Source organism: Vibrio sp. zbq_1 (assembly GCF_043102935.1).
Lineage (GTDB): Bacteria > Pseudomonadota > Gammaproteobacteria > Enterobacterales > Vibrionaceae > Vibrio > Vibrio parahaemolyticus.
On record NZ_JBICJH010000026.1, the window covers coordinates 230,687 to 273,945 of the forward strand.

Sequence of the window (43,259 nt, forward strand, 5' to 3'; positions counted from 1 at the left end):
CTCAGCAGGTAAGTCAGACAGTACTAGGGACGCCTCTTTAACTTCATGATGCGCCCAATCTTCGCCGTTCACCTTAACTGAACGAAGCTCTAACCCTTCACCATCCAGTTCTAGAGTCGTTGATTCACCCTTTTGAACTACTTTTGATAGTGCAGTAACGATGGTGTCGTTGTCGTAAAGATCAAACGTAAGATCAATCTCAGTAATTGTGTGGGATGGCGCTTGATAATCTTTACGATATTTCGCCTGGGGAGCTTGAGACATGTCCATAAATCCTTGTATGTCGAACTACAAAAATACCAGTTTACAGGTCTCAAACCCTTTAACTGGTATCACGATATAAGCTATTTGTATGGGTTGTGGTATCAGAATACAAGTCTTTCTATAAAAAAACGGAGCTTTTTGATGGTTAGCTCCGCTTTCTGATTAACATTTACTCAACATTAGAAGTTTACCGTATGAATACTCATTTATAGAATCAACAATATGAATGACTCATTGTGTGACTCGGTTGAGTACGGCATACATATCACCACTACTATCTTGGATGGTGAGTTCATTTTCTTTAAGTTTGTACGTTGTGCCCTGCTCGCCGTTTTCATACAAAAGAACTAAATACTCGTCTTCAGTGTAAAACACGCCTTGTTTAACGGACTCTTCACCTGCTTCGTTTGAGACACGGAACAAGAACACGAAGTCAGGCTGCAAAATCAGATCCATGTGGTTAATGTTATTTGCCATCAATCCATCGCCAGAGACATGAGAGCTTGACCAAATACCGGCTAGAGCGCTCGATAACCCTTTAGTAAAAGTGACACCGTTTAAATCCAAGGTATTGTGATTGTTTCGGTAAGCGTAAATTTGGGGCTCATCGGTATTCAATCCAAGAACAATTGTGTCTTCATTGGCGTTATACATACCTTCCCAATGATCGACAGAATAATCTTTTTTCTGAATATCAATGGAGAATGTGTAATCAGAGCCTAAAGAAAGTTTGATCGCTCGGAAGTTTTCAGCCGATTCGTCAGGCCTCGGATTCATTAAATACCAATCCCCAATCAGAAACGGCGTATCAAAGTGACTAAGATCGTCTTCCTTTGTGTTTTCTCCAGCGAACACGCTTAAGCAGCAAAAGCTAAGCAAAATAAAGAACCATTTCATATCGGCATCCTTATCGTTTTCTTTTAGCTTAGGCATTGGTGCTCTATTTCGCGAAATATTTGATCTATATCACGTAAATTATTGCAGTAAAATAAGCGCACAACCGACTTTGTGCCGTCAACTTTGTAGGTTAAAAGGCATAAAAAAAGAGCGAACCCTTAGGACTCGCCCTTTTTGTACTGAATTGCCAGTGCTTATGACTGTTTTGGTGCTTTAAGCATATCAACCATAATCGCAACAGATTCATCTAAATAAACATCAGGTGCTTCGTAGTCTTTAGGCACATCATCCAAAGATTTGAATGTTTTCTTACCCAAAGCCGTTTGACGTTCATTAATACGTTTCAAACGTAATGCTTCTGCTTTATCTGACTCGTCTTTGCGGACTTTCTCGTTTAGAGACAACATGTTGTCGTCTTTTTCTTTACGATACTTCTCAATGTCTTCGTTAATGAAACGGAATTCCATCTCATCAGCGATTCGCTTATTGTGAAGTTCTGTCAAGTTTGCAATCAACTTGTCGTTATCTGGAAATGTCTGATAAGTCGCCTTATCGATGCTATCCCAAGGCAGAGCATTGTCTTCAACACTTTCACCGGTTTCACTCGGATCAATTGGTGTTGGGTACGCAATGTCTGGCGCTACACCACGGTTCTGAGTACTGCCGCCATCGATGCGGTAGAACTTTTGAATCGTATATTGAACATAGCCAAGCTCTTTATCGAAAAGATCGTAGATATGATTCAATGAACGGTGCTGCTGAACCGTACCTTTACCAAACGAGTTTTCGCCAAGAATGACGGCGCGGTTGTAGTCTTGCATTGCAGCTGCGAAAATTTCAGATGCCGATGCACTGTAGCGGTTGATTAATACCGTCAAAGGACCATCGTAACTTACCAGTCCGTCGGTATCAGCATTAACTTTGATGCGGCCATAGCTGTCGCGCACTTGTACGACTGGGCCTTCTTTAATGAAGAGGCCAGTAAGTGCTGTTGCTTCAGTAAGAGCACCACCACCGTTGTTACGTAAATCAACGATGATACCGTCAACGTTTTTCGCTTTGAGGTCAGTAAGTAACTTGTCTGTGTCTTGTGAAAGACCGACGTAGAAACTTGGTACTTCAAGAACGCCAATCTTCTTGCCGTCTTTCTCAATGATCTCTGACTTAACCGCTCGGTCTTCTAAACGAACTTTGTCGCGCACAATTGTGACTATGTAACTCTTTGCGTCATTACCTTCTGGTAAGATTTGTAGATTAACCTTTGTTCCTTTAGGGCCTTTGATTAATTGAACTACATCATCCAGACGCCAGCCAATCACATCGACAATTTCTTCACCGTCTTGACCAACACCAATGATGCGGTCCCCTTCACCAAGTTGCTTACTCTTAGACGCAGGGCCACCAACTACCAATGAACGAATAACAGTGTAGTCATCTGTCATTTGCAAAACAGCACCAATCCCTTCAAGAGACAGGTTCATTTCTGATTGGAATTGCTCGGCGTTGCGAGGAGAAAGGTAACTAGTATGAGGATCGACCTGTCTTGCGAAGGCGTTCATATAAAGCTGGAACGCGTCTTCATTGTTGGTCTGTGTGATACGCTTCATCGCGTTGTTATAACGCTTCTCTAAAACTTCTTTAATTTCAGGCCATTCTTTGCCCGTCAGTTTTAGATTCAAAGCGTCATATTTCACGCGTTTGCGCCACAACTCATTAAGCTCAGCTTCATTCTTTGGCCATGCGGCTTCTGAACGATCTAGTTCAATCTCGTCTGCGTTATCAAACTTGATCTCTTTGTCGAGCAAAGTCATCGCGTAGGCGAAACGTTCAAAACGTTTTTGCATAGAAAGATTGTAAACATCAAAAGCAATCTTGTTGTTACCAGCTTTAAGCTGATCATCAAGTTCAATTGACCAATCTTTGAAGGAATCGATATCCGCTTGAGTGAAAATATTTCTATTGTAATCAAGCATTTCTACATAGCGTTCAAAGATCGCTTTAGAGAAATCATCGTTTAGATTGAAATGCTTATAATGAGAGCGGGTAAATCGAGAGGTGACTCGTTTGCTGGCTGTTTCGTGCTGAACTTCAGGAGCGAGAACCGGCAAGTCATCTTTATGTAGTTTGGCTTCGAGAGCCTGAGCTGATGCTGCTAGCCATAAGCTAGCAGCAATCAGGGTCACTTTTGAACGGCAATTCATGCGTAGGAGTATCTCCCTTATGCGCGCAAGTGCTCCGCTTTTACAACCATTTGTAGGCCGTTAGCAAGTTGAACACGTACATCATCCTTATTGATTTCAACAATGGTCGCTGCCATGTTTCCTTTGCCCATGTTCACGTTTACTGCATTGCCTACTGTGATTTCATCAGCATTTAGAGCGCGCGTTTCTACAGGCTTAGTTGGTTTTTGTACTTTTGGTTTGTTAGTACGGCGAGGCTGTTGAGGCTTTTTATTAGCCGCTGGTTTTGCTTTCGCCTTACCCTCTTCACGAGCTTTCTGTGCTTGTTCTTTACGACGAGCTTGAACTTTCGCTTTGCTTTCTGCAAGTGTCGCTTTAGCGTGTTCTACGTGTTCTTCTTCTAGTTCACCACAAGGGTTGCCATCTAGGTCAACACGTACCGCACCTGGTTTTACACCGTGTAGGTAACGCCATGATGAAGTGTACTGTCTTAACGCTGCACGAAGCTGAGTTTTGCTTACTTTTTCGTCTTCATTTAGACGTTCCGCAAGATCTTGAAAAATACCAATTTTCAGAGGTTTTGCTTCACCTTCTAAAGTAAAGCACTTAGGGAAACATTCAGCAATATATGCGATAACTTCTTTGCTGTTTTTTAACTTTTCAGTCATGAGGGTTCCTGATTTGAGCGGATTTCCGCGAAGCATTAAGAAAAATATTCTCGTATTATAGTGACATGCCAAGGAAAAACCACACTCGTGGGCTAATTTATGCGTCGTTCGCGTGTGAATTAAGCAGCTTTTCTACTTCTGACATAAAATGAGTGAGACCTTCCTCGTCTGTTTCATTGAATCGACCGATACTTGGGCTATCGATATCCAATACGCCAGCAACTTTTCCATTGATTGAAAACGGAATCACAATTTCAGAATTACTCGCAGCATCACATGCAATATGACCTTCAAATTCGTGAACGTCGTATACTCTTTGAGTAGTATTTGTTTTTGCAGCTGTTCCACAAACGCCTCGTCCCATTGGGATACGAACGCAAGCTGGTTTACCTTGGAATGGGCCTAATACAAGCTCATCCCCTTTTGTTAGGTAGAAGCCTGCCCAGTTGAGGTCTTCAAGCTCCATAAATAGTAAAGAGCTCAGGTTCGCCAAGTTAGCGATAAAGTCTGGCTCAGATTCAATTAGGGCTACTGCTTGTTTGGTGAGTCGTTGGTATTGTTCTATGTTCATATTAACTTCCTACTTATTATTAAAGCTTCCATTCTCTTCGTATGGCGCTAAAATGCTGACCTACTTTAAAATAGGACTTATTCTCAATTACAATGATTCCGAAAAATGACACTATTAGCCGTTCTTGGTTGATAACACAAGTTAAAAAGCACAAGTCCAAGCTGATTTTAGCGAACTTGATTGCTATTGTGGCGACCTTGATTAGTGTTCCAATCCCTCTTCTTATGCCATTAATGGTTGATGAAGTGCTATTGGACAAACCTGCCTCTGGTCTTTCTGCCATGAACGCTGTGCTTCCTGAAGCGTGGCATACCCCAACTGGATATATCTTTTTCACGCTTTTTTTAGTTGTGCTCATGCGCGCAGCCAGCCAAGCGTTGAACATTGTTCAAAGTCGTCAATTCACACTGGTATCGAAAACCATTACGTTTGAGATGCGCAGTAAAATGATCGACAAGTTGGGTCGAATCAGTATTCGTCAGTACGAAACCAAAGGCAGTGGAGGAATTAACGCCCACCTTATTACTGATATAGAAACCATCGATCAATTTGTTGGTTCGACACTCGCAAAGTTTGTTATCAGCTTTTTGACCGTAATAGGCACCGCTATCGTTCTGCTTTGGCTAGATTGGCGTCTGGGCTTATTTATTCTACTCGTAAACCCTATTGTCATTTATTTCTCTCGCAAACTTGGCAGTATGGTCAAGCATCTCAAGCGTAAAGAAAACCACTCGTTCGAAATTTTCCAAAACCGACTGGTAGAAACGTTGGATGGTATTTACCAGCTGCGCGCTGCCAATAAAGAGCGCGAATTTCTTCAGCAGCTAAAAGAGAGCGCCAATCAAGTCCGCGTCGATGCTGACAAATACGCCTGGCAATCAGAAGCGGCTGGTCGAGTTTCTTTCTTGCTCTTCTTAATCGGTTTTGAATTATTCCGTGCGGTTGCCATGTTAATGGTGATGTTTAGTGACCTAACAATTGGCCAAATTTTCGCTGTATTTGGTTATCTATGGTTTATGTTGTCCCCTGTTCAAGAGCTTCTTGGAATACAATTCTCTTGGTATAGCGCAAAAGCTGCATTGAAACGTATTAACGACCTTCTAGAGTTGGAAGAAGAAGATAGACCTGTCTCGAAGGTGAATCCTTTCAACGAAACACGCGAAGTCGATGTAAAAATCGAGCATGTGGATTTCTCATATAATAATGAGAACAAAGTGTTGGATGACCTGTCGTTACATATTCCAGCGGGCAAAAAAGTTGCGTTAGTGGGCGCGAGCGGCGGTGGAAAATCAACACTGATTCAACTGCTAATTGGTGTTTACCGACAGAACGCAGGTAGCATTCGTTTTAATGATGAGTTAACAGAAGATATTGGCTTTGAAGTGATCCGCGACAAAATTGCCGTGGTATTACAGCAACCTATACTATTTAACGACACCTTGAGGCATAATCTGACGCTCGGTGGTCACTTTGATGAAATGTCTTTGTGGAGAGCGCTCGAAGTTGCTCAATTACAAGATGTGATTTCTCAACTTAACCACGGTTTGGATACGCAAATTGGACGCAACGGGATTCGTTTATCCGGCGGACAACGCCAACGCCTAGCGATTGCACGTATGGTGTTAAGCAATCCTCAATTTGTTATTTTAGATGAAGCCACGTCTGCGCTCGATACTGCAACAGAAGCTGCACTACATAAAGCGCTAACAGAATTCCTACGTGGTCGAACAACCTTAATCGTCGCGCACCGTCTATCGGCAGTAAAACAAGCAGATTTGATCTATGTGCTTGAAGATGGGAAAGTGACACAAACAGGAACCCATGGTGAGCTCGTTGAGCAAGAAGGCTTATATCAAACCTTGTACGGGGGCATTCAGTCCCAAGCTTAAACCCTTCTTATTAGAGAGGTCTTTATGACCTCTCTGTCTAAGCATGCCATGCAACCTAATAGTGTGCGTTTATGCCAAGGTTGCGAACTCCCTGTCGATATTGTCGATTTACCTAACGGTAAAAATGCACATTGCCCACGCTGTGGTACGCAATTATATCGCGGAGGCAGCCCTAGCCTTTCTGGTAATTTAGCGGTTGCGATAACCTGTATCCTGCTATTTATTCCGTCGCACTTCTTTAACTTCATTAGCATCAGGCTTTTTGGTGTGATGATTCCGGCAACCTTACCCTCTGGGATGATAACCTTGATGGAAGAAGGCTTTGTTCTTCTTTCATTGTTAATTCTATTTTGTAGCTCACTTGCCCCATTGACCGTATGTGTCTCGGTCGTGACTGCACATATCTCATTGCATCAAAGATGGTTTAAGGGGCTGCGCGTCTCACTGTGGTTGATTCAACATTTGAAACATTGGGTAATGCTGGATGTGTTTTTGGTCAGCATTGCGATCTCTTGTTTTAAGCTTCAAGACTATTCAGATATTTTTGTTGGCCCCGGATTGATTGGCTTGGTCTTGCTGCAAATATTTACTGTTCTTCTGGTATCACGCATCAGCGTTCGTCGTTATTGGGAAGCTTGGAAACCAGAAAACACGTACTCTTTCGAACACAAAGATGTGCATTGTCACGAGTGTCATCTCTCTCAACCTGAAGGTGAGCGTTGCCAACGTTGTCATCATGAGCTCTATCATCGTAAGCCAAACTCGATTCAAAAAACGTGGGCTTACCTAGTCGCGGCTACTATCGCGATTTTTCCTGCTAACCTTATTCCTATTTCGATTTTGATAACCAACGGTCAACGCCTTGAAGATACGATTTTCTCTGGTGTTGCGTCTTTGGTCAGAAGCGGAATGTATGGTATCGCCATTATTATTTTTGTTGCCAGTATCGTTGTGCCAGTCGTTAAGATCCTCGGCCTTGCCTATATTATGCTGTGCATCAAATTCAAGCGTTCGGTGTTTCGAAGACAACGAATGATGGTTTACTTTGCAGTAAAGTGGATCGGTAAATGGTCTGTCATGGACTTGTTTGTTATTTCTATCATGATGACCTTGGTCGATCGCGGTCAAATACTCGACTTTACGCCAGGTTACGGCGCGGTCGCGTTTGGTTTAGTCGTTGTGCTGACAATGTTAGCCGCAGAGAGTATTGACCCAAGGCTAATCTGGGATGAAGCCCCAAAACAATCAGAAAAAGAGTCAATTAATGAGTGATCAGAACAATTCTCAAACATCGTATGTGCCTGATGTTAAGAGGAGCAAAGGCATATCTCCACTTTGGCTACTGCCAATTTTGACGATGGTGCTCGCCGGCTGGCTTGTGGTGAAGTCCATCCATGATGCGGGGCAACGAGTACAGATTTACTTCTCCGACGCTGCTGGTTTGGTGGCGGGACGTACAACTATCCGTTACCAAGGTTTGGAAGTCGGTATGGTGCGTGACATTAATTTGTCCGAAGATCTCGGCAGCATTTACGTGGATGCAGACATCTACCCTGAAGCAACGAAGTTACTAAACGATAAAACGCGTTTTTGGCTTGTTAAACCAACCGCGAGTTTAACTGGTGTGTCGGGCTTGGATGCGCTTGTTTCTGGTAACTACATCTCTATCCAACCGGGGGACGGTCAAGAATTTGAGACCACATTCCACGCTCTCGATTCGGCGCCAACGGACCTACGTGTTTCACAGGGTTTGAACATCAAGCTTAAAAGCCGAGACTTAGGCGGCGTGTCGATTGGCTCTCAGATTGTCTATAAGAAAATTCCTATCGGTGCGGTCTACAGCTACCAACTGGATGAAGATGCAAAATCCATTACTATTCAAGCTAATATCCAAGAGCAATATCGACACATCATCAATGACCGCAGCCGCTTTTGGAACGTCAGCGGCATTGGCGCAAGTATAGGTTTTGAAGGCGTTGACGTACGCTTAGAAAGCATGAGTGCCCTACTTGGTGGCGCTATCGCCGTTGACTCTCCGGACGATGGCGAACCAGTGGAAGAAAATACCGAGTTCCGCTTATACAAAGACTTAAAAACAGCAGGTCGAGGCATTGCGATCAAAATTGCTCTACCTGACGACAACAAAGTCAGCAGCGAAGGCGCACCAATCATGTACCGTGGCATTGAAATTGGTCAGGTCACCGACTTAAGCCTTTCTGAAGGACGAGAAGTCATTTTGGCGTCAGCAGCAATTCAGCCTGCTTTCAGTGACATGCTTACCACTGGCACTCGCTTTGTTTTGGAAGAAGCGAAAGTGTCGTTGTCTGGTGTCGAAAACATTGCAAACCTAGTTAGAGGAAACTTCCTCACTATCGTTCCTGGTGACGGCGAACGCTCTCGCCGCTTCACTGCAATTCGCAAAAACGTATTTAATCAACAGCAAGAAAAGTCTATCGCGATTCGCCTAATTTCTGACAACTCATTTGGGTTAGATAGCGGTGCGAACGTGCTCTATAAAGGCATTGTGGTCGGTTCCATCATCAACGTTGGTTTGGTTGATGAGAAAAAACAAGCGAAGCACGAAGTCTTTATGGATGTGCTGATTGATCACGAATACAAGCATCTTATTAAGTCAAATAACCGTTTTTACGTGACTGGTAGCGCTTCTGCAGAGCTTACTGAGTCTGGGTTGAGCGTCACTGTTCCGCCAGCAAAACAACTACTGACCGGTTCTATCAGTTTCGTCAGTGAAGGTTCTGAGTCGATTCAGAAAGAATACCAACTGTTCCAGAACGAATCGTTAGCAGAACTCGCGCAATACAACAAAACTGGCTCGAAAACATTAATGCTGTTTGCTTCAGAGCTACCCCCAATTTCGAAAGGCAGCCCTCTACTCTATAGAAATCTGCCGGTCGGTAACGTCTCGGACTTTCATCTTGTCGATGGTGGCGTATTGATTAAAGCAACGATTGAAAATCGCTTTGCTTATCTGGTCACCCCACAAACCGTTTTTTGGAACCGTTCAGGTATCGAAATTGATGCCTCACTTTCTGGCGTTAGCGTTAAAGCACATCCACTAAAATCTCTAATTGAAGGTGGAATTGCCTTTGATTCCGTGCCTGGCGTGGAAAACAAAGTTGGAGAACGTTGGAAACTTTACGCTGATCAGCAAAAAGCGCGCAAATTTGGTCGAGTCATTTCGCTAGAAACCGACGGCACGCAAGAAGTGCTTAAAGGTATGCCGATTGAATACCAAGGCGTGAAGGTAGGTGAAGTAACGCTTGTCGTACCGAATTTCCGTCGCAATCTGGTTGAAGTCACCGCCCGAATTTTGCCGGAATACGTGGAAAATATCGCGGTAGAAGGCACGCATTTTTGGCTAACTGAACCTGAAATTGGCCTTGGCGGCGTGAAGAACTTAGGTGCGCTGGTTTCAAAATCTATCAGCGTTGAACCGGGTAATGGTAAGGTGAAGTTCGATTTCCAATTAGAAAAAGGGTTTGACCGTGTAGAAGGCGTCATGTTTACCCTGCAAAGTGAGCAACGCGGTTCGGTTCAAGTCGGCACTCCTGTTCTCTACCGTCAAATGGAAGTTGGTCAAGTTACCGATGTTCGCTTGGGCGAGTTCGCTGATCGCGTGGTTTCCACCATCAAAATCAAGCCTGAATACGCGTATTTAGTGCGTCAAAACAGCGTGTTCTGGAATGTGTCGGGTGTGGATGTGTCTATCGGTATTACTGGTGCGAACATCAAAGCAGGTACGATTGATAGCCTGGTGCGTGGTGGCATTGCGTTTTCAACGCCAGAGCAATCACAAATTCCACCAGCTGCAAAACGTGGTCACTCTTTCTATCTTTACCCACGTGCCGATGAAAGTTGGGTTCAATGGAGAACGCCAATTCCTAAGCCCTAAGGCGGGATATTGATTCGATGTAAAGAGCAGTAATCGCTGCTCTTTTTTATGGTCGTTAACCTTGTCACTATTCGTTTCTGCGTCGCTTTCGTATATTATTTGCGGCAAATTCTGCAAACGAGATTCCACATTGCATCCTAATGTTTACATCCCAGACGCGTTTCTGGAAAAAATCCAAACTATCCTTCCTGCGAACCTCAACATGGAAGATTTCATCTCTGCATGTCAAAGGCCTCTTCGCAAAAGTATCCGTGTAAACACGCTCAAAATGAGTGTGGAAGACTTTGTTAAGCGCGCGGAAGACAAAGGATGGACATTGTCACCCGTCCCTTGGTGTGAGACTGGTTTTTGGATTGAAGCCGACGAGTCGGTTGTACCATTAGGCAACACAGCAGAACACATGTCTGGCTTATTCTACATTCAAGAAGCCAGCTCGATGATGCCAGTATCTGCCCTATTCATGAATGACGAATCTTACGATGCGGTACTAGACACCGCTGCTGCACCAGGTTCAAAAACCACGCAGATCGCCGCATTAATGAAAAATGAAGGTGTACTTGTCGCGAACGAGTACGCGGCAAGCCGCGTAAAAGTTCTGCATGCCAACATCGAACGCTGTGGTGTACGCAATGCCGCTTTGAGCAACTTTGATGGCCGCGTTTTTGGTGGTTGGTTACCTGAACAATTTGATGCGGTATTGCTTGATGCCCCTTGTTCTGGCGAAGGCACAGTTCGTAAAGATGAAGATGCCATGAAGAATTGGACACAAGCGTCCGTTCTAGAAATCGCAGATACGCAAAAAGATCTCATTGAAAGCGCATTCCACGCACTTAAGCCAGGTGGCGTGCTAGTTTACTCAACGTGTACGTTAAGTACCGAGGAAAACCAGCAAGTTTGCCATCACTTAAATGAAACCTTTGGTGACGCGGTTGAGTTTGAGAGTCTGGATGGATTATTTGAAAATGCCAACGCCGCATTAACAGAAGAAGGCTTCTTACACATCTTCCCTCAGGTTTATGACTGTGAAGGCTTCTTTGTTGCGCGTATTCGCAAACACCATTCTGTAGAGGCGCCACAAGTGAAAAAGCGCATGGGCAAATTCCCGTTCGTAAAAGCGTCGAAGAAAGAATCAGAAGAGATTTCAAAGCAACTACACAACGCATTAGATATTGAGTTGCCTTCCGAAAGTACGGTTTGGCTCCGAGATAAAGACGTTTGGCTATTCCCAGATGCGCTTGAGCCAATGATTGGCGAATTACGTTTTTCTCGCATGGGCATTAAAATCGCTGAAGCACATAAAAATGGCTACCGTTGGCAACACCAAGTCGCTACCGCACTAGCGACGGGTGCTGAAAGCAACGCTATTGAGCTAACGATTGAAGAAGCACGTGAATGGTACATGGGCCGTGATGTTCGTCCTCAAATCATTCCAGAAGGATTGAAAACGGGTAAAGGCGAAGTGCTAGTTAAGTACCAAGGTGCGATTATCGGTTTAGGTAAGTGGGTCAGTAACCGCATTAAAAATGGCCTTCCTCGTGAGTTAGTACGAGATAAGAACTTATTTTAAAGAAATGACGAACCATAAATAAATGAAAAGCCATCGTATTTGCGATGGCTTTTTAGTTCGTAAGTATGAAAGCTCGTAGGGCTGCTAGCGATTCAAGCTCGCTGTACTAAACTGAAGATATCAAAGTAACGCTTTGATACGGCATTTCTCTCTAAGTTAACCACCCAATAATTGGTTGACGAAAGTTTAGCGCAGGCTCTGTAGAGCCGTTTCCCCTAGGCCCAAAAAATGGAAGAGTTTGGGCCGTTTTTTTGGCTGCTTTCTAGCGTTTAAGCAGATAAGTCAAGCGAGACGGATACCGTCTTTCTCAATCACAATCTTACCTTGCTTGTACAAACCGCCGATGGTCTTTTTGTACGTGCCTTTACTTGTACGGAAAGCATCAAAAATCGCTTCTGGCGAAGACTTATCGTTCAGAGGAAGGAAACCGCCCTTCTTCTCCAAGAGATCAATAATCTTGCTTGAAAGATCATCCATCTTCGCCACGCCGACTTTTTGTAGAGATAAGTCAATTTTGCCATCTTCACGGACTTGCTTGATGTAACCTTTTAGTTTTTTACCGATAAACAGCTTACCAAACACATCAGAAGGGAAAATCATGCCCCAGTGTTTGCCGTTTACAATCGCTTTGTAACCAAGTTGGCTGCGTTCTGCGATAATCAGATCAACTTCTTCGTTTACTTCGTAGTTTGCTGGCGTTTTATCAAGCCACTTGTTGAACTTCGTCGTACCAACAATACGTCCCGACGCTTTATCGGTGTAAACATAAACCAGAATGTTTTGACCCGCAGTAAAGCGAGCTCGTTGCTCACTAAATGGGATAAGAAGGTCTTTCTCTTTAATGCCCCAGTTTACGAATGCACCCGTTTGATTGATGCCTTCGATTTTCATCAAGCCCCACTCGCCTACTTGAGCGATTGGCTTGTCAATGGTCGCAGCAAGTTGGCTTTCTGAGTCAAAGTACAAAAATACTTCGATGTGATCGCCAAGTTCAGTGCCTTCAGGTACATGTTTGTTAGGCAGCAGAACAGAGCCGTAATCGTCACCATCCAGAAATACGCCAAAATCAGCCTTTTTAATGACTTCTAAGCTGTTAATTTGACCAATTTTAATCATTGATATTGTCTCTCTTAAAATTTACACGGAATTATACCTAAACTAACAAGAAAATCAGAGAGAAAAGCAAACCTCTCTGTTATGCTGTCTGCTCGGCTATTTGCCCCAGTCACTCTCTTAGCAATCTCGACCTTACACGCTCAACTACATTACGTAAGGCAAGAGTGCTTTAGCAAAGTCAGGAGCTTTCTTTGGTCACCGTCGATAAACAAGACTCAGTAACATTAAAAATTAGCCACGCGCTCGCAGAAAGCAAAAGTGTCGACCTAGATATTTACTTCTTTGTGCCTGGTGAGCTTGGTTTAAACGCCGACATCATCAGTGAATCCGAATTTTATTACACTTCTATCACTCAGCAACGTGCTTATTACAGTACAGAAATTCTATTGCCGCTTGTTCACAGCCGATTAGCGAAGCGCGGACGTCTTTCTAATCAGCAATACCGCGTAAGTTTGAGTTTATTCGCCTACCAGTACGTTATCGCATTAGATAAAGCAGTGGCGAGTTTGAATAAGCACGAGAGCAACTCCGTTACAGAAGATGAAGTGGACGAAGTCATTGAGTTGACGCTTGAGATCTTAAAACGCTTGAGACGCTCTATCCCTTATGAAGAAAACTTAAAGCGGTACTACGTTAATATTGATAACTATTTGTCGTGGTATACCGAGCAGAAGTTTTTGTCTCTCGTCGCTCATCTTCCTCGAGAAGGCGATTACAGCACCATTAAACAGCGTTTGATTACTCTGTGTGAGAAAGAACAAGCGCATCGCAAGCTAAACAAATACAACTCTCCTCGCGTGGTTGAAGACGTGACGCGTCTTTCAAACAAAATGCGTTTGTTAAGACGTCTGATTGAACACCCTATTGTTTTGCGTGAGCAAACTATCTCCATGGGTAACAACATCAAGCGAGCGATTAAAGGGATTGCGACGGGCTTAGTTATGGTCGTAGTGACATCGACCGTTATTCTAGCCCGAGACTACCTTGGCGAGATTTCTGCATCTTTCATTATAGCGATGTCTTTTATCTATGCTTTACGCGAGATTTTTAAAGATGATCTGCGTGATGCGATGTGGCGTTGGATTCGTAAAGGCAAACCTAAGTGGCGTAAAAAGTACATCGACCCGACGACGAAGAAAGTCGTCGGTAAAAAATTAGAATGGCTTGATTATAAAACGCTATCGAGCTTGCCAGACAAGATTCAACAGATTCGTAAAAAACGCGTCGTTCAAAGAGAAGAACAAATTCTTCACTACCATGAAAAAACAGAAATGGCGACGTCGCTCTTTTTAAGTGGTTATGAACAGACTCGAGAAACGTTGAACATCAGTTTGCGCCCGATCATCCGCCTAATGGATAAGAGCTCAAACCGCGTTTATCGTCTAAATGAAGGGCAAGTGACCAAAGAGTCTGTAGAGAAACGTCATTTACTCAATGTGATCGTCAAAGAAGACAACCACACTGATGCGCCCGTTTACTACCGTTGGAAAGTCGTGCTAAACCGCTCGAAAATAGTCTCTATCGAGAAAATCGAGCTCAATTAAAAAACGGATTCAAACTATTAAGCAGCCTTCTTTGTATGTTGAGCTGCTTTTTTTATGGATAGAGTAAGCGCAAACTCTGCCATCGGCTCCTGCCCATGTAGGCTCGGACACAGTGCAATGATCTTCACATCACGATTAACACGTTCACCAGTGGCAATGGTATGGTCTAGCATCTCATCAATGACATGGCCGTCATTACAAACGAAATGAACATCCGCTTCTGGACGTTTTAAAAACTCCGCTTTCACTCCTTTAAATGCTAAAGAAATCGCCTCACCTTTTTCCTGAGCTTTGCTCATCGCAAGAAAACCACCAGCCACATCAGCACCAACGGCTAATGCACCAAAATACATACTGTTTAGGTGATTCTTTGTTCGTCGTCGAAGTGGAATGCGTACTTCAACGTGCTTACTATCAATGGCGATAATTTTTGGGTGACACAGCCAAATCAGAGGCACTTTCGAAAAGCCAAAGAGATTGAGATACAAATTTGCGCGACGTACTGCTGATAACATTTTGGTCTCCTTACCAAACTACTCTGACCAGTTAATCAACGAACGAAATAGATGTCAAAGAAATGTTAACAAAAGCTAGATCTAGACAGTTATTGAGCATACTTTCAGTGACAGCGTCACCTCGCTCGAATAGAGAAGCATGAGGTTCGTCGCACTAAACTCGCTTGACCGAAGGTGAGATAGAAGAAAAGGTTATAAATTCAAATGTATATATATTGATTTAATGATCAAGTTTTGTCATTTATACATAAGTCATTTAAATGAATACCAACACCTTTGTATACAATTCGGTATTTCCTGGGGAAGATTCCCGTGAAACGGTTTATTCCTGCCTGTAATTCCGTTATCTTTACCCCTTCGCAATAGAGAATAAAGCTATAACATGCCTATAAAAACAGATGAATTGAGAACCCAACCTTTGGGTCCAATGCCTACCCCAGCGGAGCTAGGTAGTGTACATCCGATCACGGATGACGTTGCAGATCGCATCGCTCAATCTCGTCGTCAGATTGAAAACATTTTAACAGGTGAAGACGATCGCCTTCTTGCTATCGTTGGTCCATGTTCTGTTCACGATACTGAAGCCGCAATTGATTACGCGAAACGCCTGAGTGAAATCCAAGATAAGTACAAAGACGAGCTATTTATCGTTATGCGTACTTACTTTGAAAAGCCTCGTACAGTAGTTGGTTGGAAAGGTCTTATCACCGACCCTAACCTAGACGGTTCTTACGCGCTTGAAGCTGGCCTTCACAAAGCTCGTAAACTGCTACTGGATATCAACAAGCTTGGTCTTGCGACTGCTACTGAGTTTCTTGATATGATCACTGGCCAATACATTGCGGATTTGATCACTTGGGGCGCAATTGGCGCACGTACGACAGAATCTCAAATTCACCGTGAAATGGCATCAGCGCTATCTTGCCCTGTTGGCTTTAAAAATGGCACAAACGGTAATGTGAAAATCGCGATTGACGCGATTCGTGCCTCTCAAGCTTCACACTACTTCTACTCGCCAGATAAGAATGGTCGTATGACGGTGTACCGCACAAGTGGCAACCCATTCGGTCATATTATTTTGCGTGGCGGCGAAAAAGGTCCAAACTTTGACGAAGTGTCTGTGAAGCAAGCGTGTGATTCACTTGCTGAGTTTGGTTTACCTGAGCGTCTTATTGTAGACTTCAGCCATGCAAACTGTCAGAAGCAGCACCGAAAACAGCTTGATGTTGCAAGCGACATTTGTACTCAAATTAAGTCAGGCAGCACTCGCATTGCGGGTATCATGGCGGAAAGCTTCATTATGGAAGGCAACCAGCCAATGACTGACATTAACAACCTAACTTACGGTCAATCAATTACTGACCCTTGTTTAGGTTGGGACGATACAGTAACTATGCTAGATATGCTGGCAGAAGCTGTAAAATCCACTAAGTAATTCATCCATATAACAAGATAATCAAGGAATCTTCATGCCATCGTTTGATATTGTTTCAGAAATCGATACCGTTGAACTACGTAACGCCGTTGATAACGCTAACCGTGAACTGTCTACTCGTTTCGATTTCCGCAACGTAAATGCGAGCTTTGAGCTAGTAGAAGAAAACGTAAAAGTGTCTGCGGAAGGTGACTTCCAGCTTAAGCAAATGCGCGACATCCTACGTGGCCACTTGGCAAAACGTAATGTTGATGCAAATGCAATGGACGCTCAAAACCCAGAAGTAACGGGTAAAAACTGGCATCAAAATATCCTGTTCCGCCAAGGTATCGATACACCGACAGCGAAAAAACTGGTTAAGCTAATCAAAGATGCGAAGCTAAAAGTACAAGCGTCTATCCAGGGCGACAAAGTACGTGTAACTGGTAAGAAACGTGATGACCTGCAAGCAACTATCGCTGCAATCCGTGAAGCAGAGCTAGGCCAACCGTTCCAGTTTAACAACTTCCGTGATTAATATGTTTTGCTAATTGGTATTCGATACCAGTTAGAAGAAGCAAAATAAAAGCGCCGACGTATTTTTCGTCGGCGCTTTTTTATTGTCAGTATTTTGTAGAGCGTTGTTTTTGCTAAAGCGCCACAAACTAAATCACAAGATCTTGCCCTTGCAGCAACATGAATTCGCTTGTGCCTTGAGGAATGAACACGCACACACGTAAGTTGTCTTTTTTCGCTTTGGCTAACTTATCAGACAGTTCTGCCGCATTTGAAAAGGCCTCACGTTCGGCATCTCTTCTTACCAACTCCATTGCATCGGACTCACACTTAGTCGAGTACAGCGCGAGTTCAGCTTGCTGCATGTAGCGAACAGCTTTGATTGGCAGCATTTCGACGTCTTTTCCGAGATGAATCCAAGTACAGCTGCCCTTCTCATCCAATGGGTTTGCCATCGTTGCCTGATAGATGGTTTCAAGCTCGCGGTTATTACGCGCGTTTTCAACATCAGGGTTAGAGAAAAATTGCTCCCAGAACTTACGGCGTAAATCGACACTTGGTAACGCTTCTTTGATCGAATTACGTTTCGAGTTGGCAAACTCGGCCATCAAGCCCATGTTCTGAGGAAGAATCGCTTCAAGCTTTTCACGAATATTGCGAATCAGTACCGGAGACGCTCCACCACTTGAAATTGCAATCTGGATTCTGCCACGGTTGATCATTGAAGGTGTGATGAAGTCACAGTACGGTTTGTCGTCTACGACGTTGACCAAAATGCCAAGTTCTTTGGCATTTTTATACACCTGGTGATTCAGCTCTGGGTTATCAGTGGTGGCCCATACTTGAACAAAACGTTTTGTGACAAGGTCACTTGAATAAAAGCGTTGCACCCAATGGATTTGGTGCTCATCGGCAAGCCTTGATAAGAACTCAACCAAAGTTGGAGAAACAATGGTGACATTCGCCCCAGCCTTTAGTAGCGCTTCCACTTTACGGCTCGCCACTTCTCCACCACCAACAACAAGTACTGGTTTATTCACTAAATCTAAGAACAGAGGAAAATATCGCATTTCAATCCATGATTACTCTTATTTGCTATTGCTACTCATGCTACCAAAAATGGGGCAAACACATCACCCTGTTTCGACATCACAAATAATTTTTGTTCAAATTTTTGCGTAACTCAGTCGAGCTAGGCTAATGATAGATTTAATAACAACTTTTTATTCTCTCATTTTATTCACTCTTCTATTGATTGTTCTGATGCACCAAATTGACCGAGTTTTGCACTATTTACAAACAATTAACATTTCGTCATTCTAATTCTCAAGGAGCTTTGGAAGTTCTCTCAAAACTCTATTTAAATTATATATTTGAGAATTAACAGATCCTTTCCTACGCTTATAACTGGTTGATTTATCGATTGCCGTTTCTTCGAAAATCAACCACGTAGGACAATAAATACTAATAAATTGGACAAGTTATTTCAGGTCACTCCTGATTAAACATGGATCATACAGGAAGGATACAAATGGCAAACAAACTAACAATTCTTGCTTCCGTCGTAGCGGCTTCTACTGCCATGATGGCGACATCAGCACAAGCAGCAGACACGACTCTGGACAAAGTCACAAAACAAGGTTTTCTTACTTGTGGCGTAAGTACCGGTCTACCTGGTTTCTCAAACCCTAACTCAAAAGGTGAATGGGAAGGTATCGACGTAGAATATTGCCAAGCACTGGCTGCAGCCGTTCTTGGGGATAAAACGAAAGTTAAATATGTACCCCTAACCGCGAAAGAACGTTTCACTGCACTTCAATCGGGTGAAATCGATGTGCTTTCTCGTAACACTACCTGGACACTACACCGAGATACTGCGCTTGGTCTAAACTTTGTAGGCGTGAACTACTATGACGGTCAAGGTTTCATGGTCAAGAAAGATCTTGGCATTTCTAGCGCTAAAGAGCTTGATGGTGCGTCAGTTTGCGTACAGTCAGGTACAACAACCGAACTCAACTTAGCGGATTACTTCCGCAACAGTGGCATGTCGTACAAACCTGTGGTGTTTGATACGGCGGCGCAAACCTCAAAAGGTTTCGATGCCGGACGCTGTGACGTGCTAACGACTGACCAATCTGGTCTGTACGCACTTCGTTTGAATCTGAAAGATCCTTCTTCTGCGGTGGTTCTTCCTGAAATCATTTCTAAAGAGCCACTTGGCCCTGTGGTTCGTCAAGGCGACGATCAGTGGTTCAACATTGCTAAGTGGACGTTAGCAGCAATGGTGAATGCGGAAGAATATGGCATTACCTCTAAGAATGCGGATGAGATGTTGAAATCTCAAGATCCAAACATCAAACGTATTTTGGGTGTTGATGGTCCGAAAGGTAAAGGCCTAGGTATTCGTGATGATTGGGGTTACCAAGTCGTCAAACAAGTGGGTAACTACGGCGAAAGCTTTGAGCGCACAGTCGGTAAAGGTTCGCCTTTAGAGATCGCTCGTGGTGTTAACGCACTTTGGAATGCCGGCGGCTTCATGTACGCGCCACCAATCCGTTAGAAACGAGTTAATCAGGGCGGTTCATGCCGCCCTTTTTCTTGAATATATCAATCTGGATGAGTAAGGATCGCTCATTGGCTGGAATAAGCCTTGGTCAGTATGATATGGGTTTGGGCGAGTAACTCGCGCTACAAATCTATTGCAAGCTAACACTAGGTTAAGCCTTTAGGGACAACCACTTATTTATACAGAGTGATATCTATAACTAAGGTTTGAGGTTATCGCTGTATGAAACCGACTAAAGATACATCGCCAAGTACGATGTCCAAACCGAGCGGAAGCAAGAGCTTGATTTATAATCCTGCCTTTCGTTCTGCTATTTTCCAGATCATTGCTATAGCTGCACTGGTATTTTTCTTTTATACCATCATAAACAATGCGTTAAATAACCTCGATGCTCGGGGCATCGCAACAGGCTTTGGTTTCCTGAATCAAGAAGCTGGTTTTGGTATCGGGTTAACTCTCATTGAGTATAACGAAACGTATTCTTACGGCAGAACGTTTATCGTGGGTCTTTTGAATACAGCATTAGTCTCTGTGCTGGGTATTATTCTCGCCACCGCGATTGGTTTTACGATGGGTGTAGCGCGTCTCTCAACAAACTGGTTGGTTAGCCGTTTAGCCGCGGTTTACATTGAGACGTTTCGAAATATCCCCCTTCTTCTGCAAATCTTTTTCTGGTATTTCGCAGTACTGCAAGCATTACCATCGGCAAGACAGAGTTTGAGCCTTGGCGAAGCTATTTTCTTAAACGTGCGTGGGCTTTATTTTCCTGCGCCTGTGTTTAATGAAGGCAGTGGGGTTGTAATTGCTGCGTTTGTTATCGGGCTTATCGCTACGATCTCTATCTCTATTTGGGCTAGAAACAAACAACGCCTAACAGGCCAACAAACCCCGATGGGACGAATTGGTTTAGGGCTTCTTGTTGGCTTGCCTCTATTGGTTTACTTCGTTTCTGGTATGCCAATCTCTTTGGAATACCCAGAGCTGAAAGGTTTCAACTTCAAAGGTGGGATCAGCATTATTCCTGAGCTAGCAGCTTTGCTATTGGCGTTAAGTGTTTACACCGCCGCCTTTATTGCGGAAATCGTACGCTCCGGTATCAACGCGGTGAGTCATGGTCAAACAGAGGCCGCGATGTCACTTGGTTTACCTCGTGCTAAAACGCTCAAGCTGGTTGTTATCCCCCAAGCTTTGAGAATCATCATTCCTCCACTCACAAGCCAATACTTGAACTTAACGAAGAACTCTTCGTTGGCAATGGCTATTGGTTATCCGGATCTGGTTTCTGTGTTTGCTGGTACAACCTTGAACCAGACAGGACAAGCCATTGAGATCATCGCGATGACAATGGGCGTTTATCTAACGCTGAGCTTGCTCACGTCTGCGTTAATGAACTTGTACAACCGCAAAGTTGCGCTGGTGGAGAGATAATATGAGTACACATCAATTTCAGCCCGATCTCCCGCCACCATCAAATACCGTTGGCGTGGTTGGGTGGTTACGCAAGAATTTGTTTAATGGCCCAGTCAACTCCATTGTCACGCTTATTCTTGCTTATATCGTTTTTAATGCGCTTTGGCACATTGTCGATTGGGCATTCATTAATGCTGACTGGATAGGCTCAACGCGTGATGACTGTAGCCGAGAAGGTGCATGCTGGGTGTTCATCAGTGTTCGCTGGGAGCAGTTCATGTACGGCTTCTACCCAGAAGCAGAACTTTGGCGCCCTCGCCTGTTTTACATCACGCTCGCGATTTTCACTGTGCTTCTTGCCTATGAAAAAACACCAAAACGTTTATGGATTTGGCTGTTCTTTGTCAACATCTATCCGTTTATCGTTGCTGCGCTTCTCTACGGTGGGGTGTTTGGCTTGGAAGTGGTTGAAACGCACAAATGGGGCGGATTGTTGGTCACATTGATCATCGCGCTTGTTGGTATAGTGGTTTCATTACCGATCGGTGTCGCACTGGCTCTAGGTCGACGCTCTGATATGCCCATCATACGCAGCATCTGTACGATTTACATTGAAGTATGGCGTGGCGTTCCACTGATTACCGTACTATTCATGGCGTCCGTTATGTTACCGCTGTTCTTAGCTGAAGGTTCCGAAACGGATAAACTTATTCGTGCCTTAATTGGTGTGGTCATGTTCAGCGCGGCTTACATGGCAGAAGTGGTACGTGGTGGTTTGCAAGCCATTCCAAAAGGACAATATGAAGCTGCCGATGCGTTAGGTTTGAGTTACTGGAAGAAAACAGGCCTGATCATTTTGCCACAGGCACTCAAGATCACCATTCCTTCCATCGTAAACACATTCATTGGCCTATTTAAAGACACCAGTCTGGTACTGATCATCGGTATGTTCGATGTGCTCGGTATTGGACAAGCAGCAAACACCGACCCCGAATGGCTCGGCTTTGCTACCGAAAGTTATGTATTTGTCGCGTTAGTGTTCTGGGTATTTTGTTTTGGTATGTCACGTTACTCAATATGGCTCGAAAACAAACTTCATACCGGTCACAAACGATAACTCATCAAGATCAAGGACGTATTATGACGCAACAACAAGACTATATGATCCAGTTGAAGGACATGAACAAATGGTATGGTGAGTTTCACGTACTAAAAAACATCAACTTAAATGTAAAGAAAGGCGAAAAAATCGTTATCTGTGGCCCTTCAGGTTCAGGGAAATCGACCATGATTCGCTGTATCAATCGCCTTGAAGAGCATCAAGCAGGCAGCATTTTTGTTTCTGGGACAGAGCTTACGGAAGACTTGAAAAACATCGAAGCCGTGCGACGTGAAGTTGGAATGTGCTTCCAACACTTTAACCTCTTTCCACACTTAACGGTCTTGGAAAACTGCACACTTGCGCCTATTTGGGTGAAAAAGATGCCGAAAGAGGAAGCGGAAGCGGTTGCGATGAAATATCTCAAACGCGTTAAAATCCCAGACCAAGCCGATAAATACCCAGGTCAGTTATCTGGTGGTCAGCAACAGCGTGTAGCGATTGCCCGCTCATTGTGTATGAGCCCTAAAGTCATGCTGTTTGATGAGCCAACCTCTGCGCTCGACCCTGAAATGGTGCGTGAAGTGTTGGACGTTATGGTCGAATTGGCGGAAGAAGGCATGACCATGCTGTGTGTAACCCATGAAATGGGCTTTGCTAAAGAAGTCGCCGATCGCGTGATATTTATGGACGCAGGAGAAATCATAGAAGAGAACAACCCGGTCGACTTCTTTGAGAATCCTCAATCGGATCGCACGCAAAACTTCTTAGCGCAAATCCTGCATCATTAATCATCAACGCAGATAACGCTTTAAAAGCACTGATTTCGAATGAAGCCAGTGCTTTTTGTCATTTACATCACCAATCGTTGTGAGCACCAACGCAAAAACTCTTGGTGGTAATATTGTGTTACAAGTTGCCACATACATAACATCTTATTTCCATTATCATTTTATCTAGGATATGCATGGAAAGGGCTTGATTTTTTGAACTTTCAGCCCCATAAATGTACCAATAGTAAACTCCCTTATTGAGGATAATTATGAACAGTCCAATGTTTACTCGTTCAACAAGTGTTCCTAATACACTAGAAACTAACAAAGTACTGAAAAACACTTACTTCCTACTGTCGATGACACTGATGACCAGTGCTATCGCAGCAATCGCGACTATGGCAATGCAAATTTCACCAATCATGGCGATTGTAATGCAGCTTGCAGCGATTGGTATTTTGTTCTTTGTTATGCCAAAGGCAATCAACTCATCATCTGGTATCGTTTGGACATTCGTTTTCACGACTCTAATGGGTGGTGCTTTAGGTCCAATGCTTAACTACTACGCATCAATTCCAAACGGTCCTACTATCATTGCTCAAGCTCTAGGTTTGACTGGTATGGTGTTCCTTGGCCTATCGGCTTACACCATTTCAAGCAAGAAAGATTTCTCTTTCATGCGCAACTTCCTGATGGCAGGTTTGATCATTGTGATCGTTGCAGCGCTGATTAACATCTTCGTTGGTTCAACAATGGCTCACCTAGTAATCAGCAGTGTTTCTGCACTCGTGTTCTCTGGTTTCATCCTATTCGATACAAGTCGTATCGTTCGTGGCGAAGAAACAAACTACATCAGTGCAACAATTTCGATGTACCTAAACATCCTTAACTTGTTCACTAGCCTACTAAGCATTCTAGGCATCATGAACGACGATTAATCGGTTCTCGTTAAGTAAAATCAAAAAGCCCGAAGGTAATTCCTTCGGGCTTTTTCTTTGTGTGCAATTCAGTGTATTACGCCTGCTCTACAGACAACTCGATAACTTCGTCTGCTTCTGGATTTTCTCTAAAGCGTCTCACTTTGATCGTTTCCTCTCCTAACATGATTTGCTTGGCGATTCGGTGCATACCATCAAAGACTCGGTAGTCACTAGTTAAGATCACGGGATACGATATATCGGCATTGTTGATGCGTTGGCAATGTTTCGCTATTTCACGGCAGGTCGGCTGCGGCCCTTCATCACTAAACCAGGTCACCTCATTCGGACCTTTAATGTCATCAATGGAAATTTCTTCTACGGGTAAGGATTCTGCAAGCTTCCAAATACGCTCAATAGACCAAGTGGATTTTACGTTGTCATTAATCTCAATGTAACGTTGTGTCGACATGACTGACTCCTTGTCATGAGTGTTGTTTCTAACCTGAGCACAGGTCGGTTATCAAACCCAGAGAATATCGACCCAAAGGAATAAACACAACGTCGTAACCGATTCATCCTTAAACAAAATTTCATTAATTAGACAGCTGACTATCAAAAAACGATAATAAAAATGAATAAGCCTGAATATAAATGCAAATATCTTGGTATTACCCCCGTTAAATTTTTAACAAGCTGAATAATTTATTATTTTTCTGCATAGTAGTGAGTTTTGGACACATCATCAGTATTCATTAAAGCCCTGCTACTTTGTATGCTTTTGCTTCGCTCAGTACGACTTCAGGATTCTTTTGTTGAGAACTTCCTAACGTGTGCGCTAATCTATAAACATCCATGTTCACTTAACGGATAAGACGTTATGTTCGTTTACAACGGCAAAGAAATTGAAACTGATGCTCAAGGCTATCTACTGGATCATACTCAGTGGGAAGAAGGCATGATTGAGCTTTTAGCAAAAGAAGAAGACATCGAACTTACTGATGCTCATTTAGAAGTTGTGCATTTTGTGCGCGACTTTTATGAAGAGTTTAATACCTCTCCAGCAGTGCGAATGCTTGTCAAAGCAATGGAAAAGGCGCACGGCCCAGAAAAAGGCAACAGCAAATATTTGTTCAAGCTGTTCAAAAAAGGCCCAGCAAAACAAGCAACAAAGCTAGCAGGTTTACCTAAACCAGCTAAGTGCCTGTAATATTATAGAATTTTAAATCCGCGGAATGGTTTGTACGATACGCTCTCTCGCGTAACGCTTTCTACTGTCGCCGTCCGCGGACCTTCTTGTAACCATTCACAAAACTGGTCAATTTTCTCTTTAGGCCCACAAGCCATCACTTCTACATCGCCATTGTTCAAGTTCTTCGCGTAGCCCGTTAAACCAAACTTTAAACCTTGGTGCGAAGTATGGTAACGAAAGCCAACCCCTTGAACGTGACCTTTAACTATAAATCTCTCACACTTTACGTTCATCTTTGTACCGCATCTGATTATTGAGTGATATATTCGTTTTGTCTTATTCACCCCACTAAGGATAGTGGGTTTTCGTATGGTTATAATAATTATGAAAGAAATTCCTTTCCGCTGGATTGATAAGTATCTCATTCACTTAAAGATTCAAGAAAAGTTCTACTTGCTCTTCATTCTCCCTCTTCTTGCTCTAGTCATTCTTACTCTCGTCCTCAATAGCGCGGCTAATGCTCTGATCTCAGGTATGTATCAGGAAGAGTTGATGCTCATGAAAGGGCTGATAGAGGCTGGCAATCTTTCTCAAGCTCAAGTAGCAAATCTTATTGCGGGTTCAGAGACAGTCTCTATTGGCACAGGACCGCAATCTGTATCGGTATTGAATGGCGCATTCAGTTTGGTTGCGAATCATGAGCTTTCTCTGTGGACTGCCCTATCAATGACCCAAGTGAGCATCATCTGCGTGAGCTTGTTTGTTCTCGCGCTGGGTGTTTACTACATCATGACGTTCATCGGTGGCGCAATGTTCACCATGAACAAGGCGCTAAACACGCTTGCTGATGGCGACCTAACCGCGCGGATGAATTTCTTCCCTGTTCGTGATGAGTTCAGTGAAATCGCCATCACGATTGATAAAGTCGCGGAGCGTGAACAAAAAATGGTTCAATCTATCCAAGAGTCTGTCGCTCTTATGCAGCAAATCAGCTCGGACTTGAATCAATCGATTCACCACAGTTCTGAAATTTCTGCGACACAACAAGAACACCTCAACTCTCTTGCAAGTGCAACGGAGCAGATGGCGTCAACGATTCGTGAAGTTGCGACACTGGCTCACGACTCAAGCACACAGACGGATGATGCACGTAGTGTGGCTCAATCAGGCCAAGTGAAAGTCGAAAATACGCTTCATTCGATTTCAAATCTGTCGAATGAGATTCAATCTGCTTCTCAAGCGGTTGAAGAGCTAGATGCAAATGCAGCGCAAATTGATGAAGTGGTAACAACAATCAACGGCATCTCTGAGCAAACTAACCTACTCGCCTTGAACGCTGCAATTGAAGCGGCTCGTGCAGGTGAACAAGGTCGAGGCTTTGCGGTTGTTGCGGATGAAGTCCGTGCTCTTGCAGGCCGTACTCAACAAGCAACCGTTGAGATTCAAGCGATGATTGAATCATTACAGCGTAACAGTCAATCCCTTACCAAACTTATGGAAGTTACGGTAAACAATGCCAACGAAGGTCAAAACCTGATGGCAGAAGTAAACCAAGAGATTGGCTCGCTTGCCGATAAAAACCAAACCATCTCAGACAGCAGTATTCAAATTGCGACTGCGGCTGAGGAACAAGGTGTCGTTGCAGATAACATCGCCGCAAGTGTCGAAGAAATCCGAGTTCAAGCAGATAATGTGTGCAATATGATCAGCACGACCTCGCAAAACGTCGAACAGTTGCGTAAGCAAAGCGATACGATGGAATCTCTCCTCACAGGTTTGAGAGCATAACCAAATATCAGTTAATCAGGGTCACGCAAGTGGCCCTTTTTTATGCCTGCTAACAGCTGTGCCAACGATAATGACTAACGATACCGACCGTTTAGCAAATGACTGGATTGTTGAGGGATATTGCTTTTGCCCTCAACATCCCGGACAATACGCCCCTTTCAAAATTCAACAAGAGCAAATGAAATGACAGCTGCTATCTATTTGGTTAAAGGTCGTGAGAAATCGGTTAAGCGCAAGCACCCTTGGATCTTCTCTCGAGGCATCGGTAAAGTTGAGGGCGAACCCGCTCTTGGCGAAACAGTTGATGTGTTCACTCACGACGGTAAATGGCTAGCAAAAGCGGCATATTCTCCAGAATCTCAAATCCGCGCTCGTATTTGGAGTTTTGAAAAAGAAGAAATCAACAAAGCGTTTTTCGTGAAGCGTTTTCAAAATGCTCAACTTCTTCGTGAAGACGTGATTGAACGTGATGGTTTAACGGGTTACCGACTCATCGCCGCTGAATCTGACGGCTTGCCGGGCGTGACGATTGACCGCTACCAAAACTTCTTCGTATGTCAATTGCTCAGCGCAGGCGCAGAATACAACAAGCAAGCGATTGTAGATGCATTGGTTGAATGCTTCCCTGATTGCAATGTCTACGAACGCTCTGACGTAGCAGTACGTAAGAAAGAAGGTTTGAAAGAGACCACTGGCGTATTGCACGGTGAAGAGCCTCCAAAATCTGTCGTCATCGAAGAAAACGGCGTGAAAATCAGTGTCGACATTGTAGGTGGACATAAAACAGGCTTCTACCTAGACCAGCGTGACAGTCGTCAACAAGCGATGAAGTACGTTAAAGATAAAGAAGTACTGAACTGCTTCTCTTACACGGGTGGCTTTGGTCTTTACGCACTGAAAGGCGGCGCAAAACGCGTAATTAATGCGGATGTATCTCAGCCAGCATTGGACACAGCAAAATACAATGCAGAACTGAACGAGTTTGATATCTCGAAAAAGCGCGCTGTTTTCTTAAACGCAGATGTATTTAAACTGCTTCGTGAATACCGTGACCAAGGTACTCAGTTTGATGTGGTTATCATGGATCCACCTAAGTTTGCAGAAAGCAAAGCGCAACTAAATGGCGCATGTCGTGGTTACAAAGACATCAATATGTTGGCGATGCAAATTTTAAAACCTGGTGGCACGCTACTGACCTACTCTTGCTCTGGCTTAATGGACCAAGTTTTGTTCCAAAAAATCATTGCTGACGCAGCGGTAGACGCAAACCGCCAAGTGAAATTTGTTGAGCGCTTTGAACAAGCCGCAGATCACCCAACCGATACGGCATACCCAGAAGGTTTCTACCTAAAAGGCTTTGCTTGTAAAGTGCTTTAGGCTAAGAATAAGTAAGACAAAGCAGAAGAAAAGGGCCTATTGGCCCTTTTCATTATGGCTCTAAGTTAACCTTAGTTAGCGCGGATAACACATCTCTCTCAAAGTCCGCATTCCCCACGATTAAGTCACTAAACTCTGTCGCCCCGTTTTCTATTACGATAGTTTGAATTGAGTTTCCATCGTTATGGGTTATTTCTAGAGACAAGTCATCACCATCAATGTTCAAGTCAATACTATTAAGAAGTTCTTCTATTGTATTGTGCCCTGCATCTTCGACGACTTCACTCAGATCTAAGGTGTCCAAATCTCTCTCAAAGCCTCTAATTAGATCTGTTCCTGTATCCAAGGAGTCGTTGACCCATTTAAAGATATCTGCCTCGTTATCATTGCCGATCAAGATGTCATGACTTACGTCTACTTCAGCTTCAATAATATTTGCAGAGCCATTACTTGCAGCATTTACTCCTCCGTTTTCATCAATAACGAATTGCAGGGTATTCTCACTTTGATCGCCATCGTTATCCGTCAATACATAATCGAAGTCTAACGTTTCAACTGTATCACCCACCGCACCATAAAATGCATACGCACCATCGTTTAGGTCGATTTCCAGAGTATGTTTGCTGTCGATATAGATAGTAAGCTGCATCGTTGTGTCGTCAAATGCATGCGAAATACCATCGTTATTGTCAGTTACTATTAGGTCTGTACCATCAAACGAATAAGTGACACCGTCATGTTCTATTTCGCTAATATAACCACCATCTGCACCAATACCTGTATCTGGAGAAGTGGTATACATCAAGTTCCCCCCAACAGGTTGAATCACTGACTGCAACATAACCGGAGGTAATTGAGTTACGTCAGGAACCACAACACCATCAAGATCTTGATTCAAGAAGCCATCATATGCTACGCGATCTAATTGCTCCGGCATAAGATTAACGCCCATACCATACGCAAGGGCTGTTATCTGATTATCAGGATCGGTTAGGTGATCGATCCAACTCTGCTCACGAGCGTCGTTTATAAATGATGACGCAGGGTTTGGCTGGCCATCTGACAAGAAGTAACTAACATTCGACGCACTGGTTAACTTACCTACATCATCCCATGACTGTTTTGCTTCATTTAGCGCGTTATTATAGTTAGTCGCGCCACCTGCAGTTAGCGTCTCAATATACGCTTTGGCCTCGTCGACCGTCAGCCACGTCGCAGCACCTATAGCGTAAGTGGATGCTGTACTGCTATAAGTAATAATTTGAACTCGCGTTTGACCGATAGACTCATATTGATTCAATAACTGAGTTGCCGAATCTTTCATTATCTGCAAGCGATTATCCGTTCGCATAGAACCCGAGACATCCATTATGAGCTGAACGTTGGCACTTTCTTTAGTTTCTGCAACTACATCGTGAATAATGGATGCAGAATCTGGTGAGTCATCTTCCACAATAACGTTGACCGTTGTGGAGTTAGTAAGACCACGAGCATTCGAGACAAGCACAGGCACCTCAATATTTAAGGCGTCTTCTCCAGATGCGTTGGAGTGATCAATTGGGCCAAGAAGCTCCGTAGATACCATTCCAGTATCATTGACTGATATTTTGATAACCTCTTTACCGTTTGCTGAACCGATAAGCATTTGGTCGTTATTTGATAACGCCCACGTTACAGAGATCCCGTTACTAGTAAGAGCTGTAGATGGTTCACTGAGCGTAACAGAATCAACGGTTTGACCCAGCGTCAATTGTTCTACATCAGAACTCGAGTCAGTTGTGTCATCAAAGCCGTTTAGAGCAGAGTCATCAGCAATGGCGTTGCTTAATCCTTCCTCAGAAACGTTTAGTGTTACACCTTCTACGATTGGTGGGGCGTAAGGGTTGACAGAAAAGTACCCCGTTTTACTGTCTCCATCATTATCAGTAATCGTGTAGTTAAAATCGATATCCCCATCGCCATAAGGTGAGGTCAAAGGCAAGTATTGGAAGAACTCCCATTTTCCAGTGCTAGGTGTAAGTTGAACTTCGAATGCAAGCTCTCCATCAGCCTCTGCAATCAGTCTATTAGAGTTTTGTGGGTCGACATATATCAACACGTCTTGACCATCTAGAGTCTCTAAACCAGCCTCGCCTCCATTTAAGACTATAGAACCAGGGCCATCAGCTCCATATACAGCACCGAGGTTCCCATCCGCACTAGCAATTGGCACGCCGGAGTACGCACCTGTAAAGGTTATTGATTTAACGGTAAAGTCACTGTTGTCTTCAGTATCCGGGCCATTGCCATTACTGGCCGCTTCGAGGATGATTTTATCAAAGCCCCCCTGTTGAACATTGAAATTCGCCGCGTAATCACCACTGCTTGCGTCAGAGCTGAACGATTGCTGAGCAATTAATACACCATCTCTATAAAAAGATGCGATTCCTTTCTCAAGTTCACCACCAAACATTTTCTCAAATTCTATTTCTGCTCCATAAGCAACTTTATTGCCTAAGTCTATGATTAACTGCTCTGATACACCCTCATTACCCGCGAATCGATAATCGACTTCGTTTTCTAATTGGAAGCCGTTGTTACCAGAACTTTTAACGCCAATCCCTTCTGATGATTGATTGATTTCAGCTGTTCCCAGCATCGCAGATTCGTCAGACACAAAACCGTTTGCAGTCACAACAACGTCCCCAAATGTTCGACTGGTTGCATCTGCCTCACTTCCTGCAAAATCTATACGCCCTGTCAGAACGATTGGTGCATCAGTAAGCGACACATCAACGGGTTGAACAACCACAGGCACGTATGGGCAATCGTCTTCAACGACCACATTTAAGCTTTGAGATGTCGTTGTTTGTCCATCACTTACAGAAATCTGTAAATCAAAGTTGATGATGTCTTCCACATCATTAACAGGATGATCAAGTGGCTCAAACAGAGTAATAGTATAGTCCCAAGAGCCTTGACCTGAGGCTGAAGGCTCGCTCAGCACAACAGTAGCAACAACGCTCAGGTGAGCGGTTTTCGCAGTCAGCGTTTGAGTACTGTTGTCCCACGTCCACGATATAGGCTCCCCTCCTGATGTTAGGTTGTTAGGGCCGGCCAATACCACTGAAACATTCGCCGTGTCTGGATCGGCAACTGTGAATGTTCCTGAGAAACTTGCGGAGTTAGTGGTGTCTGAAGGTGATCCGGTATTATCAGGGATACCATTAGCTAAACCTTCTTCCGAAACAACTGCATTCACAACATTTGAAATAGAAGGAGGAGCGTCGTTATCAGTAATACTTGTGTTCACAAACGCATTGTCTAGATTCAGAGCTTCAAAGATTGGGTTGCTGTCGCTATCGACGATGCCCGACACGCTGACGCGGAACACTTCATCGCCTTCGGCGTACACATCGTCCACCGTATCAATGGTAAACGTAGCGGTCACACCGTCGGCACCGATAATCGCTTGAGCGGTTTCAGTGATGTCATCACCCGACGCGGTGGTGTAGCTGTAAGCTAACGTGACGACGCTACCGACTGGCGCCGGATCGCTCAGTGTCACTGTGTAGTCTGTGGTGGTGTCACCTTCCACGACATTCGCTGGACCAGTCATGGTCACCGTAACCGTATCTTCTGGACCAGGATCGGTTTCATCACTGATGGTGGTATCGACAAACGCATTGTCTAAATTCAGTGCTTCAAAGATTGGGTTGCTGTCGCTATCGACAATGCCCGACACGCTGACACGGAACACTTCATCGCCTTCCGCGTACACATCGTCCACCGTATCGATGGTAAACGTAGCCGTCACACCATCGGCGCCAATAATGGCTTGAGTGGTTTCAGTGATGTCATCACCTGACGCGGTGGTGTAGCTATAAGCGAGCGTGACGATGCTACCCACAGGTGCCGGATCGCTCAGTGTCACGGTGTACTCTGTGGTGGTGTCACCTTCCACGACATTCGCTGGACCGGTCATAGTTACCGTAACCATATCTTCTGGACCAGGATCGGTTTCATCGCTGATGGTGGTGTCAACAAAGGCATTTGAAACATCTAATGCCTCAAAAATCGGATTGCTATCGCTATCTACAATACCCGACACGCTGACGCGGAACACTTCATCGCCTTCGGCATACACATCGTCCACGGTGTCGATGGTAAATGTGGCGGTCACACCATCGGCCCCAATAATCGCTTGGGTGGTTTCAGTGATGTCATCACCGGACGCAGTGGTGTAGCTGTAAGCTAAGGTCACGACGCTACCCACAGGTGCTGGATCGCTCAGTGTCACGGTGTACTCTGTGGTGGTGTCACCTTCTACGACATTCGCTGGACCGGTCATGGTGACGGTGACCGTATCTTCCGGACCCGGATCGGTTTCATCACTGATGGTGGTGTCGACGAACGCATTGTCTAAATTCAGTGCTTCAAAGATTGGATTACTGTCGCTGTCGACAATACCCGATACGCGAACACGGAACACTTCATCGCCTTCGGCGTAAACATCGTCCACCGTATCGATAGTAAACGTGGCGGTCACACCGTCGGCACCAATAATCGCTTGGGTGGTTTCGGTGATGTCATCACCTGACGCAGTGGTGTAGCTATAAGCAAGCGTGACGATACTGCCCACAGGAGCCGGATCGCTCAGTGTCACGGTGTACTCTGTGGTGGTATCACCTTCTACGACATTCGCTGGACCGGTCATGGTCACCGTAACCGTATCTTCCGGACCCGGATCGGTTTCATCACTGATGGTGGTGTCGACGAACGCATTGTCTAAATTCAGTGCTTCAAATATAGGATTGCTGTCGCTGTCGACAATGCCTGATACGCTGACGCGGAAGACTTCATCGCCTTCGGCGTAAACGTCATCCACCGTATCGATGGTAAACGTCGCTGTTACGCCATCGGCACCAATAATCGCTTGAGTGGTTTCAGTGATGTCATCACCGGATGCAGTGGTGTAGCTGTAAGCTAAGGTCACGATGCTACCCACAGGTGCCGGATCGCTCAGTGTCACGGTGTACTCTGTGGTGGTGTCGCCTTCTACGACATTCGCTGGACCTGTCATGGTCACGGTAACCGTATCTTCTGGACCTGGGTCGGTTTCATCGCTGATGGTGGTGTCGACGAACGCATTATCTAGGTTCAGTGCTTCGAAGATAGGATTGCTGTCGCTATCGACGATACCCGATACGCTGACGCGGAACACTTCATCGCCTTCGGTATAAACATCGTCCACGGTATCGATGGTAAACGTAGCCGTCACACCATCGGCACCAATCACTGCTTGAGTGGTTTCAGTGATGTCGTCACCGGATGCAGTGGTGTAGCTATAAGCAAGCGTGACGATACTGCCCACTGGCGCCGGATCGCTCAGCGTCACGGTGTAGTCCGTGGTGGTGTCACCTTCCACGACATTCGCTGGACCTGTCATGGTGACGGTGACCGTATCTTCCGGGCCAGGATCCGTCTCATCACTGATGGTGGTGTCAACAAAGGCATTTGAAACATCTAGTGCCTCAAAAATCGGATTGCTGTCGCTGTCCACAATACCCGATACGCTGACACGGAACACTTCATCGCCTTCAGCGTAAACGTCATCCACGGTATCAATGGTAAATGTGGCCGTCACACCATCGGCACCGATAATCGCTTGACTGGTTTCAGTGATGTCATCACCGGATGCCGTGGTGTAGCTGTAAGCTAAGGTCACGATGCTACCGACTGGCGCCGGATCGCTTAGTGTCACGGTGTAGTCCGTGGTGGTATCACCTTCTACGACATTCGCTGGACCGGTCATGGTCACGGTAACCGTATCTTCTGGACCTGGATCAGTTTCATCGCTGATGGTGGTGTCGACAAAGGCATTATCGAGGTTCAGTGCTTCGAAGACAGGATTGCTGTCGCTGTCCACAATACCCGATACGCTGACACGGAACACTTCATCGCCTTCAGCATACACATCGTCCACGGTATCGATGGTAAACGTGGCGGTTACGCCATCCGCCCCAATAATCGCTTGGGTGGTTTCGGTGATGTCGTCACCGGATGCAGTGGTGTAGCTGTAAGCTAAGGTCACGATGCTACCGACTGTCGCCGGATCGCTCAGTGTTACGGTGTATTCGGAAGTAGTTTCACCTTCCGAAACGCTATTCGGGCCGGTCATATTAACGGTTACAGTATCTTCTGGCCCTTGCTCTGCCTCATCTGTAATCGTTGCAACACCGGTAACTGGAGTAGGCTGATCTGGCGTTGAACCGGACAAACTGAATGTTTCCGATCCTTCCGCTAAATTATCATCAATGGTATCCAAGCTAACCGTAAAAGACTCTTCCCCGATCGGAAGAGAAACAGTGAACGATCCATCATCATTCACCTGAATTTCTTGGGTGGTTCCGTCGGATAATGTAATTAAAACCGTTGTATTTACATAATCTGCACCAACATCGCTCGCCGCCCCGCCTACAGCAGAACCATCATTAAGGGTAAACTCTATGGTAGTTTCTTCTTCCGTTGGTTGGTTAAGGGTAACGTCGAAAGAGACTTGCTGCCCTTCATCTACTGCAGGGCTAGAAATATCTTGCACCGTAATTGTTACTGGAATCGGAGTTCCTGTCGGAGCTGGTGCCTGCGTTGGAGGGAGAATGTCCAATAAAGTTAGAATCTGAGTGGTTGAAAACCCCGCTCCTTCAGTGCCAACTGTCTCAAAGTTGGTACTGGCGAGCAATTCTGCCCCTGTTCGCGCAACATTCCCTGTTGTCTGAGGACTAGACCCATTTGCTTCGCCCGCTGCGGTTTCAAACTCTTGACCTAGTTGGGTCGGGTCTTGTCCCGCTGCAATAGCTTCTATCAACGCTGTAATATCACCAGTTACATTGATGGAACTGCCTTGCGGTGTCACTTGCTCAATGACCAGTTCTGAAGTGTCTGAAACTTCGTTAATGATTAGTTCCCCTGGTTTAGGCAACTGTCCTTGTTCGAGGGTTCTAATTTCCCCATCGAGACCGATAACTACAATATTACTCATCAATGAGCCAAAAGTTACTCGTTCCATATCTACCTCGCCCCACTTTGAACTAAGTCAAAAGTTTGTCACCCCAATATTTACGTCTATAGTTTAGTCAAAATCTTCATATTTTCGTTGTATGTGCAAGGGGCGATGTGCTGATTAACTCAAGGGGCGGGGTTACAGGTGCAGCAGGGAATTGCACAGGTCGTGGAATGCTATGATATTAAGAAATCAAGCTTTTCTCTTGCTTAAACACAAACGGTTGCCAAGCAACATTTTGCACATGTGCTAAGGTTTAATCAGGCGAACTTCTGGATATTCTAAACAAAAGCCTAGGTTTAACAGTAGGTTGATAATTTACTTACTCAAACACTGTTATTTGTGATGTTTTATCTCAAATGTGAGATGAAACAGCAAAAAGCAACACGATTTTTTAGGAGAAACACCGTGAAATGGAACCGACTAAGTATTGCTTGCTGCTGTAGCTTAATAGTGTCTATACCCGTTTTCGGTCAAACTTTAGAGCAAGCCGTGGCATTAACGTTAAAAAATAACCCAGATATCAAAAGCGCATTTAATGAATTTGAGAGCCGAAGGTACATCAATGAGGCGTCAACAGGCGCCTATTTGCCTTCTCTCGATCTTGATGCGGGCATTGGTTACGAAGGCCTCGACCCATCTGATGAAGTCGGACGAGGCAACACTGACTATACGAGAAAAGAAGCGTCTATCACCCTAACCCAATTAATTTGGGATGGCAGCGCGACATTAAACGATATTGACCGTACCGCTGCGGATGCAGAATCGGTGCGATTCCAACTGTTAGCTGATGCTTCAGACAAGGCATTAGAAGTCACTAAAGTCTACTTAGATGCGGTAAAGGCTTATGAAGTCTTAAAGCTGTCTGAGAACAATCTTGCCGTTCACAAAGACATCTATACGGACATCAAAAAACGCGTCACTTCCGGCATCGGCTCTACTGCGGACTTAACACAGGTTGAAGCACGTTTAGCGAAAGCGCATGGTAATCTGGCAGCTGCACAAAACAACCTTTACGACTCCCACACAATGTTTACCCGCTTGGTGGGGCAAACGCCACAAGGGTTAATTTTTCCAAGAGCTGATCAGAACTTTATCCCCTACACCGTCGATGAAGCGGTTGGCTTGGCATTTGAATTACACCCAGTGATTCAAATCGCATTGGCGGATGTGGATTCTGCCAAGTTCCAATACAAACAATCGAAAGGCGTTAACTACCCGACGATCTCGATTGAAGCTTCTCAAACTTGGAAAGACGATGCGGATGGCTTAAAAGGTCGAAGCGATGAAACTCTCGCCATGTTGCGTTTACGCTATAACTTGTTCAACGGCGGTAGCGATGCGGCAAATTCAGAAAACTTCGCATACCAACTCAACAAAGCGAAAGACTTGCGTGAAGGCGCGTACCGTAATGTTGAGGAAGGACTTCGCTTATCTTGGAGTGCTCTGGACTTAACGTTGCAACAAAAAGAATTTTTAGCAGACCACGTTGATTCGGCAGCTGAGACGGTCATCGCGTATGAAAAGCAATATCGAATCGGTAAACGAACCTTACTAGACGTTCTAAACACTGAAAACGAGTTGTTTGAAGCGCGTAAAGATTACCTTGATTCAAAATATGCAGAGCAATATGCCAAATATCGTGTGATGAACGCAACTGGCCAATTGTTGAGTGCGTTAAGAGTCGAAATGCCGAAAGAATGGCTAGAAAAAGTGGAGTATTAATTATGAAAAACATAACTATTATTGCACTGTCATTAGTTGTTGCTGCATGTAGCTCTTCGAGTGATCGAGGCGACGAATACGATTACATCGACACTCCTATTGCAGATCAATGGGCCGACCACCAAGATGACGACAGCGACGGCGTCATTAACCAGCGCGATTTATGCCCGGGCACACCATTAGGTGCGGAAATTGATAATGATGGCTGCGGATCTTACGCAAACTCATCACAACAAATGCAAATTCGAGTGTTATTTGCAAATGATTCAGATGAAATTAACCCGGTTTTCGCGAAGCAGATTCGAGAACTCTCAGATTTCTTGAAAGAATACCCAAGCACATCCATTGAGTTGCAAGGTTACGCGAGCCGCACAGGTGGATCTGAGCACAATTTAGATCTCTCCAAACGCCGAGCAGAGAACGTAAGAAAGGCACTGCTACAGAACGGTATTACTCCTGATCGAGTTACTATTGTTGGCTACGGCGATACGGTTTTAGCAACAACCGGAACAGACGAAGTAAGCCATGCTTTGAACCGACGTGTGACCGCAACAGTAGTAGGACACAAAGGTGAAGTGAAAAAAGAATGGACCATTTTCACCACACTTCCAAAAAGCTAACTATTCAAGAACATCAAAAAAGGTCTAGCAATTGCTAGACCTTTTTATTAGAGGCTGATTTGTCACTACATGTCTTTGTATTGAGAATCGAGACTCGCAATCAAATGCTGTGTGATATCATCCACGCTTGCGCTATTGAAGTGGATATCTAATGTTGAGCTACCTTTAGTAATACTCAAATTCGTATCTGCGCTGCCATCTTGACTTACTTCAACATGATAGCCGCCAGCGTCTCCTGTATGACTACCTGATTGTAAATCACTTAACAGATCGCCTACTTCATCTTTCGATAAATCATCAAACAGATCGGAGAAGTCTAGAGAGTCTTCACTGCTAGAAAAATCTGTGACAGTGTCGCGTTCGTTGGCCACATCGATCCATTTGAAGATGTCCTCACCATCACCGCCAGTCAGAATGTCGCTGCCTAAACCACCAATCAAAATGTCATTATCTGCGCCACCGAACAGCTTGTCGTTTCCACCTTGCCCAAACAAGATGTCATTTCCTGCACCACCATAAATGGTGTCCGCTTGGTCATAATAACGAGATTGCTCAAACTCAGCTTGGTTTTCAGTAATGTAGTGATGAACTTCCTCCTTCGTTACCAGAGCAACATCTTTCCCCAGTTGAGAAGCTACATAGTTTTGTAGCGCAGAAACACCTTGCTCTCCATTGATATCAAAACGAATCGCATCACCAAAAATGATGTCGTTTCCATCAAGGCTACTAATCTCATCCTTGCCTTGCATTAATGACACTTCTTTGCCAAGAATCACTTCTGCAAGTTGATTAACATCGATGTTAGTTCTTACAACACCATCAGAGTCAAAGTGTTTCAACGAATCTTCATTCAGATGACCGCCAATACCTATTGAGCGTACTTCGCTAAATTCTGCCAATGCGCTATATGCGTTATTTGCTTGCTCAAGAACGTTGTTCCCAAAGTCGTCATATTCGTAAGAATTCAGCATCCTACCCATCTTTTCACCAGTAGAAAGGGAATATACTGTTCCACGGAAATCTATGACTGTTTTATTGTTGTATGTAACTGTATCGCCAAATCTATAATCACTTGGCAAGACATCAGCCAAGGTCACTAACTGCTGCTCTGATACGCCAAGTACAACACTCTCTTTACTGCTATACCAATTCACATTGTTGTCTGTAGCTTGGTTTGGACGACCATCAGAAATGAAATAGCTTAAATTCGTTGCGCCACTATCAGCATTCTCAAACCAGTTCAATGCTGATTGGAAGCCTGCTTCATAGTTTGTGTTACCGTCACCGAGCTTCACAATTGCGTCCAATATTGATTCTACTTGAGACTTAGCATTGTCAGAGCTCAAATCCAATTCGAGCACCTGTTTGCTCTCAGTGGAAAAAGTGGTTAATAAAACGTTCACTTTGCCCGAATGAGGTCCACTTGCACTTTCGATCAGAGTATTCAGCACTGTTTTTAGTTCAGTTACCGCACGGCCTACGTCGTAACCCATACTGCCAGACGTATCGAGCATAAAGGCAATGTTGTAATCCTGACCTTCGACAATTTGTAACCCTTGAACATCACCAACGATCACGTCGTTATCATCGGACCCAACTATGTTGTTATCGCCATGCGTACCAGAAACAAACTCATAATCACGGACTGAAACAGAAGCCGTGTCCGCTCCCATTTGAGTATTGTTATTAACTTCAACACTTCCTGCCGTCGCTGTTACATCAAAATCTAACGAGCCATTGTAATCTGCTGGTACAGTAATCGTACCGCTTAGTTGATGGCTGGTTTGATTTGGTTCACTTGAAAGGTCAACCGTGTAAGAACCATCACTGTTTTCAGTAACCGTTTTGCCATTCACCTCTAATGTTAGCCCTGAAGGGATTCCCGTTAAGGTGACGCTATCGTTAATGAATGACTCACTGCCATCCACATCGATAAGATCAAGGTTCAGCTCAAAAGAGACTTGTTGCTCTGTAAGAACAACATACTCTCCTGTGTTGTTATCTAGCTTGATAATGGCATCTTGGAAGATAAGCTGTTCAATTTCATAAAGGTGGTCACCCGACTCTTTATGAGTGCTCGAAACAACATCTTTTGTATCAATAAATCGACTATCTTCGACAATCCAATACGGGACTTCTGAGTGGTCAGATGCTGGGTAATAGCTGAAGTCGTAATCAGACAACTTACCAGAGTAAACAACTGTGTCAGTCTCAGCTTGATCATCTAATGAACCAATACCGCCATAGATAGAATCATTACCTCCTCCAGTCACAAAGATATCACTGCCTTGAGCATCAACGTTGGCACCTGCTTGTTGATCACCTACAAAACTCAGTGGTGATTCAGTGTCTCCGCTTAGCATTAAGTCATTACCAGCATGACCATTATTAAACGCTTGTGTCACCACATGTTCAAAGTCAAGCCCTGGTAAATTACTTGCCTCAAGCAGATCTTTAAGTTCTTCGTCTGTAGACCAGCTTCCGCCTAATGTCACAGGTACAGACGTTACTGGACCGAAAGTAAGGTCAATCTTAATTGGGTCCGCTACAGGCTCTATGTCGATACTCAACGTACCTGAAGCAGAAGAATTGCCATCACTAACAGTGAAATGAATCTGCTCGTAAGTATCCAAGCCGTTCCCAACACCATCTTTATCGAAAACATTTGCACCAGATTCATGTTCAGCCGGAACATAGCGAACAAGACCATTTTCGATATCAGAAGCGAGTACACTGCCAGAAACCGCTTCCCAACCATCAGAGCCCTTCACTTGTAGTGAGCCATTTAGAGCAGAAGTGTCAAACTCAACACTTACCTCACTGTCAACGACGCCTAAATGTTCTAGTGTGATAACAATCGCTTCGTCTTCTAATCCGGAAATTTCGTTACTTTGAACCGTTGGAGGGACATCATTATCATCAATATAGCCAACGCCAGATACATCTCCGACTTTAATCACAAGGCTTTCTGTTGATTCAACCAACTGATCATCAATGCTTGGAATGGTAATATCAAAGCCATTCACACCGGCTGGAACAATAAGGTATCCGCCCAAATACTTCACGCCATTAGTAAAAGTTGCGTTCGACAAATCAATGTCTTGAGAGCTCGTACTAGAACCCTCTGCAGAGAAATCCACTTGATACTTAACGGTCTGATCTGTTGCATTATTTAGAGAAACAGAAAATATGACATTGTCACCTTCAACAACAGTAACACCTGTAATGCTCTGCACCGCAGGTCCATTTTCCGCAACATTACCATCTAGCATTTCGTTAACGATATTGACTGTAGATGGATCGCTAACGCCACTTTCAGAGTCGACTGCCACATATCCAAAGCTGTCTTCGGCAGGAACACCTTCTACATAACGTAACTCCCAGTTACCTTCATTTTTCGTAGAAAAATCTAACTGAGTAATGACCGAACCTTCAGGAAGAGCTAGATCTTTCCCATAACCAACGCTTGTTTCTTGGAATAGCATGAAGTTGCCTTCAGGCTTCAAAAACTCGAACGTTTGAGTCTGTTGGACATTATTTGAATCTAAGTATGTAACCGTAATAAGCGCTGCGTTGTCATCACCGTAATCAAACAATCCACCTAATCCATCTAGACCAAGGTTTACGGAGCCCACAGGATTATTAGACAAATCGACCGTAATCGTTTCACCCTTCTCAATACCCTGCCCGTCATTGTCAGCGATACCATTGCCGATATGTGACACCTGACGGTTGTATTGCGCAAGTTCACCGCTATCAGAGGAAATCGTGATAGAGGCTCCATTTGCTAAATGCTCAATACGGGAATGTGATGGTCCACCATCCTCACTTAATCCCCAGTTATTGAAATCTGATGTAGATTCTGAGCCATTAGGCGTATTTGGACGATCTTTGATACCTAATAAGAAGCCAACATTATCAGCTTCATAGTAAAGACTGTCTTTGTCATAAAGCGTATCGCTTACTTCTTTAATTTCGTGCAACTCACCGTCACTATCTTTAAAGAACAACGTACCTGATGTTGGCAGTTCAGTAATCCGGACATGTAGATCGTTGCCTTTTAAGTCGTCTTCAACATCCGCGATATGATCCTTAGAGTCACCGCTACCCAGAGGTTTCGTATCTGTATCAAACACAACGTGCGTAAGCTGATCATCGGCGACATGCGTAAAGTCTTCACTTTCAGGCTTGTCGTTTACTGGTGTCACATTGACCGTGACGGTGGTAGATTCAGACACTCCACCTGATGTCACGACATAAGTGAAAGTATCTTTACCGACGTAGTTATCATCTGGTGTGTAGGTCACCGTACCATCGTTGTTTACGATGACGGTACCATTTTTAGGACCATTCTCAGCGTCCAGAGACACCACTTTATCTTTGCCTTCAAACGTGTCGTTACCTAAGACCTTGATGATGGTTGGCGTGTCTTCAACGACCGTCGCTTTGTCTGCCACAATGTCCGCCACAGGTGTTACCGTGAAGTTCACCGTTTGGCTAACGCTCTCGCCGCTTGGGTCGGTAGCAGTAAACGTTAAGGTTTCTGAGCCGTTCCAGTCTGCCGTTGGAGTGATCGTGGCAATGCCATTGACGATCGCCACTTGGATGTTGCTGTTGCCAGAGACGCTAAACGTTAACTCTCCATCAACGTTATCCACATCGCTGAAAGCGGTATTTAGATCGATGGTGTATGGCGTGAAGTCTTCTGCCAAGGCTTGATCTGCGATGTTGCTTTCAACCACAGGCGTGTCGTTTACAGCATTCACAGTGACTTTGACCGTTGCTTGGTCAGTCAGTGCGCCGTCGGTGACGGTGTAAGTGATCTCAGCGTGGCCATTGAAGTTTTCGGCCGGTGTGAACACCAGTTTGCCATCCACCACTTCAACCGTACCCTGCTCTTTAGGTACAGAGGCTGATTCAATACTCAGCTTGTCGCCATCTGCGTCGGTGTCGTTTGGTAGAACATCAATAGTAACTGCAGTGTCTTCTTGTGTCGTAGCGATGTCATCTTTCGCCACTGGCGCATCGTTGACCGGTGTTACATTGACTTCAACGGAGGTGGATTCAGACACACCGCCTGATGTCACGACATAAGTGAAAGTATCTTTACCGACGTAGTTATCATCTGGTGTGTAGGTCACCGTACCATCGTTGTTTACGATGACGGTGCCATTTTTAGGACCATTCTCAGCGTCCAGAGACACCACTTTATTTTTGCCTTCAAACGTGTCGTTACCTAAGACGTTAATGATGGTTGGTGTGTCTTCGACTACATCCGCGCTATCAGCCTCGATGTCGACTACTGGTGCTACTGTAAAGTCCACCGTTTGGTTAACGCTTTCACCGCTTGGGTCTTTAGCTGTAAGCGTAATTGTCTCTTTGCCATTCCAATCCGCTGTCGGAGTGATTGTGGCGACGCCATTCACAATAGAAATTTGGATGCTGTTATTGCCAGAAACTGAGAATTCTAGCGAGGAATCAGTATCTTTGAATACTTCATTCAAGTCGATCGTGTAGGTCGCGAAATCTTCCGATAACACTTGGTCTGCAATGGCATTTTCTACAGTCGGTGCATCATTAACACGATTCACAATCAAACTATCACTGTCGCTAGCTGTTGGATTAACACCATCCGACACTGACGCGCTAATAGTCAGGTCTTTAAGGTTAAGTTCATCATTGTTAACTGCATCAAC

At 44.5% G+C, this 43,259-nt stretch carries 29 protein-coding genes (1 of these 29 cut by a window edge); 17 read left to right on the forward strand and 12 right to left on the reverse strand.

Features of this window, described 5'->3' with window-relative positions:
* The 5 genes from pepN to ACF8CV_RS13670 form a co-directional block, all read right to left on the reverse strand.
* Window positions 1–264, reverse strand: partial view of an aminopeptidase N gene (gene pepN / locus ACF8CV_RS13650; protein WP_392417350.1) — the beginning only. 2,343 nt of this gene lie to the left of the window's left edge; only the first 264 of its 2,607 coding nucleotides appear in the window; it begins with the start codon at window positions 262–264; the stop codon falls past the left edge of the window.
* A gap of 231 nt (window positions 265–495) precedes the next feature.
* A complete protein-coding gene (locus ACF8CV_RS13655) occupies window positions 496–1,161 on the reverse strand; it encodes a hypothetical protein (protein ID WP_169608992.1) in 666 nt (221 codons plus the stop codon).
* 194 nt (window positions 1,162–1,355) lie between these two features.
* Entirely contained in the window at window positions 1,356–3,362 is a 2,007-nt protein-coding gene (gene prc, locus ACF8CV_RS13660) for a carboxy terminal-processing peptidase (RefSeq protein WP_140062088.1), read from the reverse strand.
* Window positions 3,363–3,379: 17 nt separating this feature from the next.
* Window positions 3,380–4,009 (reverse strand): RNA chaperone ProQ, encoded by a 630-nt coding sequence (proQ, locus tag ACF8CV_RS13665; protein ID WP_005458274.1) that lies wholly within the window; start codon window positions 4,007–4,009, stop codon window positions 3,380–3,382.
* Between the two features lie 97 nt (window positions 4,010–4,106).
* Window positions 4,107–4,580, reverse strand: a complete 474-nt coding sequence (locus ACF8CV_RS13670; protein ID WP_005494950.1) for a GAF domain-containing protein — start codon at window positions 4,578–4,580, stop codon at window positions 4,107–4,109.
* A 92-nt stretch (window positions 4,581–4,672) separates the two neighbouring features.
* Between ACF8CV_RS13670 and ACF8CV_RS13675 the strand changes: the two genes are divergently transcribed.
* The 4 genes from ACF8CV_RS13675 to rsmF all read left to right on the forward strand — a co-directional run bounded on the left by ACF8CV_RS13675 (window position 4,673) and on the right by rsmF (window position 11,949).
* Window positions 4,673–6,469: an ABC transporter ATP-binding protein gene (locus ACF8CV_RS13675; RefSeq protein ID WP_005480797.1), complete on the forward strand. Its 1,797-nt coding sequence runs from the start codon at window positions 4,673–4,675 to the stop codon at window positions 6,467–6,469.
* Window positions 6,470–6,493: 24 nt separating this feature from the next.
* A complete protein-coding gene (locus ACF8CV_RS13680; protein WP_020903738.1) occupies window positions 6,494–7,741 on the forward strand; it encodes a paraquat-inducible protein A in 1,248 nt (415 codons plus the stop codon).
* Window positions 7,734–10,382 (forward strand): MCE family putative adhesion factor MAM7, encoded by a 2,649-nt coding sequence (gene mam7, locus ACF8CV_RS13685; protein WP_169608976.1) that lies wholly within the window; start codon window positions 7,734–7,736, stop codon window positions 10,380–10,382. The genes ACF8CV_RS13680 and mam7 overlap by 8 nt, the downstream gene beginning before the upstream one ends.
* 130 nt (window positions 10,383–10,512) lie before the next feature.
* Window positions 10,513–11,949, forward strand: coding sequence for a 16S rRNA (cytosine(1407)-C(5))-methyltransferase RsmF (gene rsmF, locus ACF8CV_RS13690; protein WP_021448563.1), 1,437 nt, complete (start codon window positions 10,513–10,515; stop codon window positions 11,947–11,949).
* 282 nt (window positions 11,950–12,231) lie between these two features.
* Here the strand turns inward: rsmF and ACF8CV_RS13695 are convergent, their stop codons facing one another.
* Window positions 12,232–13,065, reverse strand: coding sequence for a S1 RNA-binding domain-containing protein (locus ACF8CV_RS13695; protein WP_005457108.1), 834 nt, complete (start codon window positions 13,063–13,065; stop codon window positions 12,232–12,234).
* 191 nt (window positions 13,066–13,256) lie between these two features.
* On the opposite strand from ACF8CV_RS13695, the gene ACF8CV_RS13700 reads away from it, so the two are divergent.
* Complete coding sequence (locus ACF8CV_RS13700; RefSeq protein WP_005457111.1) at window positions 13,257–14,609, forward strand: hypothetical protein; 1,353 nt, start codon at window positions 13,257–13,259, stop codon at window positions 14,607–14,609.
* Between the two features lie 17 nt (window positions 14,610–14,626).
* Here ACF8CV_RS13700 and ACF8CV_RS13705 read toward each other — a convergent pair whose 3' ends face one another.
* On the reverse strand, window positions 14,627–15,124 hold the full coding sequence (locus ACF8CV_RS13705) for a DUF4442 domain-containing protein (protein WP_005457113.1): 498 nt from the start codon (window positions 15,122–15,124) through the stop codon (window positions 14,627–14,629).
* A 382-nt stretch (window positions 15,125–15,506) separates the two neighbouring features.
* Here ACF8CV_RS13705 and ACF8CV_RS13710 point away from each other — a divergent pair, with 382 nt between their 5' ends.
* Both ACF8CV_RS13710 and ACF8CV_RS13715 read left to right on the forward strand, forming a co-directional pair.
* Window positions 15,507–16,559: a 3-deoxy-7-phosphoheptulonate synthase gene (locus ACF8CV_RS13710; protein ID WP_169608978.1), complete on the forward strand. Its 1,053-nt coding sequence runs from the start codon at window positions 15,507–15,509 to the stop codon at window positions 16,557–16,559.
* 34 nt (window positions 16,560–16,593) lie between these two features.
* Complete coding sequence (locus tag ACF8CV_RS13715) at window positions 16,594–17,076, forward strand: YajQ family cyclic di-GMP-binding protein (RefSeq protein ID WP_005457116.1); 483 nt, start codon at window positions 16,594–16,596, stop codon at window positions 17,074–17,076.
* 127 nt (window positions 17,077–17,203) lie between these two features.
* Here the strand turns inward: ACF8CV_RS13715 and ACF8CV_RS13720 are convergent, their stop codons facing one another.
* Window positions 17,204–18,124: a bifunctional precorrin-2 dehydrogenase/sirohydrochlorin ferrochelatase gene (locus ACF8CV_RS13720; protein ID WP_015296766.1), complete on the reverse strand. Its 921-nt coding sequence runs from the start codon at window positions 18,122–18,124 to the stop codon at window positions 17,204–17,206.
* Window positions 18,125–18,585: 461 nt separating this feature from the next.
* Between ACF8CV_RS13720 and ACF8CV_RS13725 the strand changes: the two genes are divergently transcribed.
* From ACF8CV_RS13725 to ACF8CV_RS13745, 5 genes are all read left to right on the forward strand, one after another.
* Window positions 18,586–19,614, forward strand: coding sequence for an amino acid ABC transporter substrate-binding protein (locus ACF8CV_RS13725; protein ID WP_023625091.1), 1,029 nt, complete (start codon window positions 18,586–18,588; stop codon window positions 19,612–19,614).
* A gap of 228 nt (window positions 19,615–19,842) precedes the next feature.
* Complete coding sequence (locus ACF8CV_RS13730; protein ID WP_005457120.1) at window positions 19,843–21,048, forward strand: amino acid ABC transporter permease; 1,206 nt, start codon at window positions 19,843–19,845, stop codon at window positions 21,046–21,048.
* Window position 21,049: 1 nt separating this feature from the next.
* Window positions 21,050–22,147, forward strand: a complete 1,098-nt coding sequence (locus ACF8CV_RS13735; protein WP_005457129.1) for an amino acid ABC transporter permease — start codon at window positions 21,050–21,052, stop codon at window positions 22,145–22,147.
* Window positions 22,148–22,170: 23 nt separating this feature from the next.
* Entirely contained in the window at window positions 22,171–22,920 is a 750-nt protein-coding gene (locus ACF8CV_RS13740; RefSeq protein WP_005457131.1) for an amino acid ABC transporter ATP-binding protein, read from the forward strand.
* Window positions 22,921–23,171: 251 nt separating this feature from the next.
* Window positions 23,172–23,840, forward strand: a complete 669-nt coding sequence (locus ACF8CV_RS13745) for a Bax inhibitor-1/YccA family protein (protein ID WP_169608980.1) — start codon at window positions 23,172–23,174, stop codon at window positions 23,838–23,840.
* A 76-nt stretch (window positions 23,841–23,916) separates the two neighbouring features.
* On the opposite strand, the gene ACF8CV_RS13750 is transcribed toward ACF8CV_RS13745, so the two are convergent.
* On the reverse strand, window positions 23,917–24,291 hold the full coding sequence (locus tag ACF8CV_RS13750) for a chromosome partitioning protein ParB (RefSeq protein WP_169608982.1): 375 nt from the start codon (window positions 24,289–24,291) through the stop codon (window positions 23,917–23,919).
* Window positions 24,292–24,699: 408 nt separating this feature from the next.
* Between ACF8CV_RS13750 and ACF8CV_RS13755 the strand changes: the two genes are divergently transcribed.
* Window positions 24,700–25,029, forward strand: a complete 330-nt coding sequence (locus ACF8CV_RS13755; protein ID WP_005377396.1) for a TusE/DsrC/DsvC family sulfur relay protein — start codon at window positions 24,700–24,702, stop codon at window positions 25,027–25,029.
* Between the two features lie 2 nt (window positions 25,030–25,031).
* Here ACF8CV_RS13755 and yccX read toward each other — a convergent pair whose 3' ends face one another.
* Window positions 25,032–25,304 (reverse strand): acylphosphatase, encoded by a 273-nt coding sequence (gene yccX, locus ACF8CV_RS13760; RefSeq protein WP_021822802.1) that lies wholly within the window; start codon window positions 25,302–25,304, stop codon window positions 25,032–25,034.
* Between the two features lie 91 nt (window positions 25,305–25,395).
* On the opposite strand from yccX, the gene ACF8CV_RS13765 reads away from it, so the two are divergent.
* Complete coding sequence (locus tag ACF8CV_RS13765; protein WP_025526782.1) at window positions 25,396–26,799, forward strand: methyl-accepting chemotaxis protein; 1,404 nt, start codon at window positions 25,396–25,398, stop codon at window positions 26,797–26,799.
* A 183-nt stretch (window positions 26,800–26,982) separates the two neighbouring features.
* Window positions 26,983–28,176 (forward strand): class I SAM-dependent methyltransferase, encoded by a 1,194-nt coding sequence (locus tag ACF8CV_RS13770; protein ID WP_005464224.1) that lies wholly within the window; start codon window positions 26,983–26,985, stop codon window positions 28,174–28,176.
* 52 nt (window positions 28,177–28,228) lie between these two features.
* On the opposite strand, the gene ACF8CV_RS13775 is transcribed toward ACF8CV_RS13770, so the two are convergent.
* Entirely contained in the window at window positions 28,229–35,224 is a 6,996-nt protein-coding gene (locus ACF8CV_RS13775) for a VWA domain-containing protein (protein ID WP_169608985.1), read from the reverse strand.
* 402 nt (window positions 35,225–35,626) lie between these two features.
* On the opposite strand from ACF8CV_RS13775, the gene ACF8CV_RS13780 reads away from it, so the two are divergent.
* On the forward strand, window positions 35,627–36,943 hold the full coding sequence (locus ACF8CV_RS13780) for a TolC family outer membrane protein (RefSeq protein ID WP_024103885.1): 1,317 nt from the start codon (window positions 35,627–35,629) through the stop codon (window positions 36,941–36,943).
* Between the two features lie 2 nt (window positions 36,944–36,945).
* Entirely contained in the window at window positions 36,946–37,563 is a 618-nt protein-coding gene (locus ACF8CV_RS13785; RefSeq protein WP_005477806.1) for an OmpA family protein, read from the forward strand.
* Window positions 37,564–37,628: 65 nt separating this feature from the next.
* Here ACF8CV_RS13785 and ACF8CV_RS13790 read toward each other — a convergent pair whose 3' ends face one another.
* Window positions 37,629–43,154, reverse strand: coding sequence for a tandem-95 repeat protein (locus ACF8CV_RS13790; RefSeq protein WP_392417358.1), 5,526 nt, complete (start codon window positions 43,152–43,154; stop codon window positions 37,629–37,631).
* Window positions 43,155–43,259 lie beyond the last annotated feature (105 nt).

What these genes read in the sequence shown, in the direction of transcription:
- ACF8CV_RS13775 (WP_169608985.1), bottom strand. Translation starts at nt 35,224, where the DNA reads ATGGAACGAGTAACTTTTGGCTCATTGATGAGTAATATTGTAGTTATC.
- ACF8CV_RS13675 (WP_005480797.1), top strand. Translation starts at nt 4,673, where the DNA reads ATGATTCCGAAAAATGACACTATTAGCCGTTCTTGGTTGATAACACAA.
- ACF8CV_RS13765 (WP_025526782.1), top strand. Translation starts at nt 25,396, where the DNA reads ATGAAAGAAATTCCTTTCCGCTGGATTGATAAGTATCTCATTCACTTA.
- ACF8CV_RS13735 (WP_005457129.1), top strand. Translation starts at nt 21,050, where the DNA reads ATGAGTACACATCAATTTCAGCCCGATCTCCCGCCACCATCAAATACC.
- ACF8CV_RS13705 (WP_005457113.1), bottom strand. Translation starts at nt 15,124, where the DNA reads ATGTTATCAGCAGTACGTCGCGCAAATTTGTATCTCAATCTCTTTGGC.
- ACF8CV_RS13750 (WP_169608982.1), bottom strand. Translation starts at nt 24,291, where the DNA reads ATGTCGACACAACGTTACATTGAGATTAATGACAACGTAAAATCCACT.
- ACF8CV_RS13745 (WP_169608980.1), top strand. Translation starts at nt 23,172, where the DNA reads ATGAACAGTCCAATGTTTACTCGTTCAACAAGTGTTCCTAATACACTA.
- ACF8CV_RS13655 (WP_169608992.1), bottom strand. Translation starts at nt 1,161, where the DNA reads ATGAAATGGTTCTTTATTTTGCTTAGCTTTTGCTGCTTAAGCGTGTTC.
- ACF8CV_RS13730 (WP_005457120.1), top strand. Translation starts at nt 19,843, where the DNA reads ATGAAACCGACTAAAGATACATCGCCAAGTACGATGTCCAAACCGAGC.
- ACF8CV_RS13740 (WP_005457131.1), top strand. Translation starts at nt 22,171, where the DNA reads ATGACGCAACAACAAGACTATATGATCCAGTTGAAGGACATGAACAAA.
- yccX (WP_021822802.1), bottom strand. Translation starts at nt 25,304, where the DNA reads ATGAACGTAAAGTGTGAGAGATTTATAGTTAAAGGTCACGTTCAAGGG.
- ACF8CV_RS13785 (WP_005477806.1), top strand. Translation starts at nt 36,946, where the DNA reads ATGAAAAACATAACTATTATTGCACTGTCATTAGTTGTTGCTGCATGT.
- ACF8CV_RS13670 (WP_005494950.1), bottom strand. Translation starts at nt 4,580, where the DNA reads ATGAACATAGAACAATACCAACGACTCACCAAACAAGCAGTAGCCCTA.
- prc (WP_140062088.1), bottom strand. Translation starts at nt 3,362, where the DNA reads ATGAATTGCCGTTCAAAAGTGACCCTGATTGCTGCTAGCTTATGGCTA.
- ACF8CV_RS13715 (WP_005457116.1), top strand. Translation starts at nt 16,594, where the DNA reads ATGCCATCGTTTGATATTGTTTCAGAAATCGATACCGTTGAACTACGT.
- ACF8CV_RS13770 (WP_005464224.1), top strand. Translation starts at nt 26,983, where the DNA reads ATGACAGCTGCTATCTATTTGGTTAAAGGTCGTGAGAAATCGGTTAAG.
- proQ (WP_005458274.1), bottom strand. Translation starts at nt 4,009, where the DNA reads ATGACTGAAAAGTTAAAAAACAGCAAAGAAGTTATCGCATATATTGCT.
- ACF8CV_RS13725 (WP_023625091.1), top strand. Translation starts at nt 18,586, where the DNA reads ATGGCAAACAAACTAACAATTCTTGCTTCCGTCGTAGCGGCTTCTACT.
- ACF8CV_RS13755 (WP_005377396.1), top strand. Translation starts at nt 24,700, where the DNA reads ATGTTCGTTTACAACGGCAAAGAAATTGAAACTGATGCTCAAGGCTAT.
- ACF8CV_RS13695 (WP_005457108.1), bottom strand. Translation starts at nt 13,065, where the DNA reads ATGATTAAAATTGGTCAAATTAACAGCTTAGAAGTCATTAAAAAGGCT.
- ACF8CV_RS13680 (WP_020903738.1), top strand. Translation starts at nt 6,494, where the DNA reads ATGACCTCTCTGTCTAAGCATGCCATGCAACCTAATAGTGTGCGTTTA.
- mam7 (WP_169608976.1), top strand. Translation starts at nt 7,734, where the DNA reads ATGAGTGATCAGAACAATTCTCAAACATCGTATGTGCCTGATGTTAAG.
- ACF8CV_RS13720 (WP_015296766.1), bottom strand. Translation starts at nt 18,124, where the DNA reads ATGCGATATTTTCCTCTGTTCTTAGATTTAGTGAATAAACCAGTACTT.
- ACF8CV_RS13710 (WP_169608978.1), top strand. Translation starts at nt 15,507, where the DNA reads ATGCCTATAAAAACAGATGAATTGAGAACCCAACCTTTGGGTCCAATG.